This is a genomic window from Escherichia sp. MOD1-EC5950 (assembly GCF_002965345.1).
Lineage (GTDB): Bacteria > Pseudomonadota > Gammaproteobacteria > Enterobacterales > Enterobacteriaceae > Escherichia > Escherichia marmotae.
Genome location: NZ_PTSR01000008.1, coordinates 57672 through 115342 on the forward strand (window position 1 = coordinate 57672; position 57671 = coordinate 115342).

Genomic DNA, 57671 nt, shown 5'->3' on the forward strand with positions numbered 1-57671 from the left:
TCTTTTTGCACCTCGCGATACGCTCCCTGCCAGAAGGCACTTAAATCACGCGTGATTTGCAGCGGCCTCCGGGCGGGTGAAAGCAATTCCAGCACCAGCGGCACGCGCCCCTGAGCGATAGTCGGATTAGTGGCTTCGCCAAACATCTCTTGCATTCTCACCGCCAGCGCGGGTGGGTTATCTTCATGATAACGAATGGCGATCCGGCTTCCCGTCGGCACAGTGTAATGCGCAGGCAATTCACTATCCAGACGTTGCTGCATTCCCCAATCAAGTAATCCGCGCAGCGCCTGATAAACATCAAGAGATTTCAGGCCACGCAGCGAATGTACGCCGGCCATATGTGGCAGCAGCCACGTTTCCAGCGACGCCAGCAAGCTCGCCTCATCCATTGCTGGCCAATCATATTCCGGTAACCACTTTGCAGCACACAGCAAACGCAAGCGTAGCTGCTCCGCTTCCGGCGTCCAGTTAAGAACGTTTAGACCTTTATCGCGAATACCGTTGAGCATTGCATGATGTAATTCATCTTCCGACGGTTTCGCCAGCGGCTGTACTTTTACTATGAGCTGACCAATCTGCAACCGACGCCAGGCCTTCAGCGTACCTTGTGCATCGTCCCATTCAACGGTGTCAGATTGCTGTAATAGCTGTGAGCAGCGTTGCACTAACTCATCAATATCGACCGGTAGCGCCAGTAGAATTCGCGCATCCGGCGAGGCGCTGCCCTGCAATAACAAAGGAGCGATCAACCACTCGTGGCGGCTTAAGGCATCATCCGCGTCCAGCATTGCTCCCATACCGTTCGCCAGTTGATAACGACCATCCTGGCCACGGCGACGAGCAATACGATCGGCAAAGGCCTGGGCAAGTAGCGGCGCAATAAACGCACTGTCGGCCTCGCCACCACGGACGTTTAAGCGCTTTAACAGTTGCTGACTACGCTGTTGCCAGGCCGGTTGATTGCGGGAAAACGCCACTTCCAGGTCGCTATTCCCCATGCGGGGCGGCTCTTCGAGAATGGCGGCAATTTTTGCGGCGGTAGCGGCTTCATCATCACTCTTCGCGCTCACCAGCATAGCGGCTAACCGCGGCTCATTACCCAGCGTCGCCATTTTTTGCCCTTTCGCGCTAAGTCGTTCGCCATCCAGCGCGCCAAGCATCTGTAACAGGCGTTTCGCAGCCTGTAGATTCACCGTTGGTGGTTGATCCAACCAGTTCATCTGCGCCGGATCGCTGCATCCCCATTGCAGTAATTCCATCAGCAAACCGGAGAGATCGCTTTGTAAGATTTCCGGTTCACTTTGTGCAGCGGCGCGTTCCGCCTGTTCTTTGGCGATCAAATGCAGGCAAATGCCCGGCTCCAGTCGCCCGGCGCGCCCGGCACGCTGCGTCATCGACGCCTGACTAACTCGCTGGGTAATCAACCGTGTAAGACCCGTTCGCGGATCAAAGCGCGCCATCCTTTCCTGGGCGCAATCCACCACCAGGCGAATACCTTCGATAGTTAAACTGGTTTCAGCAATATTGGTTGCCAGCACCACTTTGCGCATCCCTTGTGGTGCCGGGAGGATCGCTTTTCGCTGATCGTTCAACGACAATGCGCCATACAGTGGACAAAGCAACACATCACTGCCTACACGCGAAGCCAGTTGTTCCTGCACACGCTGAATTTCCCCGACGCCAGGTAAAAACAGCAGCAGAGATCCTGCTTCCTGGCGTAGCAATTCGGCGGTGGCGACAGCAACGGCTTCGTCAAAACGTTGATGTGTAGGCAGCGGCAAATAGCGGCGCTCCACCGGATACGAACGTCCTGCGGAAACAACAACGGGGGCTTCCGGCAACATTTGCTGTAAGCGCTCGTTATCCAGCGTGGCTGACATAATCAGCAGCTTCAGGTCATCGCGCAGCCCTTGTTGCACATCGAGTAACAACGCCAGCGCCAGATCCGCCTGCAGACTGCGTTCATGAAACTCATCAAGGATCACCAGACCGACGCCGCTTAGTTCCGGGTCGCGTTGGATCATGCGCGTCAACACCCCTTCAGTAACGACTTCCAAACGGGTATTCGGCCCGACGCAATTTTGCGCACGCATCCGGTAGCCAACGGTATCGCCGGGCTTTTCGTTAAGCAGCTCCGCCAGCCGTTGCGCGACGTTACGCGCCGCCAGACGCCGCGGCTCCAGCAGGATGATTTTCCCGCGAATACCAGGATGCGCCAGCAGTTGCAGCGGCAGCCAGGTCGATTTCCCGGCTCCGGTCGGCGCGCTTAATAACACCTGCGGTGCACAATCGAGGGCGGCAAGTAATTCAGGTAAGACGGCAGCAACGGGCAACGACGACACAAAACGCTCCTGAGGGTTAACATTCTTCGCGGCGCATTGTAGCATCGCGGTAATTCATAACCGAGTGCCTGACATGTCTGAACCGCAACGGCTGTTCTTTGCCATCGACTTACCTGCAGAAATCCGCGAACAGATTATCCACTGGCGCGCCGCACAGTTTCCACCAGAAGCGGGGCGTCCGGTTGCCGCTGAGAACTTGCATCTGACGCTGGCGTTTTTAGGCGAAGTGAGCGCAGAGAAAGAGAAGGCGCTCTCACTTTTGGCCGGACGGATTCGTCAACCCGGTTTCACACTAACGCTTGATGACGCCGGTCAGTGGCTACGTTCTCGCGTGGTGTGGCTTGGTATGCGCCAGCCGCCGCGCGGATTAATCCAACTGGCGAATATGCTTCGTTCACAAGCAGCGCGCAGTGGTTGTTTTCAAAGCAATCGACCGTTTCATCCGCATATCACCTTATTGCGCGATGCCAGCGAGGCGGTGACAATCCCGCCGCCTGGCTTTAACTGGTCGTATGCGGTGACGGAGTTCACCCTTTACGCTTCCTCGTTTGCCCGAGGACGCACACGCTACACGCCGCTAAAACGCTGGACACTGACGCAATAACAAGGGTTTTATCGCAATGGAATTTTCACCCCCTCTACAACGCGCCACGCTGGTTCAACGTTATAAACGTTTTTTAGCCGATGTGATCACACCAGATGGCCAGGAATTAACGCTACACTGCCCGAATACTGGCGCGATGACCGGTTGTGCAACACCTGGAGATACCGTCTGGTATTCAACTTCCGACAACACAAAACGGAAATATCCGCACACCTGGGAACTGACCCAAAGCCAAAACGGTGCATTTATTTGCGTCAATACACTTTGGGCAAACAGATTGACGAAAGAGGCTATCCTTAATGGGAATATTTCGGAGCTGTCAGGCTATAGCTCGCTGAAAAGCGAAGTAAAATACGGTGCCGAACGCAGCCGTGTTGACTTCATGTTACAGGCGAGGTTTCGACCTGACTGCTATATTGAAGTGAAATCGGTTACGTTAGCGGAAAACGAACAGGGATACTTTCCCGATGCAGTGACTGAACGAGGTCAGAAACATCTTCGGGAGTTGATGAGCGTAGCGGCTGAAGGCCAGCGTGCAGTGATTTTTTTCGCCGTGCTACATTCAGCCATTACACGGTTTTCACCCGCGCGCCACATCGATGAGAAATACGCGCAACTATTGTCAGAGGCTCAACAGAGGGGGGTAGAAATTCTGGCTTATAAGGCGGAACTTTCTGCTGAAGGTATGGCTCTTAAAAAATCACTGCCCGTTACTCTGTAGTTGAATAAGTAACTGGTTAATTTACATTCTGGTCGCGTGCGCAAATACGCTTTTCCTCACACAGTTGTCAAGTGTTACGTTTAGATAATTGCTATCCGGAAAAGCATCTGCTATTTATAGCGGCCTCATTTTTCCCCCGAACATGGGGATCGATAGTGCGTGTTAAGGAGAAGCAACATGCAAGAAGGGCAAAACCGTAAAACATCGTCCCTGAGTATTCTCGCCATCGCTGGGGTGGAGCCATATCAGGAGAAGCCGGGCGAAGAGTATATGAACGAAGCCCAGCTGGCGCACTTCCGTCGTATTCTGGAAGCATGGCGTAATCAACTCAGGGATGAAGTCGATCGCACCGTTACACATATGCAGGATGAAGCCGCCAACTTCCCGGATCCGGTAGACCGTGCCGCCCAGGAAGAAGAGTTCAGCCTCGAACTGCGTAACCGCGATCGCGAGCGTAAGCTGATCAAAAAGATCGAGAAGACGCTGAAAAAAGTGGAAGACGAAGATTTCGGCTACTGCGAATCCTGCGGTGTTGAAATTGGTATTCGTCGTCTGGAAGCGCGCCCAACAGCCGATCTGTGCATCGACTGCAAAACGCTGGCTGAAATTCGCGAAAAACAGATGGCTGGCTAATTAAAGCTGTTCCATCACGTTTACCACAGGCGGGAAATGCTCCCGCCTTATTTTTTGTTCAAAGAGATGACAGACACACACTATATTGGGCGCTTTGCCCCCTCACCTTCCGGCGAACTTCATTTTGGTTCTCTGATCGCTGCGCTTGGCAGCTATCTGCAAGCACACGCCCGGCAAGGTCGCTGGCTGGTACGCATTGAAGATATCGACCCACCCCGTGAAGTTCCCGGTGCCGCAGAGACTATCCTGCGCCAACTGGAACATTACGGCCTGCACTGGGACGGCGATGTTCTCTGGCAATCCCAACGTCACGACGCCTATCGTGAAGCCCTCGCCTGGTTACGTGAGCAAGGACTAAGTTATTACTGCACCTGTACGCGCGCGCGTATTCACAGTATTGGCGGTATCTACGACGGTCATTGCCGTGAATTGCATCATGGCCCGGACAACGCGGCTGTACGTATTCGGCAGGTGCATCCGGTCATGCAGTTCACTGACCAACTGCGCGGCATTATCCACGCCGACGAAAAACTGGCGCAGGAAGATTTTATTATTCATCGCCGTGATGGTTTGTTTGCCTATAACCTGGCTGTGGTGGTTGATGATCACTTCCAGGGCGTGACTGAAATTGTCCGTGGCGCAGATTTGATTGAACCCACAGTGCGGCAAATCTCGCTGTACCAGCTTTTTGACTGGCAAGCGCCAGATTACATTCATTTGCCGCTGGCGCTTAACGCACAAGGCGCTAAACTTTCCAAGCAGAATCATGCGCCTGCGTTACCAAAAGGCGACCCGCGCCCGGTACTAATCGCGGCACTTCAATTTCTTGGTCAGCAGGCAGAAACACATTGGCAGGATTTCAGCGTCGAGCAAATCCTTCAGTCAGCCGTCAAAAACTGGACGCTGACCGCCGTACCTGAGTCGGCAATTGTAAATTCAACATTCTCAAATGCGTCATGCTGAGCTATGATTAGCCGCTATTTTTTTGTCCTGAATGATGTTTGACACTACCGAGGTGTATTATTTTTACCCGAGTCGCTAATTTTTGCCGCAAGGTGCTAAGCCGCGAGGAGAGCGAGGCTGAACAGGCAGTCGCCCGTCCACAGGTGACGGTGATCCCGCGTGAACAGCATGCTATTTCCCGCAAAGATATCAGTGAAAATGCCCTGAAGGTAATGTACAGGCTCAATAAAGCGGGATACGAAGCCTGGCTGGTTGGCGGCGGCGTGCGCGACCTGTTACTTGGCAAAAAGCCGAAAGATTTCGACGTGACCACTAACGCCACGCCTGAGCAGGTGCGCAAACTATTCCGTAACTGCCGTCTGGTGGGTCGCCGTTTCCGTCTTGCTCATGTGATGTTTGGTCCGGAAATTATCGAAGTCGCAACCTTCCGTGGGCACCACGAAGGCAACGTCAGCGACCGCACGACCTCCCAGCGTGGGCAAAACGGCATGTTGCTGCGCGACAACATATTCGGTTCCATCGAAGAAGACGCCCAGCGCCGCGATTTCACCATCAACAGCCTGTATTACAGCGTCGCGGATTTTACCGTCCGTGATTACGTTGGCGGCATGAAAGATCTGAAAGACGGCGTGATTCGCCTGATTGGTAACCCGGAAACGCGCTACCGTGAAGATCCGGTACGTATGCTGCGCGCGGTACGTTTTGCCGCCAAGTTGGGTATGCGTATCAGCCCGGAAACCGCAGAACCGATCCCACGCCTGGCTACCCTGCTGAACGATATCCCACCGGCACGCCTGTTTGAAGAATCACTCAAACTTCTACAAGCAGGCTACGGTTACGAAACCTATAAATTGCTGTGTGAATATCATCTGTTCCAGCCGCTGTTCCCGACCATTACCCGTTACTTCACGGAAAATGGCGACAGCCCAATGGAGCGGATGATTGAGCAGGTACTGAAAAATACTGATACGCGTATCCATAATGATATGCGCGTTAACCCGGCGTTCCTGTTTGCCGCCATGTTCTGGTATCCACTGCTGGAGACGGCACAAAAAATCGCGCAAGAGAGCGGCCTTACCTATCACGATGCTTTCGCGCTGGCGATGAACGATGTGCTGGACGAAGCCTGCCGTTCACTGGCGATCCCGAAACGTCTGACTACGCTAACTCGCGATATCTGGCAGTTGCAGTTGCGCATGTCCCGTCGTCAGGGCAAACGTGCATGGAAACTGCTGGAGCATCCGAAGTTCCGCGCCGCTTACGACCTGCTGGCACTGCGTGCAGAAGTGGAACGCAACGCTGAGCTGCAACGTCTGGCGAAATGGTGGGGTGAATTCCAGGTTTCTGCGCCACCAGATCAAAAAGGGATGCTCACCGAGCTGGATGAAGAACCAGCACAGCGCCGTCGTACTCGTCGTCCGCGCAAACGCGCACCGCGTCGCGAGGGCACCACATGACAGTGGCATATATTGCCATAGGCAGCAATCTGGCCTCTCCGCTGGAGCAGGTCAATGCTGCCGTGAAAGCACTCGGTGAAATTCCTGAAAGCCGCATTCTTGCCGTTTCTTCGTTTTACCGTACCCCTCCGCTGGGGCCACAAGATCAGCCGGATTACTTAAACGCCGCCGTGGCGCTGGAAACAACTCTCGCACCTGAAGAGTTACTCAATCACACACAGCGTATTGAATTGCAGCAAGGTCGCGTTCGTAAGGCCGAACGCTGGGGGCCGCGCACGTTAGATCTCGACATCATGCTGTTTGGTGATGCGGTGATTAACACTGAACGCCTCACTGTTCCGCACTATGATATGAAGAATCGTGGTTTTATGCTCTGGCCGCTGTTTGAGATTGCGCCAGGTCTCGTATTCCCGGATAACCACACGCTTGCCCGGTTACTGACTGATGCACAATTTCCGCGCCCTTCTCTTTGGTAATACGTGTTCTCCTGTATTAATTAGCCCCGCTTTCGCGTAATACAAAAAATACGCACAAAAAAATAATTAAAACATCCTCTAATTTAATATTATTTCCCCCGTTCGCTTTGACATCAAACTTTAATCAATTACACATGATTTTATCTTAAATGTAATTTAATTTATTCTAACAATGATAAATATTGACTTTTAAAACAATTTAGAGCCATTTAAATGAAATAGAAAGAATATATATATCTTTCATCCACTTACCCTGCCATATTTGCCGCCAAACAATTCATCACAGAAATAAAAACCCACACATAATATTCATTATAAAAATAATATTTAATATAGAAATACAAATAGCCCATTAATATAAAAACAATATTTTACAAAAAAACACACTCCTATTATATTGCCCATCCCGTAATTAACTTTACGTATCATTTTTTAACTCATTTAATATTTTATGGAGAATTATAATGAACAAGAAGCTTCTGGCGGTTGTTCTGGCAGCGTCCTGTTTTTCTGCTGGTAATGCAATGGCTGTGGATGGTGGTGAAATCAATATCAACGGTCTGGTTTCTGATGAAACCTGCCCGGCAACCGTTAACGGTGGCAGCAACGATGTTAACATCACCCTGAAAACCGCGAAACCAAGTGATATTGCAGCGCTGAATGACAAAGCGCTGGGTGCATACCCGGCAGCAATCAGCATCTCAGTAAACTGCTCCAATGCAGCCGCAAATAAAACGGCAACAATGAGCTTTACCTCTACTTTCCACAGCTCCCCCCAAGGTACTCTGGAAAATGACAACTCCATCAGCGGCCCGGCTAAAGGTGTCAACATCGCACTTCACGATGTCTCCGCCACCACCCCGGCACTGGTTAAAGTAAACGATCCTTCAAGCAAAATTTCTTCTCCTATCGATTCAACCAGCCATATCGCCACCTTCAGCTATATGGCGTCCTATGTGAAATCTTCTTCAACCGCAACCGTCACCAGCGGCCCGGTGAAAACCAACGCAACCTATACCCTGACTTATCAGTAATAGCGTTACCGTTGTAAAAATCACAAGGGGATGTGTTACATCCCCTGTTTCAGGATTTAGAGATGTTTCAGGGAGAGATAACATGTTGAATTATAACAAGACTATCGCTGCTATCGTTGTCGGTGCAACGCTTACGGCATTCAGCCCCATAACCCAGGCCGATATCGTTATCAACGGTACGCGCATCATCTATAAAGAAAGCGACAAAAAGATCACTGCTCGCCTGGAAAATAAAGGCTCTCGCCCATTGCTGGTGCAGTCCTGGCTTGATACCGGTGATGACAATGTAGACCCGGCTTTGATCAAAGTCCCGTTTAACGCGACCCCACCGGTCTCACGCATAGACCCGAAAAAAGGCCAAACCGTTACCATCACCTATACCGGCACGCAGGCATTACCGAAAGACAGGGAAAGTGTGTACTGGTTTAACGTGCTGGAAGTTCCACCCAAAATGCAGGCAAAAGAAGCTGAAAATAAAAATGTCCTGCAACTGGCTTTCCGTACCCGTATCAAACTGTTCTATCGCCCTGATGGATTAGCCGGTGAGCATTTCAAAGCGCCAGAGCAATTAACCTGGCGCTGGAATGGAAATAAAATAAAAGTGACGAACCCAACGCCTTATTACGTTTCCTTCTCGTCTGTCGATGTGCAGTCAGGAAATAAAAAATATACCGTAGACGCCACAATGGTTGCGCCAAAAAGCGATGCCGAATTTACAGTACAGGGTCTGAATACCTCCCCTGGCGGCGCTAAATTACACTATTCAGCTATTAGTGATTACGGCAGTGAAATAAAAGGCGAAGCAAATATGTAATCTCACGAATTACATTATCGCCAGGGTAAATATCTTGAATTAATTATTGACTGAATGATTACAGCGTCGAGCATAAGAAAAAACAGATGACTCATTGTAAACTGACACGGATTGCCGTTATTTTTGCCTGCATTTATGGCCATGCTGCCAATGCGGCAGAAAGTATTGAATACGATCCCAGCTTCCTGATGGGGAGTTCTGCCCAGGGGATTGACCTGTCGCGTTATTCCGACGGTAACCCTGCTATGCCCGGCAGCTATGACGTAAAAGTCTACGTCAATGAAAGTGCCGCAACGAGCATGACCGTAGAACTTATTGATACCGGCAAGAAAAGTGCCGACGCCTGTATTTCTCGTAAAATGCTCAATCAGTTGCATATTAAACAGCCGGATCTCAAAGACGGAGAGGCTGTATTACGCAAAGGCGAAGCGGAAGCTGATGATTGTCTCGATCTGGCGCGGGCGATCCCACAGTCAGAAGTCTATTTCGATACTAACGATCAGAAGTTGGATATCACGGTTCCGCAGATCTGGATCCTCAGTAATTATCAGGGATATATCGACCCGTCATTATGGGAAGACGGCATCAGTGCCGCCATGTTGTCCTACCGTATGAACGGCTGGCGCAACACGCGCCGGGGTGATGAAACTCAGTCGTTCTATACTGCACTCAACGCAGGGCTTAACCTCGGGAACTGGCATTTCAGAAGCAACGGTAACTATAGCTGGCAGCAGGATGTTGGCGGTAATTTTGATATCCAGAACAGCTATATGCAGCGCGAGCTGCCATTTATTCGTTCTCAACTTGTGGTCGGGGAGACCTACACCACCGGGGAAACCTTCGACTCTGTCGGCATTAAAGGCGCACGCCTGTACAGCGACGACCGCATGTTACCGCCTTCCATGACCAGTTTTGCCCCAGTGATCCGCGGCGTGGCAAACAGTAACGCCAAAGTCACCATCACCCAGGGCGGCTATAAAATTTACGAAGGAACCGTACCGCCTGGCGAATTCGCCATTGATGACATCATGCCTTCTGGCTACGGCAATGATCTGGTGGTCACCATTGAAGAAGCCGACGGTTCACGGCGGACATTCTCACAACCGTTCTCCTCGGTTATGCAGATGCTGCGTCCGGGCGTCGGGCGTTGGGATCTCAGCGGCGGGCAAATCGTTCGCGACGATTTGCGCGAAGACTATAACTTGCTGCAAGGGTCATTCTACTACGGTATCAACAACACCTTCACCGGCTATACGGGTATCCAGTTCACCGATGCTGACTTTATGGCCGTGCTGCTGGGGCTGGGCGTAAACACCAGCATCGGCGCAGTATCGCTGGACGTCACTCAGTCGAAGGCGAATATCTACAACGATCAAACCTACACCGGGCAAAGCTATCGTATTTCGTGGAACAAAATGTTCAGTGCCACCAATACCTCACTAAACCTGGCCGCCTATCGCTATTCCACCAGTAATTACCTGGGGCTGAACGATGCCCTGACGTTACAGGATGATGCCAGACACAGCTCGCCAGACGAGCAACGCACAATGGGGAATTATCAGCGTACCCGCAATCAGTTCACTATCAGTCTCAACCAGCCGCTGATGTTCGAGGAGGTCGATTACGGCTCGTTTTATCTTAATGGTAGCTGGACGGATTACTGGAGCGGAAGCCATAGCCAGAGCACGTACTCTATGGGCTACAGCAAAGGGACAAGTTGGGGAACATGGAGTGCCACAGTACAACGCACCTGGAATGAAGACGGCGATCAGGATGACAGTTTCTATCTGAGTTTCAGCATTCCGCTGGAAAAATTACTGGGCGGTAAACATCGCGACAGCGGCTTCCAGTATCTCGACAGCCGTATGAGCACTGACTTTAACGGCAGCCATCGTTTGAGCGCCAGCGCCAACGGCAGCAGCGGCGATGGAAAATATAACTACAGCGTGAATACCAATTACTCCACCAATAAGCAGAGTTCCAATCTGGCGGATATTGGCGGTTATCTCAGCTATGAATCGCAATGGGGTACATGGTCTGGCTCAGCATCGGCTGACACTGACCACAGCCGTCAGCTCTCTCTCAGCACCGATGGCGGCTTTGTCCTGCACGGTGGCGGGCTGACGTATACCAATCACAGCTTTAGCGATACCGATACGCTTGTCCTGGTGAAAGCCCCTGGAGCGCATGGCGCACGAATCAACTACAGCAGTAACACCATTGACCGCTGGGGTTATGGCGTCGCCACGTCCGCCTCTCCGTACCGTGAAAACAACATCACGCTCGATATTCAGGAGCTGGAAAACGACGTAGAGCTTAAGAGCACCAGTTCACAAACGGTTCCGCGCTACGGGGCCATTACCATGACCAGTTTCGAAACCGATCAGGGCCGCTCAGCGATGATCACGATGCGTCGTAGCGATGGCGAACCTCTGCCATTTGCCGCCAATATCACCAATGAGCAAGGGCAGTCTCTGGGCTACATCGGCCAGAACAACCAGGCCTTTGTGCGCGGTATCGAAGATAACGGCGTGTTGCAGGTGAACTGGTCCGATAAGGACAACGTTTCGCAGCACTGCATCGCGCGCTATCAGGTTCCGGCATCCGCGGCTGATCAGCGCGGCAACCAGACCCTGTCACTGGATAACGTACTCTGTACGGTATCTGCAACTCACTAAAATCCGCGAGATATGGATAACCTATGACACGGAAAAATATTCCTCTGGCACTCGCCGTGCTGACGCTCTCAGCCTCGGCACTGGCCGTTGATGTCGACGTTAAATTCAGGGCCGATATTATACAGCCGACCTGTGATATCAAACTGGAAGGAACCGGTACTTCTAAAACAGGTACTGATGCCTATAAGCTGGTCATTCCTGATATCAGGCTCGACCAGTTACGCGCGAAAAGCCCCGAAACGGTAGGTGAATTTACCTTAAAAACAGAAAACTGTACGGGTAGCCCGAGCAAAATCATTTCTACCATCACGGCAGAGAAAAAAACCGGTGTCGCGGGGATGAACCTGGCGATCCCTCTCGCTGGTGGGCCAGGGTTAACGGGCAGTATCGGTGTCGGTTTCCGTCGGGCCAGTACGTCAACTGACACATTTTTTAAAGTTCAGAACGATGAAAACATCACGTGGACAACTGCTGAAATCAGCGGCGGATTAAAACTGGCTGCCGTAATGCGAGAAACCCAGGCTGATAAGGGCACAATCGGTGATTTCAGCGCCAAAGTCACGTTTAACTTCACCTATGAATAACGGGGTAGCACAATGAAAAAAACAACTTTAGCCTGCTACGTCGTCAGCGCCATGGCATGCTTCAGCATTGGGATGAATACCGCCAATGCCACCACGGATTCCCTGGATCTTACCGTCGTGACAAAAGTCACCGCAGGAACCTGTAGCGCCGAAGTACAGGAAAACTCAAAGACAGTTACCGACATTGATTTTCAGGATGTTTTCATCCCGGAAGTGATCAGCGGAAACAAAGCAAAATCATTCAATCTGATACTCAGCAACTGCGCAGCCACATCCAGCGCAGAGTTCACATTGAAACCGGCCAGTGGTTCAACCTGTGATAGCGCAGGCGCGGGAGAAGCATTTGCCAACGCCTCCGTTGCAACCCCGAAAGCAGCAGCGGTCGCCGTTGAGGTCTGGGGGTCAGCAACCCCTAAAAGCGGTACACAACTGAAGTGTAAATCCGCCAACGCGTTCCCGGTCACCATGGTCGGTGGTGGCGCGACCGTGCCGCTCAGCGCACGCCTGATCCGCGATAGCGGTAAGGCTGACGCGGACGTCACTGCCGGTGAGTTTTCCAGCCAGGCAGTATTTGATATTACCTATAAGTGATTTACAGCGCAGCCTGTGTAAAAGGGACGTTATGAAAAAGCACGGTTTATCTACCACTCTTATCATTGGTGCTGCGCTATTTAGCGCCAGTACATTGGCTGATGTGAGTGTCGACTTTAACGCAAAAGTGCTGAGCACCACCTGCACGGTATCCGTTAGCAACAGCGGGACGGTCGATTTAGGTACGGTGAGCCTGGGTTATTTCGCCAGCGGCATTACGGCGGAGCAATATTTTTCAGGGGGTCAGGAATTCTTTATCCATTTGTATAACTGTTCCGGGAGTGCCCCTACAGGGACTACAAATTTGCATCTGGATTTCAAACCTAAAAGCGGCGCTTTTGCAGCAGGCTCGCAACAAGTTTTTCCGAATGAGGAAAGTAATGGTGCCAAAAATGTTGGCGTGGTGATTTTCTCAACGCACGATCGCAGCAATATGTTTAACGTCTGGTCTCCTGCAGGTATTTCACGGTCGACATACACGGTGAATGCACAGGGTCTGAATAATTCGACCTGGGCTTTTTATACCCGAATGCAAAAAATTGATGATATTGCCTCTGTCACTGCCGGAAAAGTGGCAACCAGTGTACTGGTTGATACCTGGTACGATTAATTCAATGGAATGAAAGATAAAGAGCGGATTCAGATGATTATTAACAGACTGAGTAAAGCAGTAATTAGCCTGGTATTATTAATCAGCACTGGTGCTGTATTTTCAACATGGGCGGGAACACGTATTAGCTACGGCGAACCAAATGATGATGGTAATGTTATAATCAATATTTTTCCGAATGGAACACAACCCGCTTCTGCCGGAGGGCAGCCTGCACCAGGATTGATTACGCCGTTAGGCGTATACATGATATCGAACTCCACATCCAATATGATTTACTGTTATTTTGGCGACGCGTCCAGCGGAGATCAATCCAATTCGGAGATTTACCATAACCTGATTAACTCAGGCAAACAGTATGATGGCAAACCCTTATTTAAGACAACGATACAAGGCGTCTATGTGTCGGTCGAAATCCTTAATTTCAGTAGCCCTGGCATTACATTTGGCATAGGAGCGGAACACAGCCTCCTTGCTGATGGAACCCATAGAGATGAATTCTCGGGCCATGTTGTCGACCCATCACAATGTACAGGCTATCAACAACTCACTTTCCAGGTGAGAACCACCTATTACCTCGGCAGCGACTATCAGAGCCGTATATATACTGGTGGCGGCGCTTCTGGCGACTACGATTCATTTAAGGCGGAGATTGACAGTAACAGTACCCTTGATACCCGTGGTTTCGCTTCAACAAATTCCCCCGGTTTTAGCATCAGAAGCAGTACCCAGGGACAAGGGTATTATTTAGTGGTTGAGTTTAGAAACCCTGGTCTGATGATTACGGCCCCAACCTGTTATGCCGATGCCGTTGCAGGTACAAATGTTAAAGGCAACACCGTCGATTTTGGCAATGTTTTAACCACGGATATTAGTAACGGAACCAGTAATTCCAAACGCCAGTTCCAGATAGCATTAAAAGACTGTGTGGGGATTGGAAGCATAATAACGAAACTGTCCACCACAAAAACCGGGAACAGCGTCAGGCTATTGGGCAACCAACAGACAAACAATGCAGCCGGAGGAATTGGGGTGAAAATTACCGGCCTGAACGATGCCGCGACCGGTAAAGCGGAACAGCTTTATCCTAATAATCCATATTCCGTTTATACAGAATATGAGTCGGCGACTAACCCCGACGGTTGGATTGACGTTAATGCCATTGATGTGACGCACCCTGGGGTCGAACATATCCTGGATTTCGAAGCGCAACTGGTTCCCGATTTCGTGCAGGATCAACCTGCCCCGGTGATCACCGCGGGTGGATTTGAAGCAACAGGTACATTCTCTATTACCTATCCCTGATATTACTTACTGCCAGGTGCGCACTGCGCCTGGCAGTCAGCGGTTTGTGCCACAAAACTACACTGATAAATTAAAAAATCATAACTCTATATCATTTCTATTATATTAATAAATGATGTTAGCTACGCAAAAGGGAACCAGCATTATGCTGATTAAATCTTACTATCACTAAATATCAAATACTCATGCAATGAGTGTTTGCAATGGAGTGCGTATGAAAACTACTCTACAATTTGTTATTTTTACCATTCTTCTATTTGTTAATTGTGTCTGTAACGCAACCGTCGATTTTATTGTTGGTGCGGGGCCTGATGGTGTACCGCCGGAAAGAAATGGCCGCGCAAATTTCCAGTATTCCGGGAGCAGTAATAACCTGGTATTTTACCGCCCAACTCAACTCGGCCCGACAGGGGTACAATTACGCTGGCCTAATCAGGATACCCATGACAGTGGCAGTGTATATTGTACAGCACATTCCAGTGCTACTGGCGGCCCTATCACTGTCAGAAATAAAATGGTTGATTCAGGGCTCGTTTACGGGGGACATAAATTATTCAAAACATCCGTTACAGGACTGTATTATACATTAAAAATATCAACTATATGGACAGCTTATAATACAACCGCTGACGTTCCGGATATATTTATCGGGGATGCACCAACACAAACTTTCCACTTTAGATTCCATGATGCCGATCTGCAACGAGCCTGTGAGCGACTGGATGGCCGTTTTACTCCAAAATTTTTTAGAATAGGTGGCGTTGTTCAAGACTTTACTGTTGAATTTTATTCAGATACGACATTCGCCCCTACAGCAGGCCAAAAAATAACATTACTCAGCAGCAGCGATTACCTTTACAGTTTTAAGGCCGAGAATGCGGGGGGAACGGTTCAAGGGTACAGTGGGAGTATCTATTTTAACTTCAATTTAGCGAATGTGACCTTATCACTTCCGACCTGTTTTTCCTCAGTGATTACAGGAAAAACAGTCAATGGAACGACTGTTGAACTTGGCAGCTATACAACCGGTCAGATCAAAAATGGTGCAACTCCAGTACCTTTTCAAATAGCCCTACAAAACTGTATTCGTGTGCAAAATATTGAAACCAAAATGTCCTCTGGAAACATTGGGGTGCAAAACAAAAAATTAATCACTAATACGTTGACTGGTTCCAATGCCGCAGAAGGCGTCGGTGTTCTGATCGAAGGGTTAAAAAACCGTGTGAGTGAAAAAATGGTTCTCGAACCTAACGTGGGAACCTCTGTGTATAAAGCATATGAAGATGAAATTGATACTTCAGGTGGCATCTACCCAGGCAAAGGCCAGGGAACAACGCAGGTGCTTGAGTTTCAGGCAACATTGCAACAAGACGGTAATGCGACTATCAAGGGAGGCGCTTTCGAGGCCACCAGCAGATTCCAGATAACTTATCCTTGATAGACAGGCCAGATTGCTGGAAAAGCGTTCGTTGTTACACGCCGGATGTGACGCGGACACTTTATCCAGCCTATGAAATCGTGAAAAAATTCAATAAATTGTGATACGCCATGTAAGCCTGATAAGCGTAGCGCATCAGGCAATTTTGCGTTCGTCATCAGTCTCAAGTCATATCATCAGTTAACTGGTGATATGAGCGTACCGAAATGATTGCCCCACCCGATATGGCTGCTAGAATGCCAATAATTGCACTTTAGCCATCAGGATACGTTATGAAACCGACGACTATTTCGCAGCTTCAAAAATACAAGCAGGAAAAAAAACGCTTCGCGACCATTACCGCTTACGACTACAGCTTCGCCAAATTGTTTGCTGACGAAGGCCTTAACGTGATGCTGGTAGGTGACTCGCTAGGTATGACCGTTCAGGGACATGATTCCACCCTTCCCGTAACAGTTGAAGATATCGCCTATCACACCGCCGCCGTGCGTCGCGGTGCGCCAAACTGCCTGCTTTTGGCCGATCTCCCCTTTATGGCTTATGCCACGCCGGAACAGGCATTTGAAAATGCTGCCAGGGTAATGCGTGCCGGAGCCAATATGGTCAAAATTGAAGGCGGTGCATGGCTGGTAGAAACGGTACAAATGCTGACAGAACGTGCCGTGCCGGTATGTGGTCACTTAGGCTTAACGCCACAGTCCGTGAATATTTTTGGTGGCTACAAAGTGCAGGGGCGTGGTGATGAGGCTGGCGACCAATTACTCAGCGATGCGTTAGCACTAGAAGCCGCAGGTGCGCAATTGCTGGTACTGGAGTGTGTACCCGTTGAGCTGGCAAAACGCATTACCGAGGCACTGGCGATCCCCGTCATTGGCATTGGTGCGGGTAACGTCACTGACGGACAGATCCTCGTGATGCACGACGCATTCGGCATTACCGGTGGTCACATTCCTAAATTCGCCAAAAATTTCCTCGCTGAAACGGGCGACATCCGTGCTGCGGTGCGGCAGTATATGGCTGAAGTGGAGTCCGGCGTCTATCCGGGCGAAGAACACAGTTTCCATTAAGGAGTGACGTTGTGTTAATTATCGAAACCCTGCCGCTGCTGCGTCAGCAAATTCGCCGCCTGCGTATGGAAGGCAAGCGCGTGGCACTGGTGCCCACTATGGGTAACCTGCATGATGGCCATATGAAACTGGTCGACGAAGCCAAAGCCCGCGCCGATGTGGTGGTGGTTAGCATTTTCGTTAACCCAATGCAGTTCGACCGCCCGGAAGATCTGGCGCGCTACCCGCGCACCTTGCAGGAAGATTGCGAGAAGTTAAACAAGCGTAAAGTGGATTTGGTCTTTGCGCCATCGGTAAAAGAGATCTACCCGAACGGAACAGAAACCCACACCTATGTTGATGTTCCCGGCCTTTCCACTATGCTGGAAGGCGCCAGCCGCCCGGGACATTTCCGTGGCGTGTCGACCATCGTCAGCAAGCTGTTCAACCTGGTCCAGCCAGACATCGCCTGCTTCGGAGAAAAGGATTTTCAGCAACTGGCGCTGATCCGCAAAATGGTCGCTGATATGGGCTTTGATATTGAGATTGTCGGCGTGCCGATTATGCGCGCGAAAGACGGCCTTGCGCTCAGCTCCCGTAACGGTTATCTGACGGCAGAACAACGCAAAATTGCACCAGGTCTGTACAAAGTTTTAAGTTCGATTGCTGACAAATTGCAGGCTGGAGAGCGGGATCTCGATGAAATTATCGCCATTGCTGGGCAAGAGTTGAATGAAAAAGGCTTCCGCGCCGATGATATTCAGATTCGCGATGCCGACACGTTGCTGGAAGTCACTGAAAAAAGCAAACGGGCAGTGATTCTGATTGCCGCCTGGCTTGGCGATGCTCGCCTGATCGACAATAAAATGGTCGAACTGGCGTAATACTTAACTGGCGCTACGGCTGATAGCGCCAATTATTAATTGCCACGTAATCTGTCATAACACAGGTAACTTAGTTAAGGTTAATTAGCTTATCAATCTCTGTAAGTGGTAAATTTGCCAACTCTGCAACATCCTCACGAAGCATTCCTTTACTCAGAAGACGCTGGGCGAATTCCTGTCTTACTTCCTGTCTTACCTTCTGGAGTCCCTCTTTATATCCCTTCTGAAATCCCTTCTGAAATCCCTTCTCTTCAAACCACTGCGCCAACGTCTGCCTGGTTTCTCTCCGTGTCTTTATGTCCATAGGTTCCCTTAATTATCTGGTCAGTTAATAATAATCATTATCTGGCTATAACTGATAATGCCGGCAACTTAGTTAATTAGCTTATCAAGCTCAGCAAGAGATAAATTCGTCATCTCTGCAACGTCTTCCCGAGACATCCCTTTACTCAGAAAACGCTGGGCGAATTCTTGCCTTTCCTCCTGTCTTCCCTGCTGAATCCCCTTCTCAATTCCCTTCTCTTCAAACCACTGCGCCAGCGTCATCATAGACTCCCCTCCCGTTTCCCTGTCTCTCACCACACCGTAAAACAAATCCGCTTGTTCAGTATGACCGCGTTGCAGCATATAGTTTTGCATGGCAACTAACTGACTTCCGCTAGTGTACCCTTCGTCAATCAGCGTGACCAGTTGCTCCAGCAATAACATTAAGTCGCGCTGGCGAATATGTTTTTGCAGCAGTTCGAGAATCGCAATCCGCCGATGTTTCATGATTTCATCATCTGGCGTGATGGTGATATCCACCAGCGGGAAAGGATTGTTATAGACACGTCGCGCCAGCTCCGGTGAGTAAAACATATCAAACCAGCACATCGAGAGTGGGTAAGGCGTGGCCTCGCCCTGATAAAACAGAATCGGCACCACCAGCGGCAGCTTATCGTGGTCCGCTTCCAGATGTCGGTGCATGGCGGCAATAGAGTAGCGCATCATGCGAAAGGCCATTTTTTTGTCCGGCTTGCTTTGATGTTCAATCACAACATGCAGATAGCCGGGATTACCCAGCATTTGCACAGAATAGAGTACGTCAGTGCTATGCCCTTTCAGGCTTTCTTCGATAAAACTCCCCGACTCAAGATGCAGCGTGTCGAGATCACACAGCTCGCGTAATTCCGCTGGCAAATGTATCTCCAGGAAATCGCGGGCCGTTTCCGCATGCATTAAAAATTGTTTAAAAACCGCGTCATGCGGAGTGGTACTTGGTGCGTCCATCTTCCCTGTCTTCCATGTTGGCTTGCGTGAAGGCAGTATCCAGTCAATGTATACCGTCATCAGCCGTCTCTTTATTGTTTACCGAGCAGCGTTCAGAGAAATTTCAATCGGTTACAGGAGTTGCATAGCGGGCTTCGGCGCGGCACGCAAACTCCCGCTGTAAATGGCCTCAGATGAGTAGACACTAAACAAAAATCGGGCAATACTGCGTGAGAATTTTCTCAAGGCAGGCATCGCCTGCTTCGTTAACGACAGGGTAGAAAGGTAGAAGTTATGATTCGCACGATGCTGCAGGGCAAACTCCACCGCGTGAAAGTGACTCATGCGGACCTGCACTATGAAGGTTCTTGCGCCATTGACCAGGATTTTCTTGACGCAGCAGGTATTCTCGAAAACGAAGCCATCGATATCTGGAATGTCACCAACGGCAAGCGTTTCTCCACCTACGCTATCGCGGCAGAACGCGGTTCGAGAATTATTTCTGTCAACGGTGCGGCGGCCCACTGCGCCAGCGTCGGTGATATTGTGATCATCGCCAGCTTCGTCACCATGCCGGATGAAGAAGCCCGTACCTGGCGACCAAACGTCGCCTACTTTGAAGGCAACAACGAAATGAAACGTACCGCAAAAGCCATTCCGGTACAGGTTGCCTGAGTATTACCCCTGCGGCTGGTTACTCACCAGCCGCGACATTGTCTCCAGCGAATCCGTTCTTAAGATATAAAGCCGTTTTAACAACAATGGATTATCCCCCGGTTTAACTTTACCTTTCATGGTGGTCACCGCCAGATGAAACCCGGCTTCATTTGCCGCTTTAACCGCTTTATCATTAAATCCGCCAAACGGGTAAGAAAGATACAATACATGCGGATTAAATTGCGTCAGCGCCCGGCGTGAGCGTTCGAAATCAAACAGAATATTGTGCTCACTACGGCTGAGTAATATTGGTCGGCGATAGCCATCAACCCGATGTAAAAAATGGGTATGTGACTGGAAATCAAAAACATCGCTGACATCACGTAGTTCAGAAATACTCATAAACTGTAATGACTGCGGATTCCATTTTTGTGGGTGACGTTTAATACGCGAGGTAATAATAAATGCCGTCGCCTTCATACCATATTGTTTCAGAACAGGATACGCATAGCGACTTACCGATTTTAAGCCATCATCAAAAGTCAGCACAACCGCGCGAGCTGGAAGATTTATCGAATTATGCAAATATCCTTCCAGTTGATACAAGGTTAACGTGGTATATCCCCTGTCGCGCAACCAGGTCATCTGGTTATTGAATGCACGTACCGACGTTGTGGTCGAAGTATGGCGAAAACGGGTATTCTCTTCATCGCGTAAAATATGATGGTAGGTCAATACAGGAATACCATTATCCTGCTGCGCATCTAACGCACTGATATAGGCCAGACGTTCGCCAATACGAATTTGATACCAGGTTTGATTCAGGCGATCTTTCAATTTATTAATAATGGGATAACGCAAATTATCGGCCAGCACGCCAAATGGTGCGCTGCCAGCATCAGGCGCGTTGTATATCGGAGTATCTTTCCATGTAATAAGATTTTGGTTACTCAGTGGCTTATGTAAATCCCCCAGGCCATCTTCAACTTTTTGCCGCCCTTGTACCGGTTCCAGATGACCTTTATCAATATATCCCGTACCAAAACCAAAGTTGAATTCATAATAATCGGCTGCGGTTGGCATGACCGAAATAATCTGCCCGGCGCGAATGTTACCAACAGTTACCGTTTTGTCGCCAATTTTACCCCAGATAGCCGCATCCTGAGTGGTTTGCATATAACGCATGGGAAGCGCTGCGTCGGCACCAGATGAAACCAGCAGCAGTAGAAAAATAAACTTTTTAATCATGAGGAAACAACCAGGCGAGAAACAACGCCGTTAGTGTAGCAAAATCGGAATGCGATTTAATACTCGAACCAATTGTGCTTTAGCACAAAGGGGGGATTTTTTTGTTGCTGATGCCAGAGACTACTGACTTCAGGAGCCCCCAGTTCGACAATGCGATTGCGGAACTCTGCACTCGACATTGTTTCACGACAAGCAATCATCTGTTCAATTAACGGTAGCGTGATACCAGAAATCACTTCGCAACAGGAATGTTTGTGGCTTAATAAAGACGCAACGCGATAAGGCGCTGCGCCCGCGATATCCGTGAAAAAGATCACGCCATCGCCGGAATCCGTCCCATGCAGGGCATCACATAACATTCGGCTAAGCATATTGGCACTAAGACCACGCCAAAAATTCACTGCCCGGCACTGGATAAGTGCGCCATATTTTTTTTCCAGCGCATCCAGTATCTCTTGCGCCCGATCGTCGTGACAGGTAATGACCCAACCTAACATCGCTTTCCTCCTTAGCCGAAAATCAGTCTACCCTGACCATTGTTGATAAAGGGTGATAACCGTCAAAACTCCCCTCCCCCGCATCCGGAGGAGAGGAGATCAACTTAGCTACGCAAGCCGCGTCCGCGCTGAATCAGCGACCAGCAGATCAGATAAAACGCAATAATAAAGACAACCAGTACACCAAAGGTAGTGACCAGCGGCACATCATTAATGCCGAGGAAGCCGTAGCGGAAACCACTGATCATATAGACTATCGGGTTCAGGTGCGACAGCCCCTGCCAGAACGGCGGCAGTAAAGTCAGGGAGTAAAATACCCCGCCCAAATAAGTGAGTGGCGTTAACACAAAGGTCGGCACCAGGCTGATGTCATCAAACGTTTTGGCAAACACACCGTTCAGCAGTCCGGCAAGAGAGAACAACACCGCCGTGAGCACCAGCGTTAAAGCAACAAATACCCACGAATGCACCTGAAACGGCACAAAGAATAGCGAAATAGCCGTCACCAGCATGCCAACAAGCAGTCCGCGCGCCACGCCACCGCCGACATATCCGGCAATGATGACGTGTGTTGGCACCGGCGCTACCAGCAATTCTTCAATATTACGCTGGAACTTGGCACCAAAAAATGATGATGCAACGTTAGCGTAGGCATTGGTGATCACCGACATCATGATCAGCCCCGGCACGATAAACTGCATATAACTAAAGCCATGCATATCGCCAATGCGCGAACCAATCAGGTTACCAAAGATAATAAAATAAAGGGTCATGGTGATGACCGGCGGCACCAGCGTTTGTATCCAGATACGCATAAAGCGATGGATCTCTTTCGCCCAGATGCTTTTTAGCGCCACCCAGTAAAGATGCATCATGCGCGATCTCCTTGTTTTTCATTAACCAGTGAAACAAACAGCTCTTCCAGACGGTTGGCTTTGTTACGCATACTTAATACCTGCACGCCCTGCTCACTTAGCTGCGTGAATACGCTGTTAATCCCCTGCTCGCGCAACACTTCAACTTCAAGCGTAGCGGTATCCACCAGCCGATACTGGTAGCCATCGAGCTTCGGTAATGGACTTTTCGGCGCAAGATCGAGAATAAAGGTTTCCGATTTCAGCTTCGCCAATAGCGCCTTCATCGAAGTGTTCTCCACCAGTTCACCATGCTGAATAATGCCGATATTGCGACACAGCATTTCTGCTTCTTCCAGGTAGTGCGTGGTGAGAATGATCGTGGTGCCTTTGTCGTTTAAATCCTTCAAAAATCCCCACATTGAGCGGCGAAGTTCGATATCCACGCCTGCCGTTGGTTCATCCAGAATCAGCAGTTTAGGTTCATGCATTAACGCACGGGCGATCATTAAACGGCGTTTCATCCCACCAGATAACATACGCGCACGTTCGTTGCGTTTTCCCCACAAATCAAGCTGCTTAAGATACTTTTCGCTGCGGATATACGCTTCTTTGCGCTCTACACCGTAGTACCCCGCCTGATTCACCACAATTTGCTGCACGGTTTCAAACGGGTTGAAGTTAAATTCCTGCGGCACCAGTCCTAACTGGCGTTTGGCGTTCACGACATCTTTTTCAAGATCGTAGCCAAATACGCTGACCCGCCCGGAGGTTTTATTCACCAGCGAGCTAATAATACCGATGGTGGTCGATTTCCCGGCTCCGTTCGGCCCCAGAAGCGCATAAAAATCGCCGGCTTCGACCTGTAAATCTATTCCACGAAGCGCCTGAACGCCGCCTGGATAGGTTTTTTTAAGCTGTTGAAGTTCCAGTGCAATGGTCATAAATTTTTACTTACCTTACGTTCTTACACTTTATCTGTGGTTTAAATCGTCCCGGAGTTGCCCTATATTAGCCAAACGTAATTATTTGGTTACAGGTCGTTAACCTCCATGAAAGACATAGATACACTCATCAGCAATAATGCACTATGGTCAAAAATGCTGGTGGAAGAGGATCCCGGGTTTTTTGAGAAACTGGCACAAGCGCAAAAACCGCGCTTTCTATGGATTGGATGTTCCGACAGTCGCGTTCCTGCAGAACGTTTAACCGGTCTTGAGCCGGGCGAACTCTTTGTTCACCGTAATGTTGCCAACCTGGTCATTCACACCGATCTCAACTGCCTCTCCGTGGTGCAGTATGCAGTGGATGTTCTCGAAGTTGAACACATTATTATCTGTGGCCACTATGGTTGCGGTGGTGTGCAAGCCGCGGTTGAAAACCCGGAACTGGGGCTGATCAACAACTGGCTGCTGCACATCCGCGATATCTGGTTCAAACATAGCTCATTGCTTGGCGAAATGCCGCCAGAGCGCCGTCTGGATACCCTGTGCGAACTGAACGTAATGGAACAGGTATATAACCTGGGCCACTCCACCATTATGCAGTCAGCATGGAAACGCGGGCAGAAAGTGACCATCCACGGCTGGGCTTACGGCATTCACGACGGCTTGCTGCGCGATCTGGATGTTACAGCCACCAACCGCGAAACCCTGGAGCAACGTTATCGCCACGGGATTTCCAACCTCAAGCTAAAGCACATCAACCACAAATAAATTCGCCATGCCGGATGCAACACATCCGGCACATCCGCACTTACTCGTCCAGCAGCACCACTTTGCCGATATACGGCAGATGACGGTAACGCTGTGCGTAATCGATGCCGTAGCCAACCACAAACTCATCCGGAATAGAGAAACCGATAAATTCTACCGGTACGTTCACTTCACGGCGAGACGGTTTATCCAGCAGCGTACAAATCGCCAACGATTTCGGTTCGCGCAGGCTTAAGATTTCACGCACTTTCGACAGTGTATTACCCGAGTCGATGATATCTTCAACAATCAGCACATCCTTGCCGCGGATATCTTCATCCAGATCTTTGAGGATTTTCACATCACGGGTGGTGGACATGCCGCTACCGTAGCTGGAGGCGGTCATAAAATCGACTTCATGAGATACCTGAACTTCACGGCACAGGTCCGCCATAAACATAAATGAGCCACGCAGCAGGCCTACCAGCACCATATCGCTGCCGCTGTCTTTGTAACGCTCAGTAATCTGACGACCCAGTTCAGCGATACGCGCTTTAATCTCCGCTTCGGGGATCATTACTTCTACAGTATGTTTCATATCTCTAACCATATGATTTAAAAACAAATCACTTCGCACGGGCGGGTTTCAGCGCCGCAACAAAGCGCAAGACACGCAGTATACCAGCAAAACTATTCATTGGCGGAATCTGTTAATAAAGCTCAAATTGTGATGACGATCACACATGTTAAAACCTATAATTAATTGCTACTAAAATATTAATGAATTGAAATGGTGTTTCTTTATGGCAATTAACAATACCGGCTCGCGACGCTTACTCGTGTCGCTAACCGCCCTTTTTGCAGCACTCTGCGGGCTATATCTTCTCATTGGCGGAGGCTGGTTGGTCGCGATTGGCGGCTCCTGGTACTACCCCATCGCTGGTCTGGTGATGCTTGGCGTCGCCTGGATGTTGTGGCGCAGTAAACGCGCAGCACTTTGGCTGTACGCCGCTCTGCTGCTCGGCACCATGATTTGGGGCGTCTGGGAGGTCGGTTTCGATTTCTGGGCACTCACTCCGCGCAGCGATATCCTGGTCTTCTTCGGTATCTGGCTGATCCTGCCGTTTGTCTGGCATCGCCTGGTCATTCCTGCCAGCGGCGCAGTTGCCGCACTGGTGGTCGCACTGTTGATTAGCGGTGGTATCCTCACCTGGGCCGGATTTCACGATCCGCAGGAAATCAACGGCACCTTAAGCGCTGATGCCACACCTGCCGAAGCTATCTCCCCCGTTGCCGATCAGGACTGGCCTGCCTATGGCCGCAATCAGGAAGGTCAACGCTATTCACCACTGAAGCAGATTAACGCCGATAACGTCCACAAGCTGAAAGAAGCCTGGGTGTTCCGCACAGGCGATGTGAAACAGCCTAACGATCCGGGCGAAATCACCAATGAAGTGACGCCGATTAAAGTAGGCGACACGCTTTACCTGTGTACCGCTCACCAGCGTCTGTTTGCGCTCGATGCCGCCAGCGGCAAAGAGAAATGGCATTACGATCCTGAGCTGAAAACCAACGAGTCTTTCCAGCATGTAACCTGCCGTGGCGTCTCTTACCATGAAGCCAAAGCAGAAACTGCTTCGCCGGAAGTGATGGCGGATTGCCCGCGTCGTATCATTCTTCCTGTGAATGATGGTCGCCTGATTGCAATTAACGCTGAAAACGGCAAGCTGTGCGAAACCTTCGCCAATAAAGGCGTGCTCAACCTGCAAAGCAACATGCCGGATACCAAACCGGGTCTGTATGAACCGACGTCGCCGCCGATTATCACCGATAAAACCATCGTGATGGCCGGTTCAGTCACCGATAACTTCTCAACCCGCGAAACGTCTGGCGTAATCCGTGGTTTTGATGTCAACACCGGTGAACTGCTGTGGGCTTTTGATCCGGGCGCGAAAGATCCGAACGCCATCCCATCAGACGAACACACCTTTACCTTTAACTCGCCAAACTCGTGGGCACCTGCGGCCTATGATGCGAAGCTGGATCTGGTGTATCTGCCGATGGGCGTGACCACGCCCGATATCTGGGGCGGTAACCGCACACCGGAACAGGAACGTTATGCCAGCTCGATTCTGGCACTGAATGCCACCACCGGGAAACTGGCGTGGAGTTACCAGACCGTTCACCACGACCTGTGGGATATGGATCTTCCGGCACAACCAACGCTGGCGGATATCACCGTTAACGGTGAAAAAGTGCCGGTCATTTACGCTCCTGCAAAAACTGGCAACATTTTTGTACTCGATCGTCGTAATGGCGAACTGGTCGTTCCGGCTCCGGAAAAACCGGTTCCACAAGGCGCAGCGAAAGGCGATTACGTTACTCCTACCCAACCGTTCTCTGAACTCAGCTTCCGTCCGACGAAAGATTTGAGCGGTGCGGATATGTGGGGTGCCACCATGTTTGACCAACTGGTGTGCCGCGTGATGTTCCACCAAATGCGCTATGAAGGCATTTTCACCCCACCATCTGAACAGGGTACTCTGGTCTTCCCGGGTAACCTGGGAATGTTCGAATGGGGCGGGATTTCCGTTGATCCGAATCGTGAAGTGGCAATTGCCAACCCAATGGCGCTACCGTTTGTGTCGAAACTGATCCCGCGTGGCCCGGGTAACCCGATGGAACAGCCGAAAGATGCCAAAGGCACAGGTACGGAATCCGGCATTCAGCCGCAATATGGCGTGCCGTATGGCGTAACGCTCAACCCGTTCCTTTCGCCGTTTGGTCTACCGTGTAAACAGCCTGCCTGGGGATACATCTCGGCGCTGGATCTGAAAACCAATGAAGTGGTATGGAAGAAACGTATTGGTACGCCGCAGGACAGTATGCCGTTCCCGATGCCCGTTCCGGTGCCGTTCAATATGGGGATGCCAATGCTCGGCGGGCCAATCTCCACTGCGGGCAACGTGTTGTTTATTGCCGCTACGGCAGATAACTACTTGCGCGCTTACAACATGAGCAACGGTGAAAAATTGTGGCAGGGCCGTTTACCAGCAGGTGGTCAGGCAACGCCGATGACCTATGAAGTGAATGGTAAGCAATATGTGGTGATCTCCGCAGGCGGTCACGGTTCATTTGGTACGAAGATGGGCGACTATATTGTGGCTTATGCGTTACCGGATGATGTGAAGTAACCATAATGCCCGGAGAGATCCGGGCATATTCCCGAAGACGCTGTTTTTACACTGTAAACCCTAACATCATCCCCGTATCTTCATGCTCCAGCAGATGGCAGTGCGCCATATAAGCATGTTCTTTCGGTGCATCGTGATTAAACTTCACCAGCACCTCACTGACATTACCTTCCACCTTCACAGTATCTTTCCAGCCCGCGCGATGCACCGCTGGTGGTTGGCCATTTTCCGACAAGATACGGAACTGGGTGCCGTGAATATGGAACGGATGCAACATCATGTCGCCAACGCCAGAGATAACCCAACGTTCGAACTTCCCTTTCGCCGCCGCAAACATCGGCTTGTTCATATCGAAGGCCTGACCGTTGATTTTATTAGCATGGTGAAAATCGAACTTCCCGCCGTGGTTCATATGATTCATATTGCCGTGGCCCATGTGGCCCATCATCTGGCTGTGGTTCATTCCGCTCATTGCCTGATCGCCATATTTCTCCATTAACATCTGCATCCCCATCATATCGAGCATCGGATCCATAGAGAGTTGCAGTTTGCGTATCGTTAATCCGTCCAGCGAAGGTAACGCTGGCAGGCTACTCAAGGTATCCGGCAAAGCACCAGAGGCACTAATGGCAATCGGCTGAATACGCATTACCGGGTGCGGCTTGTCAAACGGTGCAATCGCCATTCCCATCTGGCTGACAGGCAGTGTCACCAGATCAAACGGTTTGTTGTCGTTAACCTCCACCAGCACTTCAAAACGCTCGCCCATCAGCACCGGAAGTTCACTCACCTTCACCGGTTCAGGCAACAGGCCACCATCGCTGGCGATCACATACAGCGGGCGATTGTCACTGGTGGCAAAATTGAGCGAGCGGGCGTTACAGCCATTGAGCAAACGCAGCCGCAACCAGCCACGCGGCGCGGCATGTTGCGGGTAAATAGCGCCGTTGGTCAGCAACGTATCGCCAAACCAGCCCACGGCGGCGGTCATCACATCGAGTTGATAATCAATCTGCCCGTCGGCGTTAAATTTTTTATCCTGAACAATCACCGGGACATCATCGATCCCCCACTGTTTTGGCAGCATTAATTTCAGGATCTCATCGTCCTCAATCACCACCAGCCCAGCCAGCCCCATCGCCACCTGACGCCCGGTTTTGCCATGTTGATGCGGGTGGAACCAGCAGGTAGCGGCAGGCTGATCGACATTCAGCGTCACTGTGCGTTTACCGCCAGGCGGAATAATTCCCTGCGGGCCGCCGTCCACTTCCCCCGGCACTTCCAGACCGTGCCAGTGCAACGTCGTCTCTTCCGCCAGTTGGTTATAGATATCAACCGTCACGGCTTTTCCACGCTGTAACTTCACCGCAGGCCCCAATAAATTGCCGTTATAGCCCCAGGTGGTCGCCGTTTTTCCAGCAAAGGTGGACTGGCCTGTGCCAATGGTCAACTGAATGCGATTACGGGCATCGGTAGCGAGCAAATCAGGGATCGGTAATGTTGGGCGTTCAGCAGCAAAAACCGCGCGGCTCCATAGTGGTAAAGCAGAAGCCACGCCCAACGCGACGGAATATTTTAAGAAATCACGACGTTGCATAGATATTTCCTTATTCTCAAGCAGGCGAAACAAAATCAAACGTTGAGCATAGTCCTTCCCCTTACGGGAAGGTCAAGCCACAGACACAACTTAATCCACAATAATGGTCGTCGCCTCGCTCGCAGTGTGCTAACGTTTATCTTCTTTAAGCCCCTGGTAGAAGCAATGAAGACGTTTTTCAGAACAGTATTATTCGGCAGCCTGATGGCTGTATGCGCAAACAGTTACGCGCTCAGCGAGTCTGAAGCCGAAGATATGGCCGATTTAACGGCAGTTTTTGTTTTTCTGAAGAACGATTGCGGTTACCAGAACTTGCCTAACGGGCAGATTCGTCGCGCACTGGTCTTTTTTGCCCAGCAAAACCAGTGGGATCTCAGCAACTACGACAACTTCGACATGAAAGCCCTCGGTGAAGATAGCTACCGCGATCTGAGCGGTATCGGCATTCCCGTCGCTAAAAAGTGTAAAGCCCTGGCCCGCGATTCCTTAAGCCTGCTTGCCTACGTAAAATAATTCCTGATACCTTTTTGTAGAAACATTGACCGTGCATCCGCGGTCAATGTTAGCTATTATGTTGCGCCCTTTTTTTACGGGTGTTAATAAAGGAGGTATCAACCCATGGCCGAAAAAAAACTGTGGCATGAAACGCTACACGACCAGTTTGGGCAGTACTTTGCTGTAGATAACGTTCTGTATCATGAAAAGACCGATCACCAGGATCTGATCATTTTTGAGAACGCCGCATTTGGTCGCGTAATGGCGCTGGATGGCGTAGTACAGACCACCGAGCGCGACGAATTTATCTATCATGAGATGATGACCCACGTTCCGCTGCTGGCTCACGGTCACGCTAAACACGTGTTAATCATTGGCGGCGGCGACGGCGCGATGTTACGTGAAGTAAGCCGACATAAAAACGTTGAGTCAATCACGATGGTGGAAATCGACGCGGGCGTAGTGTCTTTCTGCCGTCAGTATCTGCCTAACCATAACGCCGGTAGCTACGACGATCCGCGCTTTAAACTGGTGATCGACGATGGCGTCAATTTCGTGAATCAAACCAGCCAGACCTTTGATGTCATCATCTCCGACTGCACCGATCCCATCGGTCCCGGCGAAAGCCTGTTCACCTCAGCATTTTATGAAGGCTGCAAACGCTGCCTGAATCCTGGCGGTATTTTTGTCGCGCAAAACGGCGTCTGCTTTTTACAGCAGGAAGAAGCCATCGACAGCCATCGCAAACTCAGCCATTACTTCAGCGATGTTGGCTTTTATCAGGCGGCAATCCCGACCTATTACGGCGGCATCATGACCTTTGCATGGGCGACAGATAACGACGCCTTACGCCATCTCTCTACCGAAATTATTCAGGCACGTTTTCTCGCCTCTGGCCTGAAATGCCGTTATTACAACCCGGCAATCCACACGGCAGCGTTTGCCTTACCCCAGTATCTGCAAGACGCACTGGCTTCACAGGCGTCCTAAGGAGAAGATAAGAAATTGAAAAAACTGAAACTGCATGGCTTTAATAATCTGACCAAAAGTCTGAGTTTTTGTATTTACGATATCTGCTACGCCAAAACCGCCGAAGAGCGCGACGGTTATATCGCTTATATCGATGAACTCTATAATGCCAACCGTCTGACCGAAATCCTGTCAGAAACTTGTTCCATTATCGGGGCCAATATTCTTAACATCGCCCGCCAGGATTACGAACCACAAGGTGCCAGCGTCACTATTCTGGTGAGCGAAGAACCTGTCGACCCGAAACTTATCGACAAAACGGAACACCCCGGCCCGCTGCCAGAAGCCGTGGTTGCGCATCTCGATAAAAGTCATATTTGCGTACATACCTACCCGGAAAGCCATCCTGAAGGCGGTTTATGTACTTTCCGCGCCGACATAGAAGTCTCTACCTGCGGCGTGATTTCCCCGCTGAAGGCGTTGAATTACCTGATCCACCAGCTTGAATCCGATATCGTGACCATTGATTATCGCGTGCGCGGTTTTACCCGCGATATTAACGGTATGAAGCACTTTATCGACCATGAGATTAATTCGATTCAGAACTTTATGTCTGAAGATATAAAGGCGCTGTATGACATGGTGGATGTAAACGTCTATCAGGAAAATATCTTCCATACCAAGATGTTGCTTAAAGAGTTCGACCTTAAGCACTACATGTTCCACACCAAACCGGAAGATTTAACCGACAGCGAGCGCAAAGAGATTACCGCTGCGCTATGGAAAGAAATGCGCGAAATTTATTACGGGCGTAATATGCCTGCCGTTTAACAGCTCTGGCGGAGCACGAAGGCTCCGCCAGATTTACCTACTTCTGCTGTACGAAATTGCGGTACGCCGCCACCACCTGAAGAAAATCCTCAACGCCGCACAGCGACAGGCTTTCTTCGTCGTAGTAGTTCATCCCTTCTTCCATTTCGTCACCCGCAAATTCCAGTTGATTGGCGCGGATCATCACCTCCTCGCCATCCATCCACAGGGTGTATTCGTGCCCTGCCCGCTGCCAGGAACGTTCGCTACCTTTTAATGTGCGCGCGGCTTGTTCCACTTCATCAAGCAAGGCCAGGTTTTCTTTCACCTCTTCATTAAACCAGTGCCCGACCACTTCATGCCCCATGGACATGCGCACCTTTACCACTCCGGTAATATCGCGCAGAAATTCGTAATCCATAGTGTGTTCCTCTGCTCCCGGCAATGCGCCGAAATCGCATTGCGCCATTGATGTAATTATCGCAGCCTTACCAGAGAAAAACAGCGGAACGACGATGGTTTAGAGATAAAAATAGTGAAAAAAGCGTTCCAGCCACCATGGCCAGAATTTTTGTCATTTTCGACAAACATCTTCTTACCAGGGAAGAAGACAATCCAGTGCTACTCTGCGCACAAAACATAGATTAATAAAGAGGGTGAATTGTTTTATAATCAAAAATCCACCAGTCATCCGTAATCTTGCCATTATCATAAAGTTGAAGATCGCTACTTCCCTCTGCGTCGGTGGTTGTTATCACATCAGCATTTCGCTTCCAGTGTGATATAGGAGATTCAGTGCTCATGGTTAAAAGGTTTTCTTTCATCGGCTCACACTGTGCGCATCCCCTGACATTACCGTCCTCATAAAAACCCACTAATCCACCATTTGCGACAAACAAATATTGTTATTTTGCTGTCGCGGCAAAAGCGTTGCCGCATAGTAGAAAAAAGATAATTATAATAAACGCTTTTTTCATTCACTTTATCTCCATTAAGTGAAAAACTTCACCCTGTAATAACCAGCAGAAAACCAAATAAGATAAACACTATCAATATCTTATTTCGCCTATCAGAATTGAAATCGATTGATTTTTTAGCGAACATATTCATTTAAAACATAAAAATATAATTCACTAAAATGATAACGACATTATTATGATAATCGCTCTCTTACATGCAGGGAAACACTATCATTAAGGAAAAGAGTGCGGGTTCTGAGAATTAACGTTATTGAGTTGCCCGTCAGATATTCCGGCAAAAAAAAGCCACTCCCCAAAAGAAGTGGCTCAGATTGCTGACAAAGTGCGCTTTGTTCTTGCCGGATGCGGCGTAAACGCCTTATCCGGCCTACAAAATAGTGCAAATTCAATAAATTGCAGAAACGTTGTAGGCCTGATAAGCGCAGCGCATCAGGCAATGTTGCGTTTATCATCAGTCTTAGCCACTTCCCAAAAGAAGTGGCTTTTCACAACAGGCTACTACCTTAAACCGCAGTCTAGAAAATCACCCCATCCGCTTTTTCGGTGTACTGAGAAAGCTGGTTGAAGTTCAGATAACGGTAAGTATCAACGGCTGTTTTATCTACCTGCGCAACGTAGGTCTGGTACTCTTCCGGCGTTGGCAGTTTGCCAAGAAGCGCTGCAACGGCTGCCAGTTCCGCAGAAGCCAGGAAGACGTTCGCGCCAGTACCCAGACGGTTCGGGAAGTTACGGGTAGAGGTGGAAACCACCGTCGCGCCGTCCGCCACACGCGCCTGGTTACCCATGCACAGTGAACAGCCCGGGATCTCGATACGCGCGCCGCTCTTACCGAAGACGCTGTAGTAGCCTTCTTCTGTCAGTTGCGCGGCGTCCATCCGGGTTGGCGGTGCTACCCACAGGCGGGTCGGCAACTGGCCTTTATGCGCATCCAGCAGTTTACCTGCTGCACGGAAGTGACCGATGTTGGTCATGCAAGAACCGATAAACACTTCGTCGATCTTCTCGCCCTGAACCGCTGACAGCGGACGTGCGTCATCCGGATCGTTCGGTGCACAGAGGATTGGCTCTTTGATATCGGCCAGATCGATGTCGATCACTGCCGCGTATTCGGCATCAGCATCGGCTTCCAGCAGCTCAGGATCCGCCAACCATTTTTCCATGCCCTGAATACGACGTTCCAGGGTACGACGATCGCCGTAACCTTCCGCGATCATCCACTTCAGCAGGACAATGTTGGAGTTCAGGTATTCGATGATCGGCTCTTTATTCAGCTTGATGGTACAGCCCGCCGCGGAACGTTCAGCGGAAGCATCGGTCAACTCAAATGCCTGCTCAACTTTCAGATCCGGCAGGCCTTCAATTTCCAGAATGCGACCAGAGAAGATGTTTTTCTTACCTTTCTTCTCAACGGTCAGCAGACCTTGCTTGATTGCGTACAGCGGGATCGCGTGTACCAGATCGCGCAGGGTGATGCCCGGCTGCATTTTGCCTTTAAAACGCACCAGAACGGATTCCGGCATATCCAGCGGCATGACGCCAGTCGCCGCAGCAAACGCGACCAGACCAGAACCTGCCGGGAAGGAGATACCGATCGGGAAACGCGTATGGGAGTCACCACCGGTGCCCACGGTATCCGGCAGCAGCATACGGTTCAACCAGGAGTGGATTACGCCATCACCTGGGCGCAGCGACACACCGCCACGGTTCATAATGAAGTCAGGCAGCGTATGGTGCGTGTTAACGTCAACCGGCTTCGGATACGCCGCTGTATGACAGAAAGACTGCATCACCAGGTCAGCCGAGAAGCCCAGGCACGCCAGGTCTTTCAGTTCATCACGGGTCATTGGGCCGGTAGTGTCCTGAGAGCCGACAGACGTCATTTTCGGTTCGCAGTAAGCGCCCGGACGAATGCCTTTCACGCCACAGGCGCGACCCACCATTTTCTGTGCCAGCGAGAAGCCACGATCGCTTTCAGCGACATCTTTCGCCTGACGGAACACATCGCTCTGCGGCAGACCGAGCGCTTCACGCGCTTTGGTGGTCAGACCGCGACCGATAATCAGCGGAATACGACCGCCCGCCCGCACTTCATCAATCAGTACGTCGGTTTTTAGTTCAAAGGTCGCCAGCAGTTCACCGGTTTCGTGGTTACGCACTTCACCTTTGTACGGGTAAACGTCAATCACGTCGCCCATATTCAGGTTGGAAACGTCCACTTCAATTGGCAGCGCACCGGCATCTTCCATTGTGTTAAAGAAGATTGGCGCAATTTTGCCGCCGAGACACAGACCGCCGCCGCGTTTGTTCGGCACATGTGGAATATCGTCGCCCATAAACCACAGTACAGAGTTAGTGGCGGATTTACGCGAAGACCCCGTACCCACAACGTCACCCACATAAGCCAGCGGGAAACCTTTCTGTTGCAGGGCTTCGATCTGCTTGATCGGGCCAACAACACCGGGTTGATCTGGCTCGATCCCTTCGCGGGCGTTTTTCAGCATCGCCAGCGCGTGCAGCGGGATATCCGGGCGTGACCACGCATCCGGTGCCGGAGAGAGGTCATCAGTGTTGGTTTCGCCGGTGACCTTGAAGACGGTAACGGTCAGTTTTTCAGCCAGTGCCGGGCGATTCAGGAACCATTCAGCATCCGCCCAGGACTGCATAACCTGCTTCGCGTATTTGTTACCTGCTTTGGCTTTCTCTTCTACGTCATAGAAGTTATCGAACATCAGCAGCGTGTGGGACAGTGCTTTAGCAGCGATCGGTGCCAGTTTGGCATCGTCCAGCGCGTCGATCAGCGGATGAATGTTGTAACCACCCTGCATGGTGCCCAGCAGTTCAATGGCTTTTTCCGGAGTCAGCAGCGGAGATTTGGCTTCACCTTTTGCGACGGCGGCCAGGAAGCCTGCTTTTACATAGGCTGCTTCATCGACGCCAGGGGGAACACGGTTGGTTAACAGATCTAACAGGAATTCTTCTTCGCCCGCGGGCGGGTTTTTCAGCAGCTCTACGAGCGCGGCCATTTGGTTTGCATCCAGGGGTTTGGGCGCAATCCCCTCAGCGGCACGCTCAGCTACGTGCTTACGGTATTCTTCTAGCACGACGGTTCTCCTCGCTCTCATTGTCATAGTGCGGCAGGCGATTCTCTTCACGCTCCTGTGAGACAGCAGTTTGTAGGGTAAATGCCCAGTACCGCAACGGGCAGAATAGCAGGATTTTGACGATGTGTTAATCTGTTTACAAAAAAGCAACATAAAAAAGTGGCTGAATCGTTAAGGATAGTCTAGAGATTGTTTCCCTCCGAAAAACCTGTTAATTCGCATTGTGATAATCATCCTTCTCAACAAATCCCAACATTAGTCAAAATTTAAACTACCGCCTCTTTATACTCGTGCCTACAGCACCTGCGGGTGGCAGTTCGTCGACCATTGCGATTTCCTTGAGATCAGGACTATGAAAATTACTTTGCCGTTTAAACCCCATGTGCTGGCGCTAATTTGCAGCGCCGGGCTATGTGCCGCTTCCGGTACGTTGTATGTGAAAAGTCGCACGGTGGAAGCCCCCGTAGTAGCGCAATCAACACAACAGTCTGCGCCTGACGTCGCTGCGGTTACGCTTCCTGCAACAGTTTCCATGCCCCCGGTAACGCCTGCCGTCGTCAAATCTGCCTTCAGTACTGCGCAAATCGATCAATGGCTCGCACCTGTCGCGCTGTACCCCGATGCACTGCTTTCGCAAGTGCTGATGGCATCGACCTATCCGGCAAATGTCGCCCAGGCCGTGCAGTGGTCGCACGATAACCCGCTCAAACAAGGCGATGCGGCTATTCAGGCAGTATCCGGTCAGCCGTGGGATGCCAGCGTCAAATCACTGGTGGCTTTTCCGCAATTGATGGCGTTGATGGGTGAAAACCCGCAGTGGGTACAAAATCTTGGCGATGCGTTTCTGGCGCAGCCGCAGGATGTGATGGACTCGGTACAACGTTTGCGGCAACTGGCGCAACAAACCGGGTCACTGAAGTCATCAACTGAACAGAAAGTTATTACGACCACGAAGCAAGCCGTACCGCTAAAACAGACTGTCACGGCTCCTGTCACACAATACAATACCGTTTCAACATCCAGCCCCGTCGTCGCAGAACCTGCGCCGACCGTAATAACCATTGAGCCAGCCAATCCGGATGTAGTTTATATTCCCAACTACAACCCAACCGTGGTTTACGGGAACTGGGCCAATACCGCGTATCCGCCGGTTTACCTGCCGCCACCAGCCGGAGAACCGTTTGTTGACAGCTTCGTGCGCGGATTCGGCTACAGCATGGGCGTTGCCACCACATACGCGTTATTCAGCAGCATCGACTGGGATGACGACGATCATGACCACCATCACCACGACAACGATGATTATCATCACCACGACGGTGGTCATCGTGACGGCAACGGCTGGCAACACAACGGCGACAACATCAACATCGACGTCAACAATTTCAACCGTATCACCGGTGAGCATCTTACGGATAAGAATATGGCATGGCGGCACAATCCGAATTACCGCGATGGTGTGCCTTATCATGATCAGGATATGACTAAGCGATTTCATCAAACCGATGTCAAAAGCGGTATGAGCGCCACACAACTACCCGCACCGTCGCGCGACAACCAGCGCCAGGCGGCTGCAAGTCAGTTTCAGCAACGAACACATGCTGCACCAGTCACTACGCGCGACACCCAACGTCAGGCTGCGGCACAGCGGTTTAATGAGGCGGAACACGATGGGAGTTATGACGACTTCCGCGAGTTCAGCCGTCACCAGCCACTGACCCGGCAGCAAAAGGACACCGCTCGCCAGCGTTATCAATCGGCCTCTCCTGAGCAGCGCCAGGCAGTCCGCGAGAAAATGCAAACCAGCCCGCAGAATCAGCAGCGAAGAGAGACGGCACGTCAGCATATTCAGTCCACTACTCCCGAACAGCGCCAGGTATTTAAAGAAAAAGTACAGCAGCGCCCGCAGAACCAACAACAGCGTGATAACGCCCGCCAGCGTATTCAATCGGCATCACCAGAACAGCGGCAGGTCGCACGCGCGAGAATTCAGGAGAGTCACCCGCAGCGTTTAAACGACAATAACCGTCCGGCCAGACTGAATAACGAACAACGGTCAGCGGTACGCGAACGGTTGTCTGAGCGTGGAGCAAGGAGACTGGAAAGGTAAATTGCAGGCATAAAAAAAGCGGCGCTGTTAACCGCTTAAGACTAATGACAAACATCGAATTGCCCGATGCGCAAGCTTATCGGGCCTACACGGAACCTGCAATATATTGAATTTGCATGATTTTGTAGGCCGAATAAGGCGTTTACGCCGCATCCGGCGTAAACAACCAGCACTTTGCCAACAATCTGAAGCGTCAGAATAGCCGCTTCTTAATTTACCGGATGCCCCGGCACAAGAAAAATTACTTCTTCTTCGCTTTCGGGTTCGGCAGGTCGGTAATGCTACCTTCGAACACTTCTGCCGCCAGGCCCACAGACTCGTGCAGAGTCGGGTGCGCGTGGATGGTCAGCGCGATGTCTTCAGCGTCGCAACCCATTTCGATTGCCAGACCGATTTCACCCAACAGCTCGCCGCCGTTAGTACCGACAATCGCACCACCGATCACACGATGAGACTCTTTGTCGAAAATCAGCTTGGTCATACCGTCCGCACAGTCAGAAGCGATCGCACGACCAGAAGCAGCCCACGGGAAGGTGGCAGTTTCGTAGCTGATGCCTTTCTCTTTCGCTTCTTTCTCGGTCAAACCCACCCATGCAACTTCTGGTTCGGTATAGGCAATAGACGGAATAACTTTCGGATCGAAGTAGTGTTTTTTACCGGCGATAACTTCAGCGGCAACGTGACCTTCGTGAACACCTTTGTGTGCCAGCATCGGCTGACCGACGATATCACCGATAGCAAAGATGTGTGGTACGTTGGTACGCAGTTGTTTGTCAACGCGGATGAAGCCACGGTCGTCCACTTCCACGCCTGCTTTGCCTGCGTCGAGGTTTTTACCGTTCGGCACACGACCAATCGCCACCAGCACGGCGTCGTAACGCTGCGGTTCAGCCGGTGCTTTTTTGCCTTCCATCGTCACGTAGATACCGTCTTCTTTTGCTTCAACGGCAGTGACTTTGGTTTCCAGCATCAGGTTGAATTTCTTGCTGATACGCTTGGTGAAGACTTTAACGATGTCTTTATCTGCTGCCGGGATAACCTGGTCGAACATTTCAACCACGTCAATCTGTGAACCCAGCGCGTGGTATACCGTCCCCATTTCCAGACCGATGATACCGCCACCCATAACCAGCAGGCGTTCTGGCACTTCTTTCAATTCCAGAGCGTCAGTGGAGTCCCAGATACGCGGATCTTCATGCGGAATAAACGGCAGTTGGATCGGGCGAGAACCCGCCGCGATGATCGCATTGTCGAAGTTGATCACAGTCTTACCGTTCTCACCTTCAACTTCCAGGGTGTTCGCCCCGGTGAATTTACCCAGACCGTTGACCACTTTCACTTTACGGCCTTTCGCCATACCAGCCAGACCGCCGGTCAGTTGAGTGATAACTTTCTCTTTCCAGGTACGAATCTTGTCGATATCGGTTTTCGGCTCACCGAAAACGATACCGTGTTCAGCCAGTGCTTTGGCTTCTTCGATAACTTTTGCTACGTGCAGCAGTGCTTTAGAAGGGATACAGCCGACGTTCAGGCAAACACCGCCGAGGGTGTTGTAGCGTTCTACGATTACGGTTTCCAGACCTAAATCAGCGCAGCGGAAGGCAGCGGAGTAACCTGCGGGGCCTGCCCCAAGTACCACGACCTGAGTTTTGATTTCAGTACTCATCATGACCTCTATATATTTATCTCCGGCGGGTCTGACGTTTTTTTTATGACGCCCATTATCCACCGGGTCGTTCTATCCGTCGGTATTTTACAAAATTGTTAACAATTTTTAAACAACAAACGGCAACCGATTTGTCTATTACCTGATAACCTCAATATATTCATAAGATTACCAGAAAAAAGCCGGCCGTTGGGCCGGCTCTTTTATTTACATCACCAGACGGCGAATGTCAGACAGCGTGTTGTTAATGATGGTAATGAAACGCGCACCATCAGCACCGTCGATCACGCGGTGGTCAAAGGAGAGAGAAATCGGCAGCATCAGACGCGGCACGAACTCTTTACCATTCCACACAGGTTCCATCGCGGACTTGGAAACGCCGAGGATAGCCACTTCCGGTGCGTTCACAATCGGCGCGAAGTGGGTAGTACCCAGGCCGCCGATACTGGAGATGGTGAAGCAACCACCCTGCATTTCGCCCGCAGTCAGCTTACCGTCACGCGCTTTCTTGGAAATGGTCATCAGCTCGCGAGACAGCTCGATGATGCCTTTCTTGTTGACGTCTTTGAATACCGGAACAACCAGGCCGTTCGGAGTATCCACCGCCACACCGATGTTGATGTATTTCTTCAGGGTCAGACGCTGACCGTCTTCCGACAGCGAACTGTTGAAGCGAGGCATCTGCTCAAGTGCCGCAGCAACGGCTTTCATGATGAAGACAACCGGGGTGATCTTCACATCCAGCTTACGTTTCGCAGCTTCTTCGTTCTGCTGTTTACGGAACGCTTCCAGCTCGGTGATATCGGTTTTGTCGAAGTGGGTAACGTGCGGGATCATCACCCAGTTACGGCTCAGGTTAGCACCAGAGATTTTCTGAATGCGCCCCAGTTCCACTTCTTCGATTTCACCAAACTTGCTGAAGTCCACCTTCGGCCACGGCAACATGCCTGGGATACCGCCGCCAGTCGCTGCCGGAGCCGCTTCTGCACGTTTGATGGCTTCTTTCACATAAGCCTGAACGTCTTCGCGCAGGATACGTCCTTTACGGCCAGTGCCCTTCACTTTCGCCAGGTTAACGCCGAACTCGCGAGCCAGACGGCGGATCAGCGGAGTCGCGTGAACATAAGCGTCGTTTTCAGCAAATTCAGATTTGCCTTCCGCTTTTGCAGCCGGTGCTGCTGCCGGAGCTTCAGCTTTTGCAGCCGGAGACGGAGCTGCCGCTTCCTGTTTCGCCGGAGCTGCCGCAGGCGCTGCGCCTTCAACTTCGAAGATCATAATCAGCGAGCCAGTTTTCACTTTGTCGCCAACATTCACTTTCAGTTCTTTCACCACGCCCGCGAACGGAGCCGGAACTTCCATAGAAGCTTTGTCGCCTTCTACGGTGATCAGTGACTGCTCAGCGGTAACTTTGTCGCCCACTTTCACCATCACTTCGGTCACTTCAACTTCGTCACCGCCGATATCCGGAACGTTAACTTCTTTCACGCCAGTCGCTGCCGCAGGTGCCGGAGCCGCTTCCTGTTTTGCCGCCGGAGCCGGAGCTGCCGCGCTGGCTGCCCCCGCAACTTCGAAGACCATAATCAGTGAGCCGGTAGACACTTTGTCGCCAACGTTCACTTTGATCTCTTTCACGATGCCCGCAAACGGAGCCGGAACTTCCATAGAAGCCTTGTCGCCTTCTACGGTGATCAGCGACTGTTCAGCTTCAACTTTGTCGCCCACTTTCACCAGGATTTCGGTCACTTCAACTTCGTCGCTGCCGATATCCGGAACGTTAACGTCTTTTGCCGCCGCAGCCGCTGGTGCTGCTGCCGGAGCTGCTTCTTTCTTCTCTTCTGCCTGAGCAGGTGCAGCGTCTGCTGCACCGTCGGCGGAATCGAAAATCATAATCAGTGCGCCGGTCTGGGTTTTATCGCCAACAGAGACTTTGATCTCTTTAACGATACCCGCCTGCGGAGACGGAACTTCCATAGAGGCTTTGTCGCCTTCTACGGTGATCAGCGACTGTTCGGCTTCAACTTTGTCGCCCACTTTGACCAGGATCTCGGTGATTTCAACTTCATCAGCCCCGATGTCCGGTACTTTGATTTCGATAGCCATTATTCTTTTACCTCTTACGCCAGACGCGGGTTAACTTTATCTGCATCGATGTTGAATTTGGCGATTGCGTCAGCAACCACTTTCTTATCGATTTCGCCACGTTTAGCCAGTTCGCCCAGCGCCGCAACCACGACATAAGAAGCATCAACTTCAAAGTGGTGACGCAGGTTCTCACGGCTGTCGGAACGACCGAAGCCATCAGTACCCAGTACGCGGTAGTCGTCAGCCGGTACGTAAGTACGGACCTGCTCAGCGAACAGTTTCATATAGTCGGTAGATGCCACTGCCGGAGCGTCGTTCATCACCTGAGCGATGTACGGAACGCGCGGAGTTTCCAGCGGATGCAGCATGTTCCAGCGTTCACAATCCTGACCATCACGCGCCAGTTCGGTGAAGGAGGTCACGCTATAAACGTCAGAACCTACGCCGTAATCTTTCGCCAGGATCTGTGCTGCTTCACGGACGTGACGCAGGATAGAACCGGAGCCCAGCAGTTGAACTTTACCTTTGCTACCTTCAATGGTTTCGAGTTTGTAGATACCTTTACGGATACCTTCCTCAGCACCTTCCGGCATTGCCGGCATGTGGTAGTTTTCGTTCAGCGTGGTGATGTAGTAGTAAACGTTCTCTTGTTTTTCACCGTACATACGCTCCAGACCATCATGCATGATGACAGCAACTTCGTAAGCGTAAGCCGGGTCGTAAGAGATACAGTTCGGGATAGTCAGCGACTGAATGTGGCTGTGACCATCTTCGTGCTGCAGACCTTCGCCGTTCAGGGTGGTACGACCGGAAGTACCGCCGATCAGGAAGCCACGCGCCTGCTGGTCGCCAGCCGCCCAGCACAGATCGCCAATACGCTGGAATCCGAACATCGAGTAATAGATGTAGAACGGAATCATCGGCAGATTGTTGGTGCTGTAAGAGGTCGCCGCAGCCAGCCAGGAACAACCTGCGCCCAGCTCGTTGATCCCTTCCTGCAGAATCTGACCTTTCTCGTCTTCTTTATAGTACGCAACCTGCTCGCGATCCTGCGGGGTGTACTGCTGACCGTTCGGGCTGTAGATACCAATCTGACGGAACAGACCTTCCATACCGAAAGTACGCGCTTCGTCAGCGATGATCGGCACAAGTCGGTCTTTGATCGACTTGTTCTTCAGCATCACGTTCAGGGCACGAACGAAAGCGATAGTGGTGGAGATCTCTTTGCTCTGTTCTTCCAGCAGCGCACCGAAGTCTTGCAGGCTCGGCAGCTCCAGCTTCTCGGTAAAGTTCGGCTGGCGGCTTGGCAGATAACCGTGCAGTTTCTGACGCTGAGCGTGCAGATAGGTATGCTCTTCAGAACCTTCCGGGAAGGTGATGTACGGCAGTTTTTCGATATCTGCATCAGACACCGGCACATTGAAACGGTCGCGGATATGGCGCACGCCGTCCATGTTCATTTTCTTAACCTGGTGCGCAATGTTTTTACCTTCAGCCGCATCGCCCATGCCGTAACCTTTAATGGTATGAGCAAGGATTACTGTCGCTTTGCCTTTGGTTTCCTGCGCTTTCTTGAATGCAGCGTAGATTTTCTTCGGATCGTGACCGCCACGGTTCAATGCCCAGATCTGCTCGTCAGTCCAGTCTGCAACCAGCGCTGCGGTTTCCGGATATTTACCGAAGAAGTGTTCACGAACGTACGCACCATCTTTCGATTTGAAGGTCTGGTAGTCGCCGTCAACGGTTTCGTTCATCAGTTGGATCAGTTTACCGCTGGTATCTTTACGCAGCAGCTCATCCCAACGGCTACCCCACATCACTTTGATCACGTTCCAGCCAGCACCTTCGAAGATGCCTTCCAGTTCGTTGATGATCTTGCCGTTACCGGTGACCGGGCCGTCAAGACGCTGCAGGTTACAGTTGATAACGAAGACCAGGTTATCCAGTTTTTCACGGGTAGCGATGGTGATCGCACCTTTGGATTCTGGTTCGTCCATCTCGCCGTCACCAAGGAATGCGTAAACGGTCTGTTTAGAGGTATCTTTCAGGCCACGGTGTTCCAGATATTTCAGGAACTTCGCCTGGTAGATAGCACCGATTGGCCCCAGCCCCATAGATACGGTCGGGAACTGCCAGAATTCCGGCATCAGTTTCGGGTGCGGGTAGGAAGAGAGGCCATTACCGTGGACTTCCTGACGGAAATTATCCAGTTGCTCCTGAGTCAGACGACCTTCCAGGAAAGCTCGTGCGTAAACGCCCGGGGAGATGTGCCCCTGGAAGTAAACCAGGTCGCCGCCATCCTGCTCGTTGCGTGCACGGAAGAAGTGGTTAAAACACACATCATAAATGGTTGCGGAAGACTGGAAAGACGCCATGTGGCCGCCCAGTTCCAGATCTTTTTTGGATGCACGCAGAACCGTCATGATGGCGTTCCAGCGGATAGCTGAACGAATACGGCGTTCCAGTTCCAGATTACCCGGATACTCCGGCTGTTCTTCAACGGGGATGGTGTTGATGTAGTTGCTGACGCCGGTGTCTGCGGCTACGTTGACTCCGCCTTTGCGGGCTTCAGCAAGCAGTTGGTCGATCAGATACTGAGCACGCTCAACACCTTCTTCACGGATGACCGATTCGATCGCCTGGAGCCAGTCGCGAGTTTCGATCGGATCCACGTCATTTGGGAAACGTTCTGACATGGGTTATTCCTTATCTATCTAATAACGTTGAGTTTTCTGGAACCTGTCCCATTGAACTCTCGCTGGAAAGCTCAATAAGACAGGTTCTACGTTTAGTTGCTGCGCTTTTATATGCGCTTGATTTACAACATCTTCTGGCTAATTTTCACCAGAAAAATCACTAATTCTTTCGTTGCTCCAGACGGCGCAGAGAACGTTCACGGCGGCTCTCCTCACGGCTTCTGTCGAGCAAGATTTCTTCGATAAAGGCCAGATGGCGATGCGATGCTTCGCGCGCTTCTTCTGGCTTACCGGCCATAATTGCTTCGAATATGCGAGTGCGGTGACTACTCACCAGCGGCAGCATCTCTCGACGCGAATAGAGCAATTCGAAGTTTTGACGGACATTCTGGGCCAACATCGGCTCCATACACCTTAGCAGATGAAGCAAAACCACATTGTGGGCCGCTTCGGTGACGGCAATCTGATACTGGAGTACGGCGTTTGATTCCGCGTCCAGATCGCCAGACTGCTGCGCCAGCTCTATGGCGTGGTGGAGTTCACGAATGCGTTCCTTGTCTTCATCGGTACTACGCAACGCGGCGTAATAGGCGGCTATGCCTTCCAGGGCGTGTCGTGTTTCGAGCAAGTCGTATTGTGATTCAGGATGGTCGGAGAGCAGCTCCACCAGCGGATCGCTGAAGCTTTGCCAGAGGCTGCTCTGGACAAAAGTGCCGCCACCCTGGCGACGAAGCAACAAGCCCTTCGCTTCGAGACGTTGAATCGCCTCACGCAAGGAGGGACGGGAGACGTCGAACTGTTTCGCCAGTTCGCGTTCCGGTGGGAGTTTTTCACCAGGGCGAAGGGTGCCCTCGAGGATCAAAAACTCCAGTTGCTGCTCAATCACATCGGAGAGTTTTGGTTGGCGGATTTTGCTGTAGGCCATGAGTTCCTGTCTTAAGCCACTTGCCGAAGTCAATTGGTCTTACCAATTTCATGTCTGTGACGCTAAAGTAACAAAGTATTCACCTTATGTCTATACAGGTTTTGATTGAAATCATGAAACTGTGCACATTTTAACAACTTGACATATATAGCGTTTCAAAATTGTAACTATGCACAAATGTAGGTTTTACGTGAGCAAGGTTTTTTTTAACGATTATTAAACTATAAAAATCCGAATTGAACCGATTCACTTACCAATTTTTCGATTTTTAATTCAATAAAAATGAATTTATATTCTTTGTTATGGGTGGGATTGTTTGAGACTGGTCTTTACAAATGGTTTCTTTTTAGACAACCCATCTTCAACCATGCATAAAGCGGGTGCATTCGCTGCCGCATACCATTATTCTTGATCTGACGGAAGTCTTTTTGTAACAATTCAAACTTCCAAGTTGTAAACAAATTAATACAACAAACGGAATTGCAAACTTACACACGCATCACTGCGTAGATCAAAAAAACAATCACCGCACGAGGTTTCATGATGGAAGGTCAACAGCACGGCGAGCAGCTAAAGCGCGGCCTTAAAAACCGCCATATTCAGCTTATCGCGCTGGGTGGCGCGATAGGGACCGGGCTATTCCTGGGAAGCGCCTCCGTAATACAGTCCGCAGGGCCAGGGATCATTCTGGGTTACGCCATTGCTGGTTTTATCGCCTTTCTGATCATGCGTCAGCTAGGTGAAATGGTGGTCGAAGAACCGGTAGCAGGCTCCTTCAGCCACTTTGCTTATAAATACTGGGGGAGCTTTGCTGGCTTCGCCTCAGGCTGGAACTACTGGGTATTGTACGTATTAGTTGCCATGGCGGAGCTTACTGCCGTCGGCAAATACATTCAGTTCTGGTATCCGGATATCCCAACCTGGGCTTCTGCCGCCGTGTTCTTTGTGGTGATCAACGCCATCAACCTGACCAACGTTAAAGTGTTTGGCGAGATGGAGTTCTGGTTTGCCATTATCAAAGTTATCGCGGTGGTGGCGATGATCATCTTCGGCGGCTGGCTGCTGTTCAGTGGCAACGGCGGTCCGCAAGCGACCGTCCGTAACCTCTGGGAACAGGGCGGATTCCTGCCGCACGGCTTCACCGGGCTGGTGATGATGATGGCGATTATTATGTTCTCGTTTGGTGGTCTGGAGCTAGTGGGGATCACCGCCGCAGAGGCCGATAACCCGGAGCAAAGCATCCCGAAAGCAACCAATCAGGTTATCTACCGCATCCTGATTTTCTACATTGGTTCGTTAGCCGTCCTGCTCTCACTGATGCCGTGGACGCGCGTTACCGCTGATACCAGTCCATTCGTGTTGATCTTCCATGAACTGGGCGACACCTTTGTGGCTAACGCCCTGAATATCGTGGTGTTGACGGCGGCACTTTCCGTGTACAACAGTTGCGTCTACTGCAACAGCCGTATGCTGTTTGGTCTGGCACAACAGGGAAATGCACCGAAAATGCTTGCTTCCGTCGATAAACGCGGCGTACCGGTCAACACCATTCTGGTATCTGCGCTGGTTACGGCATTGTGCGTACTGATTAACTACCTTGCCCCAGAGTCCGCATTCGGACTGTTAATGGCGCTGGTGGTTTCCGCTCTGGTAATCAACTGGGCGATGATAAGTCTTGCGCACATGAAATTCCGTCGTGCCAAACAAGCACAAGGTGTGGCTACCCGCTTCCCTGCCCTGCTCTATCCGCTGGGTAACTGGATCTGCCTGCTGTTTATGGCGGCGGTACTGGTAATTATGCTGATGACGCCGGGGATGGCGATTTCGGTTTACCTGATCCCGGTATGGCTGGTGGTGTTAGGCATCGGCTATCTGTTTAAAGAGAAAACCGCAAAAGCAGTAAAAGCGCATTAATCTCTCTACGCCCTCACCCTGTCTGGGTGAGGGCAACAATCTTTACACCAATGTCCCGTAAATCGTCAGTAGCGCAATCACTACCACGACCACAAACGAGGTTTTCTTCGCCATTGAAACTGCTGCTTTCGGTGTCTCCACCTTATCGACATGCGGTTCACGCGCCAGAGAGAACTGCGCCAGACGCGTTAACACCTGATATTGCGAAGTATGGAAATCGGCCAGCGAAGCAAACCAGGCAGGTAACGCTTTCTCACCGTGGCCGATCAAGGCATAAACCACACCCGCAAGGCGAACCGGCACCCAATCCGCGACATGAAGCACTGCATCAATCCCCGACTGTAAACGATGATGCGGCGTCTGGTAACGCGCCAGCCAGTATTGCCATGCGCGCAAAAACGCATACCCCATCAGCGTAACTGGCCCCCAACTTCCCCCCACAATCAACCAGAACAGCGGTGCCAGGTAAAAACGAAAGTTAATCCACAGCAGTGCATTTTGCAGTTCCCGCAAGTATTCACGTTCATCGCAGCCTGCAGGGACGCCGTGAATCATAGTGAGTTCGCCAGCCATTGTGGAACGGGCATGGCTATCATTACGTGAAGCGGCTGCCAGATAAGCATGATAATGAAGACGAACTTTACCTGCGCCAATACACAGCAAACCAATCAGCAGCCACACCAGCAGCGTCGGAACGTTGAACAATAGCCCATGCAACGCGCGCAACAGCAAAAAAGTCACCCCCATCGCAATAATGGTCATACCTAACGTGCGCCCGAGTGAAAAATGTTTCACCCGCCGAAAGAACGCTTCAAGGCGGTGATCAAGCTGCCAGTGCTCGCCCAACTTAAACAGGCGCTCAAAAATTAACACCAGTAAGGTTGTGAATAGCGTCATGTTGTCTCCTTGCTGACCAGCGCGCGAAACCGTGCCCAATCAAATGCAGGACCAGGATCGGTTTTACGATCCGGCGCAATATCGCAATGCCCCGTCATGTTATTAGCAATAGCTGGATAGCGATCAATCAACGCCCGAGTGACCGCCGCCAGTTGCTGATACTGCGCATCGGTGTAAGCCAGCGTATCGGTGCCTTCCAGCTCAATCCCAATAGAAAAATCATTACAGCGTTCACGACCTTGATACTGAGAGACACCCGCGTGCCAGGCGCGTTTATCGAAAGGAACATACTGGACAATTTCACCATCACGGCGAATCAAACAGTGAGCGGAAACGCGCAAATGAGCTATCTCAGCAAAGAAGGGATGCGCCTGCGGATCAATAGTTCCGGTGAATAATGCGTCGATCCACGGGCCGCCAAACTCACCTGGCGGCAGGCTAATATTGTGCACCACCAGCAGGGTGGGAACTTCGTCATCCGGGCGACAATCGTAATGAGGCGAGGGAACGCGGCGCGCGCCGGTCAGCCACCCCTGTTCTAACAACATGCAGGATCTCCTTATATGTGGTGCTAATATCCGGTTCAGAGTAGCATGTTTCTACCTTATGATTCGTTAGCTATCTGGAGTTTTAACATGCCGCCTCGCCGCTATAACCCTGACACCCGACGTGACGAGCTGCTGGAACGCATTAATCTCGATATACCCGGCGCGGTGGCCCAGGCGCTGCGGGAAGATTTAGGCGGAACAGTCGATGCCAACAATGATATTACGGCAAAACTTTTACCGGAAAATTCTCGCTCTCATGCAACAGTGATCACCCGCGAGAATGGCGTATTTTGCGGCAAACGCTGGGTTGAAGAGGTGTTTATTCAACTGGCTGGTGACGATGTCACCATTATCTGGCATGTGGATGACGGTGATGTCATCAACGCCAATCAACTCCTTTTCGAACTTGAAGGCCCCTCCCGCGTGCTGTTAACGGGTGAACGTACGGCGCTCAATTTTGTACAAACCCTTTCTGGGGTTGCCAGTAAGGTTCGCCACTATGTCAAACTGCTGGAAGGCACCAACACGCAGTTGCTGGATACTCGCAAAACCTTGCCCGGTCTGCGTTCGGCTCTGAAATATGCGGTACTTTGCGGCGGCGGAGCGAATCACCGCCTGGGACTTTCTGACGCCTTCCTGATTAAAGAAAACCATATTATTGCCTCTGGCTCAGTACGTCAGGCGGTCGAAAAAGCGTCCTGGCTGCACCCGGATGCGCCAGTAGAAGTCGAAGTCGAGGATCTGGAAGAACTTGATGAAGCCCTGAAAGCAGGTGCCGATATCATCATGCTGGATAACTTCGAAACAGAACAAATGCGCGAAGCTGTCAAACGTACCAATGGTAAGGCGCTGCTGGAAGTTTCGGGTAACGTCACCGACAAAACTCTGCGCGAATTTGCCGAAACAGGCGTGGACTTTATCTCTGTCGGCGCACTGACCAAACACGTACAGGCACTCGACCTTTCAATGCGTTTTCGCTAATTGCTGACAGATTCATCCGCTCCGTAGCGAGCGGATGAATCTTACCTTCTCCAACTTTCTTCGTAACGCCTCGCAAATATCTTGTCTTTCACTGCAACATAATAAAAAACCTCGGAACCCGCCTTCCCGTTTCGTTTTTTGCCCCTCGCCTGTGCCGATGGCGTTTGCCAAAGTAGCGCCAACGAAATCAAGGAGCGAAACAGATGGACAAACAACGCGGCTTTACACTCATCGAACTAATGGTAGTTATTGGCATTATTGCCATTTTAAGCGCCATTGGTATTCCCGCTTATCAGAACTACCTGCGCAAAGCAGCGCTCACCGACATGCTGCAAACCTTTGTGCCTTACCGCACCGCCGTAGAATTATGCGCACTGGAGCATGGCGGATTAGATACCTGCGACGGCGGCAGTAACGGCATCCCCTCGCCCACCACCACTCGCTATGTCTCTGCTATGAGTGTGGCAAAAGGCGTGGTGTCGCTGACAGGACAAGAGAGCCTCAATGGGTTAAGCGTCATCATGACACCAGGTTGGGATAACGCCAACGGCGTCACCGGCTGGACGCGCAACTGCAATATTCAAAGTGACAGCGCGTTGCAGCAAGCCTGCGAAGATGTCTTCCGCTTTGATGACGCCAACTAAGGAGCGGCAATGAATATTTCACAGCTCACCGCTCTGTGCCTGCGTTACCAGGGCGTCTTGCTGGATGCCAGCGAAGAGGTGGTTCATGTTGCGGTGGTCGATGCGCCCTCACATGAGTTACTTGACGCTTTGCATTTCGCTACTACCAAACGCATTGAGATCACCTGCTGGACGCGCCAGCAGATGGAAGGCCACGCCAGCCGGTCACAACATAGGTTGCCCGTAGCAGCCCCGGAAAAATATCAGCCCAAAACAGAATTGCTGACTCAAACGTTACAATCTGCACTCGAACAACGCGCTTCTGATATTCATATCGAACCAGCGGACAATAGCTACCGCATCCGCTTACGCATCGACGGCGTGTTGCATCCTTTACCAGATGTTCCACTGGATGCCGGAATAGCATTAACCGCCAGATTAAAAGTGCTGGGAAGCCTGGATATTGCGGAACATCGCCTGCCGCAGGATGGGCAATTCACTGTCGAACTGGCGGATAACACAGTCTCATTTCGCATTGCTACCTTGCCATGTCGGGGCGGTGAAAAAGTGGTATTGCGGCTGTTACAGCAGGTGGACCAGGCGCTGGATGTCAACACGCTGGGAATGCAGCAGTTACAACTGGCGGACTTTGCTCATGCCCTACAGCAACCACAAGGGCTGGTGTTGGTTACCGGTCCTACCGGTAGCGGTAAAACGGTCACACTTTATAGCGCTCTGCAAACGCTGAATACCGCCGATATTAATATTTGCAGCGTCGAAGATCCGGTGGAGATCCCCATCGCAGGGCTTAACCAGACGCAAATCCATCCGCGTGCTGGTCTTACCTTTCAGGGGGTTTTGCGTGCGTTATTACGTCAGGATCCCGATGTCATCATGATCGGAGAGATCCGTGATGGTGAAACGGCAGAAATTGCCATTAAAGCCGCACAAACGGGTCACCTGGTGTTGTCCACGCTACACACCAACTCTACCTGCGAAACACTGGTGCGTTTACAGCAAATGGGTGTTGCCCGCTGGATGCTCTCATCAGCACTCACGCTGGTGGTAGCCCAACGTCTGGTTCGCAAACTTTGCCCGCATTGTCGCCTGCAGCAAGGGGAAGCAATCCGCCTTCCAGGCAATTTATGGTCATCGTCGTTGCCCCGCTGGCAAGCACCTGGTTGTAAACATTGCTACCACGGTTTTTATGGCCGCACGGCCTTATTTGAAGTTCTGCCCATAACACCTGTCATACGCCAGCTCATTTCCGCTAATACCGACGTTGAATCGCTGGAAGCGCACGCCCGACAAACAGGAATGCACACGCTTTTTGAAAACGGCTGCCTGGCCGTGGAACAAGGTTTAACCACCTTTGAAGAGTTAATCCGCGTATTGGGGATGCCACATGGCGAGTAAGCAACTCTGGCGCTGGCATGGCATAACCGGCGACGGCAATGCGCAAGATGGAGTACTGTGGGCAGAGAGCCGTTCTTTGCTACTTATCGCACTACAGCAACAAGCCGTTACCCCACTGCACCTGAAGCGGATATCTATTAATTCAGCCCAGTGGCACGCAGACAAAAGCGCGGAAGTCATTCATCAACTGGCAACATTACTCAAAGCCGGACTAACCCTTTCGGAAGGATTAGCCCTATTGGCGGAGCAACATCCGAGCAGGCAATGGCAGGCGTTATTGCAATCGCTGGCACACGATCTCGAACAGGGTATTGCCTTTTCCAATGCCTTATTGCCCTGGTCAGAGGTTTTTCCGCCGCTTTATCAGGCGATGATCCGCACAGGTGAACTGACCGGTAAGCTGGATGAATGCTGCTTTGAACTGGCTCGTCAGCAAAAAGCCCAGCGCCAGTTAGCCGACAAAGTGAAATCAGCATTGCGTTATCCCATTATCATTTTAGTGATGGCGATAACGGTAGTTGTAGCAATGCTGCATTTTGTTCTGCCCGAGTTTGCCGCTATCTATAAAACCTTTAACACCCCGCTACCGACACTTACACAGGGGATCATGACGTTGGCAGATTTCAGCGGTGAGTGGGGCTGGCTGCTGCTGTTGTTCGGCTTACTGCTGGCAATAGCCAATAAGTTGCTGATGCGCCGCCCGACCTGGCTTATCGTGAGGCAGAAATCGCTGTTACGCATCCCAATTATGGGTTCACTAATGCGGGGACAAAAGCTCACGCAGATCTTTACGATTCTGGCGCTGACACAAAGTGCAGGTATTACTTTTTTGCAAGGGGTAGAGAGCGTCAAAGAGACAATGGGCTGCCCGTACTGGGCACAACTTCTGACACAAATCCAGCACGATATCAGCAACGGTCAGCCCATCTGGCTGGCGTTAAAAAATGCCGGTGAGTTTAGCCCACTCTGTTTGCAGTTAGTGAGAACGGGAGAAGCATCCGGGTCGCTGGATCTCATGCTGGAGAATCTCGCCCACCATCATCGGGATAACACGTTGGCGCTGGCAGATAATCTTGCTGCTTTACTGGAACCGGCCTTACTGGTCATTACCGGAGGAATTATCGGCACGCTGGTGGTGGCAATGTATTTGCCAATTTTCCATCTGGGCGACGCGATGAGTGGGATGGGATAACGCTGGCGCAGTGATCCACGCCAGCATTGGGAGATTACAGGTTATTGAAGATGCGGTTTTCTTGTTCCAGTACGCGGATAAACGTGGTGCGCTTGGTCAGTTCTTTCAGGCGAGAAGCCCCAACATATGTACAAGCTGAACGCAGGCCACCCAAAATATCACGCGCGGTGTTTTCAACAGGGCCACGCAGCGGCAGCTTAACGGTTTTACCTTCCGCTGCACGATATTCTGCAACGCCGCCAACGTGACGTTTCATCGCAGACTCGGAGCTCATACCGTAGAACAACATAAATTTTTCGCCGTTCTCTTCGACGATACGACCGCCGCTCTCTTCGTGCCCCGCCAGCATACCGCCGAGCATCACGAAATCAGCACCGCCACCAAAGGCTTTAGCTACATCGCCCGGCGTGGTGCAACCGCCATCGCTGACGATCATCCCGCCCAGACCGTGCGCGGCATCAGCACATTCGATTACTGCAGAAAGCTGCGGGTAACCGACGCCCGTCTTGACGCGAGTCGTACAAACAGAACCTGGGCCAATGCCAACTTTAACGATATCGGCACCGGAGAGGATAAGCTCCTCACACATTTCACCTGTCACTACGTTGCCAGCACAAATGGTTTTGGTCGGCCACGCTTCACGCGCTTTCGCAACGAACTGTACGAAGTGCTCGGAATAACCATTCGCCACGTCAATACAAACGAAGTTTAATGCCGGGTTCAGGTCGAGAATCCGTTTAGTTTTTTCGAAATCCGCATCTGACGTGCCGGTAGAAACCATCACATGTTTCAGCACATCAGCGGAAGAATTGTTGATAAACGCTTGCCACTCGTCAACAGAGTAATGTTTATGTACAGCAGTCAGAATATCGAAAGAAGCCAATGCCGTAGCCATGGTAAAAGTGCCTACGGTATCCATATTTGCGGCGATAATCGGCACGCCGGACCAGCTCTGACCTGAATGTTTGAAGGTGAATTGACGTTCCAGTTCAACATCGGAACGGCTTTTAAGAGTGGAGCGTTTAGGACGGATGAGAACGTCTTTAAAACCTAACTTCAGATCTTCTTCAATACGCATGTGCGGATTCCTGGGGTTAATGGCTATAAGGGTAAGAGCACAACTCCAGTGACGCTATCATACGCACTAATCTATGTGGCGCAAGACTGCGAAATTGTCTTTTTTTACGCTACAATCCCATAAATTTACCTGGTAAATAATGGGCGAACGTTTCATTAATCCCGCTTTCGCGTGCTCATTTTTAATGTTTTGATAATCATGATGAATTCCCGGGAATATAAAATATGAGGTATACGGTTGCCTTAACGGGTGGCATTGGCAGTGGCAAGAGTACCGTTGCAAATGCGTTTGCTGACCTCGGAATTAACGTCATTGATGCCGATATTATTGCGCGTCAGGTAGTTGAACCGGGTAGACCTGCACTGCGTGCCATTGCTGAACATTTCGGCGCTGATATGATTGCTGCTGATGGAACATTGCAGCGCCGGGCCTTACGCGAGCGGATCTTCGCCAACCCGGAAGAGAAAAACTGGCTTAATGCCCTGCTACATCCGTTGATTCAGCAGGAGACGCAACGTCAGTTCCAGCAAGCAACTTCCCCCTATGTACTTTGGGTTGTGCCATTGCTGGTAGAAAACTCGCTGTATAAAAAAGCGAATCGTGTGCTGGTGGTGGATGTCAGCCCAGAAACGCAACTTAAGCGCACCATGCAGCGCGATGATGTTACTCGCGAACATGTCGAACAAATTCTTGCTGCCCAGGCAACGCGCGAAGCCCGCCTTGCCGTGGCAGATGACGTCATTGATAATAACGGCGCACCGGATGCTATTGCATCGGATGTTGCCCGCCTGCACGCAAATTACTTGCAGCTTGCGTCGCAGTTTGTCTCACAGGAAAAACCTTAATGCAGACCCAGGTCCTTTTTGAACATCCACTAAATGAAAAAATGCGTACATGGCTACGCATTGAGTTTTTGATTCAGCAACTCACTGTAAATTTACCCATCGTTGACTACGCTGGCGCTCTGCATTTCTTCCGTAATGTCAGTGACTTGTTGGATGTTTTCGAGCGTGGGGAAGTACGCACCGAATTGTTGAAAGAGCTTGACCGCCAGCAGCGTAAACTCCAGACCTGGATTGACGTGCCAGGCGTGGACCAGAGCCGTATTGAAGCATTAATTCAGCAGTTAAAAGCGGCGGGCAGCGTGCTGATTTCCGCACCGCGTATCGGGCAATTTCTGCGTGAAGATCGTCTGATTGCTTTAGTGCGCCAGCGTCTGAGCATACCCGGCGGTTGTTGTAGCTTTGATTTGCCAACTTTGCATATCTGGCTGCATTTACCCCAGGCGCAGCGCGACAGCCAGGTAGAAACCTGGATTGCCAGCCTGAATCCGCTCACCCAGGCACTTACCATGGTGTTAGATTTAATTCGCCAGTCGGCACCGTTTCGCAAACAAACCAGTCTGAACGGTTTCTATCAGGATAATGGCGAAGACGCTGATCTTCTACGGCTGAATCTGGCCCTTGATTCACAGCTTTATCCGCAAATTTCCGGTCATAAGAGTCGTTTTGCGATTCGTTTTATGCCGCTGGACAGTGAAAATGGTCTGGTGCCAGAGCGCCTGGATTTTGAACTGGCGTGCTGCTAAGGAGTTACGATGTCAGAAACTATTACGGTGAACTGCCCAACTTGCGGGAAAACGGTGGTATGGGGTGAAATCAGCCCGTTTCGGCCATTTTGTTGCAAACGTTGTCAGTTGATCGACCTCGGAGAATGGGCTGCTGAAGAAAAACGCATCCCCAGCAGCGGCGATCTGTCCGAAAGCGATGACTGGAGCGAAGAGCTGAAGTAATTGGGTGTAAGAGGTGAGGCATTGTCGGATGCGGTGTAAACGCCTTATCCGACCTGCAAGATCTTGCATATCAACGGATTACAAAATCCCGCAGGCCTGATAAGACGCGCCTGCGTCGCATCAGGCATCAGGGCAAATGTCGGATGCGGCGTGAACGCCTTATTTGACCTACAGGCGCTTAAGCTTCGCAATTACCGGTTCATTGGCTGGCGGAAAATCTTCTGCATTGAGGCTGGCCAGCGCCATCCACTCACCAGGTTGCCCTTCTTTTCCCCACGGTTCCCCTTCCCAGCCTTCGACCAGCCAGAACCACAGTGTGATATGCCTGTCAGGGAACTGATATTCCAGCTTTTCAAACAGCGAAAAACGTTGTGGCGTAATCCCGACTTCTTCCTGAAGCTCCCGCACCACAGCCTGTTCTGGCGTTTCGCCCGCTTCAATTTTACCGCCAGGAAACTCCAACTTATTCGCCATGTGCGCATCTGCGGCACGGCGGGTTATAAAGATTTCGTGGTTCTCGTTGCGAATAATACCTACCGCAATTTGCAGTTTTTTCATTGTCTTAAACCTATAAAAAAGGCGCAGATTTCTGCGCCTTTTGTCTTATTGATTAGCTTTTATTGCAGGCGACCATGGCACTGCTTGTATTTTTTACCGGAACCGCACGGGCAAGGATCGTTACGCCCAACTTTACGCTCGCCGGTTTGTGCAGCCAGCGCCGCTGCGGCTGCAGAGTCGTCATCCTGATGGCTAAGCTGCTGCATTTGCGCTAAACGCTCGGCTTCCATACGACGCTGTTGCTCCAGCTCTTCAACTTCTTCCGGCATACGAACCTGAACTTTGCTCAGCGTGCTAACCACTTCATATTTCAATGATTCCAGCATCGCCGCAAACATTGCGAAGGATTCACGTTTGTATTCCTGCTTCGGATCTTTCTGCGCGTAACCACGCAGGTGGATCCCCTGACGCAGGTAATCCATCGCCGCCAGGTGCTCTTTCCACAGGGAGTCCAGCGTTTGCAACATCACACCTTTCTCGAAGTGACGCATCATCTCGGCGCCAACCACTTCTTCTTTACGCTGATACACTTCGATGGACTGCGCCAGAATACGCTCACGCAGCGTCTCTTCATGCAGCTCTGGCTCTTTGTCCAGCCACTCGGCAATCGGCATATCGAGATCGAAATCGTTTTTCAGACGCTCTTGCAGCCCAGGAATGTCCCACATTTCTTCCAGTGATTGTGGCGGAATGTAGGCATCGATGGTCGCTTTGAACACATCTTCACGAATGCTGTTGATGGTTTCGCTCACATCGCTGACATCCAGCAGTTCGTTACGCTGGGAGTAAATGGCGCGACGCTGATCGTTAGCTACGTCATCGTATTCCAGCAACTGTTTACGAATGTCGAAGTTACGGCTTTCAACTTTACGCTGGGCGTTGGCAATTGCTTTGGTTACCCAAGGGTGTTCAATCGCTTCTCCAGGTTTCATACCCAGTTTACGCATCATGCCGGAAACACGGTCGGAGGCAAAAATACGCATCAGCGCATCTTCCATCGACAGGTAGAAACGGGAAGAACCGGCATCGCCCTGGCGACCCGAACGGCCACGCAACTGGTTATCGATACGACGAGATTCGTGACGTTCTGTACCGATGATATGCAAACCACCTGCTGCCAGAACCGCGTCGTGGCGTACCTGCCAGTCAGCTTTAATTTTTTCAATTTGCTCTGCGGTCGGGTTTTCCAGCGCGGCAACTTCTGCCTGCCAGCTACCGCCGAGCACAATGTCAGTACCACGACCCGCCATGTTGGTCGCGATAGTCACAGCCGCCGGATAACCCGCCTGGGCAACAATCGCAGCTTCGTTGGCGTGGAATTTGGCGTTCAGAACGTTATGCTTGATACCCGCTTTGGTTAGCTCGTTTGATACCAGTTCTGATTTTTCGATGGAGATAGTACCAACCAGCACCGGCTGGCCTTTCGCGGTACGCTCTTTGATATCTTCAATGATCGCCTGGATTTTTTCCGCTTCGGTCATGTAGACCAGATCCGGCAGATCTTTACGAATCATCGGACGGTTAGTCGGAACGACGACGGTATCCAGCTTGTAGATTGAGCTAAATTCGAATGCTTCGGTATCAGCCGTACCGGTCATCCCCGCCAGTTTTTCATACAAACGGAAGTAGTTCTGGAAGGTGATAGAAGCCAGCGTCTGGTTTTCGT

Annotated in this window: 51 protein-coding genes and 1 pseudogene (2 of these 52 cut by a window edge); 31 read left to right on the forward strand and 21 right to left on the reverse strand. The window is 51.0% G+C overall.

Annotated elements, in window-relative coordinates; all coding sequences use genetic code 11:
- Nucleotides 1-2345, reverse strand: the 5' portion of a protein-coding gene (hrpB, locus tag BEA93_RS11110) for an ATP-dependent helicase HrpB (RefSeq protein ID WP_105224937.1). The gene continues 85 nt to the left of window position 1, outside the view; the window shows 2345 of its 2430 coding nt (coding positions 1-2345); the start codon lies at nucleotides 2343-2345; its stop codon lies beyond the left edge, outside the window.
- 73 nt (nucleotides 2346-2418) lie between these two features.
- Between hrpB and thpR the strand changes: the two genes are divergently transcribed.
- From thpR to panC, 16 genes are all read left to right on the forward strand, one after another.
- Complete coding sequence (thpR, locus tag BEA93_RS11115) at nucleotides 2419-2949, forward strand: RNA 2',3'-cyclic phosphodiesterase (protein ID WP_001294671.1); 531 nt, start codon at nucleotides 2419-2421, stop codon at nucleotides 2947-2949.
- Nucleotides 2950-2965: 16 nt separating this feature from the next.
- Entirely contained in the window at nucleotides 2966-3670 is a 705-nt protein-coding gene (gene sfsA, locus BEA93_RS11120) for a DNA/RNA nuclease SfsA (RefSeq protein ID WP_000396058.1), read from the forward strand.
- Between the two features lie 177 nt (nucleotides 3671-3847).
- Complete coding sequence (gene dksA, locus BEA93_RS11125; protein ID WP_001155227.1) at nucleotides 3848-4303, forward strand: RNA polymerase-binding protein DksA; 456 nt, start codon at nucleotides 3848-3850, stop codon at nucleotides 4301-4303.
- A gap of 66 nt (nucleotides 4304-4369) precedes the next feature.
- Nucleotides 4370-5266: a tRNA glutamyl-Q(34) synthetase GluQRS gene (gluQRS, locus tag BEA93_RS11130; protein ID WP_032141541.1), complete on the forward strand. Its 897-nt coding sequence runs from the start codon at nucleotides 4370-4372 to the stop codon at nucleotides 5264-5266.
- 59 nt (nucleotides 5267-5325) lie between these two features.
- A complete protein-coding gene (pcnB, locus tag BEA93_RS11135; RefSeq protein WP_206196644.1) occupies nucleotides 5326-6723 on the forward strand; it encodes a polynucleotide adenylyltransferase PcnB in 1398 nt (465 codons plus the stop codon).
- On the forward strand, nucleotides 6720-7199 hold the full coding sequence (folK, locus tag BEA93_RS11140; protein ID WP_000215161.1) for a 2-amino-4-hydroxy-6-hydroxymethyldihydropteridine diphosphokinase: 480 nt from the start codon (nucleotides 6720-6722) through the stop codon (nucleotides 7197-7199). The genes pcnB and folK overlap by 4 nt, the downstream gene beginning before the upstream one ends.
- Before the next feature lie 464 nt (nucleotides 7200-7663).
- Nucleotides 7664-8233, forward strand: coding sequence for a fimbrial protein (locus BEA93_RS11145; protein WP_105224692.1), 570 nt, complete (start codon nucleotides 7664-7666; stop codon nucleotides 8231-8233).
- Nucleotides 8234-8315: 82 nt separating this feature from the next.
- Nucleotides 8316-9047: a fimbrial chaperone gene (locus BEA93_RS11150; RefSeq protein ID WP_000935954.1), complete on the forward strand. Its 732-nt coding sequence runs from the start codon at nucleotides 8316-8318 to the stop codon at nucleotides 9045-9047.
- Nucleotides 9048-9133: 86 nt separating this feature from the next.
- A complete protein-coding gene (locus tag BEA93_RS11155; protein WP_105224691.1) occupies nucleotides 9134-11725 on the forward strand; it encodes an outer membrane usher protein in 2592 nt (863 codons plus the stop codon).
- A gap of 23 nt (nucleotides 11726-11748) precedes the next feature.
- On the forward strand, nucleotides 11749-12309 hold the full coding sequence (locus BEA93_RS11160) for a fimbrial protein (protein WP_105224690.1): 561 nt from the start codon (nucleotides 11749-11751) through the stop codon (nucleotides 12307-12309).
- A gap of 12 nt (nucleotides 12310-12321) precedes the next feature.
- A complete protein-coding gene (locus tag BEA93_RS11165) occupies nucleotides 12322-12900 on the forward strand; it encodes a fimbrial protein (RefSeq protein WP_000753931.1) in 579 nt (192 codons plus the stop codon).
- A gap of 31 nt (nucleotides 12901-12931) precedes the next feature.
- The gene (locus tag BEA93_RS11170; RefSeq protein WP_105224689.1) at nucleotides 12932-13510 is read left to right on the forward strand and encodes a fimbrial-like protein; all 579 of its coding nucleotides are present in this window, start codon (nucleotides 12932-12934) and stop codon (nucleotides 13508-13510) included.
- A gap of 9 nt (nucleotides 13511-13519) precedes the next feature.
- Entirely contained in the window at nucleotides 13520-14815 is a 1296-nt protein-coding gene (locus tag BEA93_RS11175) for a fimbrial protein (protein ID WP_236942058.1), read from the forward strand.
- Between the two features lie 190 nt (nucleotides 14816-15005).
- Nucleotides 15006-16253 carry a fimbrial-like adhesin gene (locus BEA93_RS11180; protein WP_105224688.1) on the forward strand — a complete coding sequence of 416 codons (1248 nt, stop codon included), beginning with the start codon at nucleotides 15006-15008 and terminating at the stop codon, nucleotides 16251-16253.
- A 272-nt stretch (nucleotides 16254-16525) separates the two neighbouring features.
- Complete coding sequence (panB, locus tag BEA93_RS11185; protein WP_000805500.1) at nucleotides 16526-17320, forward strand: 3-methyl-2-oxobutanoate hydroxymethyltransferase; 795 nt, start codon at nucleotides 16526-16528, stop codon at nucleotides 17318-17320.
- A gap of 11 nt (nucleotides 17321-17331) precedes the next feature.
- Entirely contained in the window at nucleotides 17332-18183 is an 852-nt protein-coding gene (gene panC / locus BEA93_RS11190) for a pantoate--beta-alanine ligase (protein WP_000905373.1), read from the forward strand.
- Nucleotides 18184-18253: 70 nt separating this feature from the next.
- On the opposite strand, the pseudogene BEA93_RS11195 reads toward panC, so the two are convergent.
- Nucleotides 18254-18484: pseudogene (locus tag BEA93_RS11195) on the reverse strand (hypothetical protein); the annotation flags it as partial.
- Between the two features lie 71 nt (nucleotides 18485-18555).
- Nucleotides 18556-19452: a recombination-promoting nuclease RpnC gene (gene rpnC / locus BEA93_RS11200; RefSeq protein WP_000339936.1), complete on the reverse strand. Its 897-nt coding sequence runs from the start codon at nucleotides 19450-19452 to the stop codon at nucleotides 18556-18558.
- A gap of 273 nt (nucleotides 19453-19725) precedes the next feature.
- On the opposite strand from rpnC, the gene panD reads away from it, so the two are divergent.
- Entirely contained in the window at nucleotides 19726-20106 is a 381-nt protein-coding gene (gene panD / locus BEA93_RS11215; RefSeq protein ID WP_052977352.1) for an aspartate 1-decarboxylase, read from the forward strand.
- Nucleotides 20107-20109: 3 nt separating this feature from the next.
- On the opposite strand, the gene BEA93_RS11220 is transcribed toward panD, so the two are convergent.
- The 4 genes from BEA93_RS11220 to BEA93_RS11235 all read right to left on the reverse strand — a co-directional run bounded on the left by BEA93_RS11220 (nucleotide 20110) and on the right by BEA93_RS11235 (nucleotide 23631).
- On the reverse strand, nucleotides 20110-21336 hold the full coding sequence (locus BEA93_RS11220) for a polysaccharide deacetylase family protein (RefSeq protein WP_105224686.1): 1227 nt from the start codon (nucleotides 21334-21336) through the stop codon (nucleotides 20110-20112).
- A 56-nt stretch (nucleotides 21337-21392) separates the two neighbouring features.
- Nucleotides 21393-21833, reverse strand: coding sequence for a PTS sugar transporter subunit IIA (locus BEA93_RS11225; RefSeq protein WP_000901999.1), 441 nt, complete (start codon nucleotides 21831-21833; stop codon nucleotides 21393-21395).
- Nucleotides 21834-21937: 104 nt separating this feature from the next.
- Nucleotides 21938-22708, reverse strand: a complete 771-nt coding sequence (locus tag BEA93_RS11230; protein WP_000972195.1) for an ABC transporter permease — start codon at nucleotides 22706-22708, stop codon at nucleotides 21938-21940.
- Nucleotides 22705-23631 carry an ABC transporter ATP-binding protein gene (locus BEA93_RS11235; RefSeq protein WP_000150640.1) on the reverse strand — a complete coding sequence of 309 codons (927 nt, stop codon included), beginning with the start codon at nucleotides 23629-23631 and terminating at the stop codon, nucleotides 22705-22707. Before BEA93_RS11235 ends, BEA93_RS11230 begins: the two co-directional genes overlap by 4 nt.
- 108 nt (nucleotides 23632-23739) lie before the next feature.
- Here BEA93_RS11235 and can point away from each other — a divergent pair, with 108 nt between their 5' ends.
- On the forward strand, nucleotides 23740-24402 hold the full coding sequence (gene can / locus BEA93_RS11240; RefSeq protein WP_000651596.1) for a carbonate dehydratase: 663 nt from the start codon (nucleotides 23740-23742) through the stop codon (nucleotides 24400-24402).
- A 40-nt stretch (nucleotides 24403-24442) separates the two neighbouring features.
- On the opposite strand, the gene hpt is transcribed toward can, so the two are convergent.
- Nucleotides 24443-24979, reverse strand: a complete 537-nt coding sequence (gene hpt, locus BEA93_RS11245; RefSeq protein WP_000683336.1) for a hypoxanthine phosphoribosyltransferase — start codon at nucleotides 24977-24979, stop codon at nucleotides 24443-24445.
- A gap of 205 nt (nucleotides 24980-25184) precedes the next feature.
- On the opposite strand from hpt, the gene gcd reads away from it, so the two are divergent.
- Nucleotides 25185-27575: a quinoprotein glucose dehydrogenase gene (gene gcd / locus BEA93_RS11250; RefSeq protein ID WP_001517753.1), complete on the forward strand. Its 2391-nt coding sequence runs from the start codon at nucleotides 25185-25187 to the stop codon at nucleotides 27573-27575.
- Between the two features lie 46 nt (nucleotides 27576-27621).
- Here the strand turns inward: gcd and cueO are convergent, their stop codons facing one another.
- A complete protein-coding gene (cueO, locus tag BEA93_RS11255; protein WP_061091010.1) occupies nucleotides 27622-29172 on the reverse strand; it encodes a multicopper oxidase CueO in 1551 nt (516 codons plus the stop codon).
- Nucleotides 29173-29337: 165 nt separating this feature from the next.
- On the opposite strand from cueO, the gene BEA93_RS11260 reads away from it, so the two are divergent.
- The 3 genes from BEA93_RS11260 (at nucleotide 29338) to speD (ending at nucleotide 31467) form a co-directional block, all read left to right on the forward strand.
- Nucleotides 29338-29685, forward strand: coding sequence for a YacC family pilotin-like protein (locus BEA93_RS11260; RefSeq protein WP_000846616.1), 348 nt, complete (start codon nucleotides 29338-29340; stop codon nucleotides 29683-29685).
- A gap of 105 nt (nucleotides 29686-29790) precedes the next feature.
- Nucleotides 29791-30657: a polyamine aminopropyltransferase gene (speE, locus tag BEA93_RS11265; RefSeq protein ID WP_000818362.1), complete on the forward strand. Its 867-nt coding sequence runs from the start codon at nucleotides 29791-29793 to the stop codon at nucleotides 30655-30657.
- A gap of 15 nt (nucleotides 30658-30672) precedes the next feature.
- Nucleotides 30673-31467, forward strand: coding sequence for an adenosylmethionine decarboxylase (speD, locus tag BEA93_RS11270; RefSeq protein WP_000734282.1), 795 nt, complete (start codon nucleotides 30673-30675; stop codon nucleotides 31465-31467).
- A gap of 37 nt (nucleotides 31468-31504) precedes the next feature.
- Here the strand turns inward: speD and yacL are convergent, their stop codons facing one another.
- Both yacL and acnB read right to left on the reverse strand, forming a co-directional pair.
- Nucleotides 31505-31867, reverse strand: a complete 363-nt coding sequence (yacL, locus tag BEA93_RS11275; RefSeq protein WP_001517750.1) for a protein YacL — start codon at nucleotides 31865-31867, stop codon at nucleotides 31505-31507.
- A gap of 1074 nt (nucleotides 31868-32941) precedes the next feature.
- Nucleotides 32942-35527, reverse strand: coding sequence for a bifunctional aconitate hydratase 2/2-methylisocitrate dehydratase (gene acnB, locus BEA93_RS11290; RefSeq protein WP_105224684.1), 2586 nt, complete (start codon nucleotides 35525-35527; stop codon nucleotides 32942-32944).
- Nucleotides 35528-35879: 352 nt separating this feature from the next.
- Between acnB and BEA93_RS11300 the strand changes: the two genes are divergently transcribed.
- Complete coding sequence (locus BEA93_RS11300; RefSeq protein ID WP_105224683.1) at nucleotides 35880-37637, forward strand: DUF3300 domain-containing protein; 1758 nt, start codon at nucleotides 35880-35882, stop codon at nucleotides 37635-37637.
- Between the two features lie 241 nt (nucleotides 37638-37878).
- On the opposite strand, the gene lpdA is transcribed toward BEA93_RS11300, so the two are convergent.
- The 4 genes from lpdA to pdhR form a co-directional block, all read right to left on the reverse strand.
- Nucleotides 37879-39303 (reverse strand): dihydrolipoyl dehydrogenase, encoded by a 1425-nt coding sequence (gene lpdA / locus BEA93_RS11305; protein ID WP_000102487.1) that lies wholly within the window; start codon nucleotides 39301-39303, stop codon nucleotides 37879-37881.
- Between the two features lie 207 nt (nucleotides 39304-39510).
- Nucleotides 39511-41403 carry a pyruvate dehydrogenase complex dihydrolipoyllysine-residue acetyltransferase gene (aceF, locus tag BEA93_RS11310; RefSeq protein WP_105224682.1) on the reverse strand — a complete coding sequence of 631 codons (1893 nt, stop codon included), beginning with the start codon at nucleotides 41401-41403 and terminating at the stop codon, nucleotides 39511-39513.
- A 14-nt stretch (nucleotides 41404-41417) separates the two neighbouring features.
- Complete coding sequence (gene aceE, locus BEA93_RS11315; RefSeq protein ID WP_105224681.1) at nucleotides 41418-44081, reverse strand: pyruvate dehydrogenase (acetyl-transferring), homodimeric type; 2664 nt, start codon at nucleotides 44079-44081, stop codon at nucleotides 41418-41420.
- A 160-nt stretch (nucleotides 44082-44241) separates the two neighbouring features.
- Nucleotides 44242-45006, reverse strand: a complete 765-nt coding sequence (gene pdhR / locus BEA93_RS11325) for a pyruvate dehydrogenase complex transcriptional repressor PdhR (RefSeq protein WP_000331776.1) — start codon at nucleotides 45004-45006, stop codon at nucleotides 44242-44244.
- Nucleotides 45007-45546: 540 nt separating this feature from the next.
- Here pdhR and aroP point away from each other — a divergent pair.
- Complete coding sequence (gene aroP / locus BEA93_RS11330) at nucleotides 45547-46920, forward strand: aromatic amino acid transporter AroP (RefSeq protein WP_000969908.1); 1374 nt, start codon at nucleotides 45547-45549, stop codon at nucleotides 46918-46920.
- Between the two features lie 42 nt (nucleotides 46921-46962).
- Here aroP and ampE read toward each other — a convergent pair whose 3' ends face one another.
- On the reverse strand, nucleotides 46963-47817 hold the full coding sequence (gene ampE, locus BEA93_RS11335) for a beta-lactamase regulator AmpE (RefSeq protein ID WP_000171988.1): 855 nt from the start codon (nucleotides 47815-47817) through the stop codon (nucleotides 46963-46965).
- Complete coding sequence (gene ampD, locus BEA93_RS11340; RefSeq protein ID WP_000923708.1) at nucleotides 47814-48365, reverse strand: 1,6-anhydro-N-acetylmuramyl-L-alanine amidase AmpD; 552 nt, start codon at nucleotides 48363-48365, stop codon at nucleotides 47814-47816. The genes ampE and ampD overlap by 4 nt, the downstream gene beginning before the upstream one ends.
- An 87-nt stretch (nucleotides 48366-48452) precedes the next feature.
- On the opposite strand from ampD, the gene nadC reads away from it, so the two are divergent.
- The 4 genes from nadC (at nucleotide 48453) to hofC (ending at nucleotide 52577) form a co-directional block, all read left to right on the forward strand.
- Nucleotides 48453-49346 carry a carboxylating nicotinate-nucleotide diphosphorylase gene (gene nadC / locus BEA93_RS11345; protein ID WP_001135155.1) on the forward strand — a complete coding sequence of 298 codons (894 nt, stop codon included), beginning with the start codon at nucleotides 48453-48455 and terminating at the stop codon, nucleotides 49344-49346.
- 203 nt (nucleotides 49347-49549) lie between these two features.
- Nucleotides 49550-49990, forward strand: a complete 441-nt coding sequence (gene ppdD, locus BEA93_RS11350) for a prepilin peptidase-dependent pilin (protein ID WP_000360899.1) — start codon at nucleotides 49550-49552, stop codon at nucleotides 49988-49990.
- Between the two features lie 9 nt (nucleotides 49991-49999).
- Nucleotides 50000-51385, forward strand: a complete 1386-nt coding sequence (gspE, locus tag BEA93_RS11355) for a type II secretion system protein GspE (RefSeq protein WP_016262869.1) — start codon at nucleotides 50000-50002, stop codon at nucleotides 51383-51385.
- Nucleotides 51375-52577, forward strand: coding sequence for a protein transport protein HofC (gene hofC / locus BEA93_RS11360; RefSeq protein ID WP_016262868.1), 1203 nt, complete (start codon nucleotides 51375-51377; stop codon nucleotides 52575-52577). The genes gspE and hofC overlap by 11 nt, the downstream gene beginning before the upstream one ends.
- Before the next feature lie 34 nt (nucleotides 52578-52611).
- Here the strand turns inward: hofC and guaC are convergent, their stop codons facing one another.
- Nucleotides 52612-53655 (reverse strand): GMP reductase, encoded by a 1044-nt coding sequence (gene guaC / locus BEA93_RS11365; RefSeq protein ID WP_105224680.1) that lies wholly within the window; start codon nucleotides 53653-53655, stop codon nucleotides 52612-52614.
- A gap of 155 nt (nucleotides 53656-53810) precedes the next feature.
- On the reverse strand, nucleotides 53811-53855 hold the full coding sequence (locus BEA93_RS25450; protein ID WP_175419238.1) for a hypothetical protein: 45 nt from the start codon (nucleotides 53853-53855) through the stop codon (nucleotides 53811-53813).
- A gap of 24 nt (nucleotides 53856-53879) precedes the next feature.
- Here BEA93_RS25450 and coaE point away from each other — a divergent pair, with 24 nt between their 5' ends.
- The 3 genes from coaE to yacG are packed head-to-tail and all read left to right on the forward strand — an operon-like array spanning nucleotide 53880 to nucleotide 55447.
- Nucleotides 53880-54500, forward strand: a complete 621-nt coding sequence (gene coaE / locus BEA93_RS11370; RefSeq protein ID WP_016249611.1) for a dephospho-CoA kinase — start codon at nucleotides 53880-53882, stop codon at nucleotides 54498-54500.
- Nucleotides 54500-55243, forward strand: coding sequence for a cell division protein ZapD (gene zapD, locus BEA93_RS11375; protein ID WP_001194740.1), 744 nt, complete (start codon nucleotides 54500-54502; stop codon nucleotides 55241-55243). The genes coaE and zapD overlap by 1 nt, the downstream gene beginning before the upstream one ends.
- A 9-nt stretch (nucleotides 55244-55252) precedes the next feature.
- A complete protein-coding gene (yacG, locus tag BEA93_RS11380; RefSeq protein WP_000005032.1) occupies nucleotides 55253-55447 on the forward strand; it encodes a DNA gyrase inhibitor YacG in 195 nt (64 codons plus the stop codon).
- Nucleotides 55448-55615: 168 nt separating this feature from the next.
- Here yacG and mutT read toward each other — a convergent pair whose 3' ends face one another.
- Together mutT and secA are read right to left on the reverse strand one after the other, a co-directional pair.
- Nucleotides 55616-56005: an 8-oxo-dGTP diphosphatase MutT gene (gene mutT / locus BEA93_RS11385; RefSeq protein WP_001517744.1), complete on the reverse strand. Its 390-nt coding sequence runs from the start codon at nucleotides 56003-56005 to the stop codon at nucleotides 55616-55618.
- Nucleotides 56006-56064: 59 nt separating this feature from the next.
- Nucleotides 56065-57671 carry the 3' portion of a preprotein translocase subunit SecA gene (gene secA, locus BEA93_RS11390; RefSeq protein ID WP_000905806.1) on the reverse strand. The gene runs 1099 nt beyond the window's last position, so 1607 of the gene's 2706 nt are visible here — the last part of the coding sequence; its start codon lies off the right edge, out of view; its stop codon occupies nucleotides 56065-56067.

Excerpts from the sequence above, each read along its gene's own strand:
- lpdA (WP_000102487.1), bottom strand. The coding sequence starts at position 39,303 with ATGAGTACTGAAATCAAAACTCAGGTCGTGGTACTTGGGGCAGGCCCC.
- ppdD (WP_000360899.1), top strand. The coding sequence starts at position 49,550 with ATGGACAAACAACGCGGCTTTACACTCATCGAACTAATGGTAGTTATT.
- folK (WP_000215161.1), top strand. The coding sequence starts at position 6,720 with ATGACAGTGGCATATATTGCCATAGGCAGCAATCTGGCCTCTCCGCTG.
- speE (WP_000818362.1), top strand. The coding sequence starts at position 29,791 with ATGGCCGAAAAAAAACTGTGGCATGAAACGCTACACGACCAGTTTGGG.
- sfsA (WP_000396058.1), top strand. The coding sequence starts at position 2,966 with ATGGAATTTTCACCCCCTCTACAACGCGCCACGCTGGTTCAACGTTAT.
- dksA (WP_001155227.1), top strand. The coding sequence starts at position 3,848 with ATGCAAGAAGGGCAAAACCGTAAAACATCGTCCCTGAGTATTCTCGCC.
- coaE (WP_016249611.1), top strand. The coding sequence starts at position 53,880 with ATGAGGTATACGGTTGCCTTAACGGGTGGCATTGGCAGTGGCAAGAGT.
- hofC (WP_016262868.1), top strand. The coding sequence starts at position 51,375 with ATGGCGAGTAAGCAACTCTGGCGCTGGCATGGCATAACCGGCGACGGC.
- BEA93_RS11225 (WP_000901999.1), bottom strand. The coding sequence starts at position 21,833 with ATGTTAGGTTGGGTCATTACCTGTCACGACGATCGGGCGCAAGAGATA.
- BEA93_RS11150 (WP_000935954.1), top strand. The coding sequence starts at position 8,316 with ATGTTGAATTATAACAAGACTATCGCTGCTATCGTTGTCGGTGCAACG.
- aceE (WP_105224681.1), bottom strand. The coding sequence starts at position 44,081 with ATGTCAGAACGTTTCCCAAATGACGTGGATCCGATCGAAACTCGCGAC.
- BEA93_RS11175 (WP_236942058.1), top strand. The coding sequence starts at position 13,520 with ATGAAAGATAAAGAGCGGATTCAGATGATTATTAACAGACTGAGTAAA.
- ampE (WP_000171988.1), bottom strand. The coding sequence starts at position 47,817 with ATGACGCTATTCACAACCTTACTGGTGTTAATTTTTGAGCGCCTGTTT.
- zapD (WP_001194740.1), top strand. The coding sequence starts at position 54,500 with ATGCAGACCCAGGTCCTTTTTGAACATCCACTAAATGAAAAAATGCGT.
- BEA93_RS11300 (WP_105224683.1), top strand. The coding sequence starts at position 35,880 with ATGAAAATTACTTTGCCGTTTAAACCCCATGTGCTGGCGCTAATTTGC.
- ampD (WP_000923708.1), bottom strand. The coding sequence starts at position 48,365 with ATGTTGTTAGAACAGGGGTGGCTGACCGGCGCGCGCCGCGTTCCCTCG.
- BEA93_RS11145 (WP_105224692.1), top strand. The coding sequence starts at position 7,664 with ATGAACAAGAAGCTTCTGGCGGTTGTTCTGGCAGCGTCCTGTTTTTCT.
- rpnC (WP_000339936.1), bottom strand. The coding sequence starts at position 19,452 with ATGGACGCACCAAGTACCACTCCGCATGACGCGGTTTTTAAACAATTT.
- mutT (WP_001517744.1), bottom strand. The coding sequence starts at position 56,005 with ATGAAAAAACTGCAAATTGCGGTAGGTATTATTCGCAACGAGAACCAC.
- aceF (WP_105224682.1), bottom strand. The coding sequence starts at position 41,403 with ATGGCTATCGAAATCAAAGTACCGGACATCGGGGCTGATGAAGTTGAA.
- cueO (WP_061091010.1), bottom strand. The coding sequence starts at position 29,172 with ATGCAACGTCGTGATTTCTTAAAATATTCCGTCGCGTTGGGCGTGGCT.
- pdhR (WP_000331776.1), bottom strand. The coding sequence starts at position 45,006 with ATGGCCTACAGCAAAATCCGCCAACCAAAACTCTCCGATGTGATTGAG.
- panD (WP_052977352.1), top strand. The coding sequence starts at position 19,726 with ATGATTCGCACGATGCTGCAGGGCAAACTCCACCGCGTGAAAGTGACT.
- BEA93_RS11180 (WP_105224688.1), top strand. The coding sequence starts at position 15,006 with ATGAGTGTTTGCAATGGAGTGCGTATGAAAACTACTCTACAATTTGTT.
- BEA93_RS11220 (WP_105224686.1), bottom strand. The coding sequence starts at position 21,336 with ATGATTAAAAAGTTTATTTTTCTACTGCTGCTGGTTTCATCTGGTGCC.
- thpR (WP_001294671.1), top strand. The coding sequence starts at position 2,419 with ATGTCTGAACCGCAACGGCTGTTCTTTGCCATCGACTTACCTGCAGAA.
- BEA93_RS11170 (WP_105224689.1), top strand. The coding sequence starts at position 12,932 with ATGAAAAAGCACGGTTTATCTACCACTCTTATCATTGGTGCTGCGCTA.
- hpt (WP_000683336.1), bottom strand. The coding sequence starts at position 24,979 with ATGAAACATACTGTAGAAGTAATGATCCCCGAAGCGGAGATTAAAGCG.
- gspE (WP_016262869.1), top strand. The coding sequence starts at position 50,000 with ATGAATATTTCACAGCTCACCGCTCTGTGCCTGCGTTACCAGGGCGTC.
- nadC (WP_001135155.1), top strand. The coding sequence starts at position 48,453 with ATGCCGCCTCGCCGCTATAACCCTGACACCCGACGTGACGAGCTGCTG.
- can (WP_000651596.1), top strand. The coding sequence starts at position 23,740 with ATGAAAGACATAGATACACTCATCAGCAATAATGCACTATGGTCAAAA.
- yacG (WP_000005032.1), top strand. The coding sequence starts at position 55,253 with ATGTCAGAAACTATTACGGTGAACTGCCCAACTTGCGGGAAAACGGTG.
- BEA93_RS11230 (WP_000972195.1), bottom strand. The coding sequence starts at position 22,708 with ATGATGCATCTTTACTGGGTGGCGCTAAAAAGCATCTGGGCGAAAGAG.
- BEA93_RS11160 (WP_105224690.1), top strand. The coding sequence starts at position 11,749 with ATGACACGGAAAAATATTCCTCTGGCACTCGCCGTGCTGACGCTCTCA.
- BEA93_RS11155 (WP_105224691.1), top strand. The coding sequence starts at position 9,134 with ATGACTCATTGTAAACTGACACGGATTGCCGTTATTTTTGCCTGCATT.
- panB (WP_000805500.1), top strand. The coding sequence starts at position 16,526 with ATGAAACCGACGACTATTTCGCAGCTTCAAAAATACAAGCAGGAAAAA.
- BEA93_RS11260 (WP_000846616.1), top strand. The coding sequence starts at position 29,338 with ATGAAGACGTTTTTCAGAACAGTATTATTCGGCAGCCTGATGGCTGTA.
- gluQRS (WP_032141541.1), top strand. The coding sequence starts at position 4,370 with ATGACAGACACACACTATATTGGGCGCTTTGCCCCCTCACCTTCCGGC.
- BEA93_RS11235 (WP_000150640.1), bottom strand. The coding sequence starts at position 23,631 with ATGACCATTGCACTGGAACTTCAACAGCTTAAAAAAACCTATCCAGGC.
- gcd (WP_001517753.1), top strand. The coding sequence starts at position 25,185 with ATGGCAATTAACAATACCGGCTCGCGACGCTTACTCGTGTCGCTAACC.
- yacL (WP_001517750.1), bottom strand. The coding sequence starts at position 31,867 with ATGGATTACGAATTTCTGCGCGATATTACCGGAGTGGTAAAGGTGCGC.
- aroP (WP_000969908.1), top strand. The coding sequence starts at position 45,547 with ATGATGGAAGGTCAACAGCACGGCGAGCAGCTAAAGCGCGGCCTTAAA.
- guaC (WP_105224680.1), bottom strand. The coding sequence starts at position 53,655 with ATGCGTATTGAAGAAGATCTGAAGTTAGGTTTTAAAGACGTTCTCATC.
- BEA93_RS11165 (WP_000753931.1), top strand. The coding sequence starts at position 12,322 with ATGAAAAAAACAACTTTAGCCTGCTACGTCGTCAGCGCCATGGCATGC.